45 protein-coding genes and 1 pseudogene (2 of these 46 running past the window's edge) are annotated in these 57,671 nt (G+C 58.1%); 5 read left to right on the top strand and 41 right to left on the bottom strand.

The features are described from left to right. The 4 genes from BCM02_RS01490 to BCM02_RS01475 form a co-directional block, all read right to left on the bottom strand. Positions 1–41, bottom strand: the start of a protein-coding gene (locus BCM02_RS01490; RefSeq protein ID WP_148927282.1) for an alpha-galactosidase. Its footprint begins 2,035 nt before the window's first position; only the first 41 of its 2,076 coding nucleotides appear in the window; the start codon lies at positions 39–41; its stop codon lies off the left edge, out of view. Positions 42–114: 73 nt separating this feature from the next. After that, the gene (locus tag BCM02_RS01485; protein ID WP_148927281.1) at positions 115–1,758 is read right to left on the bottom strand and encodes an extracellular solute-binding protein; all 1,644 of its coding nucleotides are present in this window, start codon (positions 1,756–1,758) and stop codon (positions 115–117) included. Between the two features lie 153 nt (positions 1,759–1,911). Continuing rightward, positions 1,912–2,802 carry a carbohydrate ABC transporter permease gene (locus tag BCM02_RS01480; RefSeq protein ID WP_148927280.1) on the bottom strand — a complete coding sequence of 297 codons (891 nt, stop codon included), beginning with the start codon at positions 2,800–2,802 and terminating at the stop codon, positions 1,912–1,914. A 31-nt stretch (positions 2,803–2,833) separates the two neighbouring features. Next, a complete protein-coding gene (locus tag BCM02_RS01475) occupies positions 2,834–3,718 on the bottom strand; it encodes an ABC transporter permease (protein ID WP_246183205.1) in 885 nt (294 codons plus the stop codon). Positions 3,719–4,022: 304 nt separating this feature from the next. Between BCM02_RS01475 and BCM02_RS01470 the strand changes: the two genes are divergently transcribed. Both BCM02_RS01470 and BCM02_RS01465 read left to right on the top strand, forming a co-directional pair. Beyond that, positions 4,023–5,597, top strand: a complete 1,575-nt coding sequence (locus tag BCM02_RS01470; RefSeq protein WP_148927278.1) for a response regulator — start codon at positions 4,023–4,025, stop codon at positions 5,595–5,597. Between the two features lie 17 nt (positions 5,598–5,614). Continuing rightward, positions 5,615–7,414 carry a cache domain-containing sensor histidine kinase gene (locus BCM02_RS01465; protein WP_148927277.1) on the top strand — a complete coding sequence of 600 codons (1,800 nt, stop codon included), beginning with the start codon at positions 5,615–5,617 and terminating at the stop codon, positions 7,412–7,414. Positions 7,415–7,550: 136 nt separating this feature from the next. Here the strand turns inward: BCM02_RS01465 and BCM02_RS01460 are convergent, their stop codons facing one another. From BCM02_RS01460 to BCM02_RS01410, 11 genes are all read right to left on the bottom strand, one after another. After that, entirely contained in the window at positions 7,551–7,964 is a 414-nt protein-coding gene (locus BCM02_RS01460; protein ID WP_148927276.1) for a hypothetical protein, read from the bottom strand. 75 nt (positions 7,965–8,039) lie between these two features. After that, positions 8,040–8,297 carry a hypothetical protein gene (locus BCM02_RS01455; RefSeq protein ID WP_148927275.1) on the bottom strand — a complete coding sequence of 86 codons (258 nt, stop codon included), beginning with the start codon at positions 8,295–8,297 and terminating at the stop codon, positions 8,040–8,042. Between the two features lie 8 nt (positions 8,298–8,305). Continuing rightward, complete coding sequence (locus BCM02_RS01450; RefSeq protein WP_148927274.1) at positions 8,306–8,638, bottom strand: ArsR/SmtB family transcription factor; 333 nt, start codon at positions 8,636–8,638, stop codon at positions 8,306–8,308. Between the two features lie 153 nt (positions 8,639–8,791). Beyond that, positions 8,792–13,081, bottom strand: a complete 4,290-nt coding sequence (locus tag BCM02_RS01445; protein ID WP_148927273.1) for an S-layer homology domain-containing protein — start codon at positions 13,079–13,081, stop codon at positions 8,792–8,794. A 174-nt stretch (positions 13,082–13,255) separates the two neighbouring features. Next, positions 13,256–13,957, bottom strand: coding sequence for a response regulator transcription factor (locus BCM02_RS01440; protein ID WP_148927272.1), 702 nt, complete (start codon positions 13,955–13,957; stop codon positions 13,256–13,258). Then, on the bottom strand, positions 13,954–14,955 hold the full coding sequence (locus tag BCM02_RS01435) for a sensor histidine kinase (RefSeq protein WP_148927922.1): 1,002 nt from the start codon (positions 14,953–14,955) through the stop codon (positions 13,954–13,956). Before BCM02_RS01435 ends, BCM02_RS01440 begins: the two co-directional genes overlap by 4 nt. Before the next feature lie 548 nt (positions 14,956–15,503). After that, positions 15,504–16,268 carry an ABC transporter permease gene (locus tag BCM02_RS01430; RefSeq protein WP_187433954.1) on the bottom strand — a complete coding sequence of 255 codons (765 nt, stop codon included), beginning with the start codon at positions 16,266–16,268 and terminating at the stop codon, positions 15,504–15,506. Continuing rightward, on the bottom strand, positions 16,261–17,004 hold the full coding sequence (locus BCM02_RS01425; RefSeq protein ID WP_148927270.1) for an ABC transporter ATP-binding protein: 744 nt from the start codon (positions 17,002–17,004) through the stop codon (positions 16,261–16,263). Before BCM02_RS01425 ends, BCM02_RS01430 begins: the two co-directional genes overlap by 8 nt. Positions 17,005–17,048: 44 nt before the next feature. Continuing rightward, positions 17,049–17,960, bottom strand: coding sequence for a hypothetical protein (locus BCM02_RS01420; RefSeq protein ID WP_148927269.1), 912 nt, complete (start codon positions 17,958–17,960; stop codon positions 17,049–17,051). A gap of 1,145 nt (positions 17,961–19,105) precedes the next feature. After that, the gene (locus BCM02_RS01415) at positions 19,106–22,006 is read right to left on the bottom strand and encodes a bifunctional diguanylate cyclase/phosphodiesterase (RefSeq protein WP_148927268.1); all 2,901 of its coding nucleotides are present in this window, start codon (positions 22,004–22,006) and stop codon (positions 19,106–19,108) included. Between the two features lie 72 nt (positions 22,007–22,078). Then, positions 22,079–23,155 (bottom strand): diguanylate cyclase, encoded by a 1,077-nt coding sequence (locus BCM02_RS01410; RefSeq protein ID WP_148927267.1) that lies wholly within the window; start codon positions 23,153–23,155, stop codon positions 22,079–22,081. A 239-nt stretch (positions 23,156–23,394) separates the two neighbouring features. Between BCM02_RS01410 and BCM02_RS01405 the strand changes: the two genes are divergently transcribed. Then, positions 23,395–24,174: an NAD-dependent epimerase/dehydratase family protein gene (locus BCM02_RS01405; protein WP_148927266.1), complete on the top strand. Its 780-nt coding sequence runs from the start codon at positions 23,395–23,397 to the stop codon at positions 24,172–24,174. Between the two features lie 585 nt (positions 24,175–24,759). Here the strand turns inward: BCM02_RS01405 and BCM02_RS01400 are convergent. The 9 genes from BCM02_RS01400 to BCM02_RS01360 form a co-directional block, all read right to left on the bottom strand. Next, positions 24,760–25,737 (bottom strand): ABC transporter permease, encoded by a 978-nt coding sequence (locus BCM02_RS01400; RefSeq protein ID WP_148927265.1) that lies wholly within the window; start codon positions 25,735–25,737, stop codon positions 24,760–24,762. Continuing rightward, a complete protein-coding gene (locus BCM02_RS01395; protein ID WP_148927921.1) occupies positions 25,730–26,659 on the bottom strand; it encodes an ABC transporter ATP-binding protein in 930 nt (309 codons plus the stop codon). Before BCM02_RS01395 ends, BCM02_RS01400 begins: the two co-directional genes overlap by 8 nt. Positions 26,660–26,664: 5 nt before the next feature. Beyond that, positions 26,665–27,471, bottom strand: a complete 807-nt coding sequence (locus BCM02_RS01390; RefSeq protein WP_148927264.1) for a GDSL-type esterase/lipase family protein — start codon at positions 27,469–27,471, stop codon at positions 26,665–26,667. 95 nt (positions 27,472–27,566) lie between these two features. Continuing rightward, positions 27,567–28,166 (bottom strand): class I SAM-dependent methyltransferase, encoded by a 600-nt coding sequence (locus BCM02_RS01385; protein WP_246183140.1) that lies wholly within the window; start codon positions 28,164–28,166, stop codon positions 27,567–27,569. 386 nt (positions 28,167–28,552) lie between these two features. Then, the gene (locus BCM02_RS01380; RefSeq protein WP_148927263.1) at positions 28,553–29,803 is read right to left on the bottom strand and encodes an RICIN domain-containing protein; all 1,251 of its coding nucleotides are present in this window, start codon (positions 29,801–29,803) and stop codon (positions 28,553–28,555) included. A 421-nt stretch (positions 29,804–30,224) separates the two neighbouring features. Further along, positions 30,225–31,040, bottom strand: coding sequence for a carbohydrate ABC transporter permease (locus BCM02_RS01375; protein WP_246183139.1), 816 nt, complete (start codon positions 31,038–31,040; stop codon positions 30,225–30,227). A gap of 21 nt (positions 31,041–31,061) precedes the next feature. Continuing rightward, positions 31,062–31,934: a carbohydrate ABC transporter permease gene (locus tag BCM02_RS01370; protein WP_148927262.1), complete on the bottom strand. Its 873-nt coding sequence runs from the start codon at positions 31,932–31,934 to the stop codon at positions 31,062–31,064. A 1-nt stretch (position 31,935) separates the two neighbouring features. Continuing rightward, entirely contained in the window at positions 31,936–33,252 is a 1,317-nt protein-coding gene (locus BCM02_RS01365) for an ABC transporter substrate-binding protein (RefSeq protein ID WP_246183138.1), read from the bottom strand. A gap of 42 nt (positions 33,253–33,294) precedes the next feature. After that, positions 33,295–34,428 carry an LLM class flavin-dependent oxidoreductase gene (locus tag BCM02_RS01360; RefSeq protein WP_148927261.1) on the bottom strand — a complete coding sequence of 378 codons (1,134 nt, stop codon included), beginning with the start codon at positions 34,426–34,428 and terminating at the stop codon, positions 33,295–33,297. Between the two features lie 277 nt (positions 34,429–34,705). Here BCM02_RS01360 and BCM02_RS01355 point away from each other — a divergent pair, with 277 nt between their 5' ends. After that, positions 34,706–35,635 (top strand): helix-turn-helix transcriptional regulator, encoded by a 930-nt coding sequence (locus tag BCM02_RS01355; RefSeq protein WP_148927260.1) that lies wholly within the window; start codon positions 34,706–34,708, stop codon positions 35,633–35,635. Between the two features lie 156 nt (positions 35,636–35,791). Here the strand turns inward: BCM02_RS01355 and BCM02_RS01350 are convergent, their stop codons facing one another. The 11 genes from BCM02_RS01350 to BCM02_RS01305 all read right to left on the bottom strand — a co-directional run bounded on the left by BCM02_RS01350 (position 35,792) and on the right by BCM02_RS01305 (position 48,798). Next, positions 35,792–37,351: a DUF5050 domain-containing protein gene (locus BCM02_RS01350; protein WP_148927259.1), complete on the bottom strand. Its 1,560-nt coding sequence runs from the start codon at positions 37,349–37,351 to the stop codon at positions 35,792–35,794. Then, complete coding sequence (locus BCM02_RS35105) at positions 37,318–37,488, bottom strand: hypothetical protein (RefSeq protein ID WP_187433953.1); 171 nt, start codon at positions 37,486–37,488, stop codon at positions 37,318–37,320. The genes BCM02_RS01350 and BCM02_RS35105 overlap by 34 nt, the downstream gene beginning before the upstream one ends. A gap of 165 nt (positions 37,489–37,653) precedes the next feature. Further along, positions 37,654–38,499 (bottom strand): AraC family transcriptional regulator, encoded by an 846-nt coding sequence (locus BCM02_RS01345; protein WP_148927258.1) that lies wholly within the window; start codon positions 38,497–38,499, stop codon positions 37,654–37,656. A gap of 193 nt (positions 38,500–38,692) precedes the next feature. Beyond that, the gene (locus BCM02_RS01340; protein ID WP_148927257.1) at positions 38,693–40,075 is read right to left on the bottom strand and encodes a copper amine oxidase N-terminal domain-containing protein; all 1,383 of its coding nucleotides are present in this window, start codon (positions 40,073–40,075) and stop codon (positions 38,693–38,695) included. A gap of 67 nt (positions 40,076–40,142) precedes the next feature. Then, complete coding sequence (locus BCM02_RS01335; RefSeq protein ID WP_148927256.1) at positions 40,143–41,498, bottom strand: cytochrome P450; 1,356 nt, start codon at positions 41,496–41,498, stop codon at positions 40,143–40,145. 174 nt (positions 41,499–41,672) lie between these two features. Continuing rightward, positions 41,673–42,854, bottom strand: a complete 1,182-nt coding sequence (locus tag BCM02_RS01330) for a DUF418 domain-containing protein (RefSeq protein WP_148927255.1) — start codon at positions 42,852–42,854, stop codon at positions 41,673–41,675. 179 nt (positions 42,855–43,033) lie between these two features. Next, positions 43,034–43,888 (bottom strand): MBL fold metallo-hydrolase, encoded by an 855-nt coding sequence (locus BCM02_RS01325; protein ID WP_187433952.1) that lies wholly within the window; start codon positions 43,886–43,888, stop codon positions 43,034–43,036. A gap of 119 nt (positions 43,889–44,007) precedes the next feature. Further along, a complete protein-coding gene (locus BCM02_RS01320) occupies positions 44,008–44,913 on the bottom strand; it encodes an AraC family transcriptional regulator (RefSeq protein WP_187433951.1) in 906 nt (301 codons plus the stop codon). A gap of 244 nt (positions 44,914–45,157) precedes the next feature. Then, on the bottom strand, positions 45,158–46,885 hold the full coding sequence (locus BCM02_RS01315) for an extracellular solute-binding protein (protein ID WP_148927252.1): 1,728 nt from the start codon (positions 46,883–46,885) through the stop codon (positions 45,158–45,160). Positions 46,886–46,965: 80 nt separating this feature from the next. Next, entirely contained in the window at positions 46,966–47,844 is an 879-nt protein-coding gene (locus tag BCM02_RS01310) for a carbohydrate ABC transporter permease (RefSeq protein WP_148927251.1), read from the bottom strand. 18 nt (positions 47,845–47,862) lie between these two features. Continuing rightward, the gene (locus tag BCM02_RS01305; RefSeq protein ID WP_148927250.1) at positions 47,863–48,798 is read right to left on the bottom strand and encodes an ABC transporter permease; all 936 of its coding nucleotides are present in this window, start codon (positions 48,796–48,798) and stop codon (positions 47,863–47,865) included. 816 nt (positions 48,799–49,614) lie between these two features. On the opposite strand from BCM02_RS01305, the gene BCM02_RS01300 reads away from it, so the two are divergent. Beyond that, the gene (locus BCM02_RS01300; RefSeq protein WP_148927249.1) at positions 49,615–49,887 is read left to right on the top strand and encodes an SGNH/GDSL hydrolase family protein; all 273 of its coding nucleotides are present in this window, start codon (positions 49,615–49,617) and stop codon (positions 49,885–49,887) included. A gap of 136 nt (positions 49,888–50,023) precedes the next feature. On the opposite strand, the gene BCM02_RS01295 is transcribed toward BCM02_RS01300, so the two are convergent. The 6 genes and pseudogenes from BCM02_RS01295 to BCM02_RS01270 form a co-directional block, all read right to left on the bottom strand. Further along, entirely contained in the window at positions 50,024–51,175 is a 1,152-nt protein-coding gene (locus BCM02_RS01295; RefSeq protein ID WP_148927248.1) for a response regulator, read from the bottom strand. Then, positions 51,147–52,964: a cache domain-containing sensor histidine kinase gene (locus BCM02_RS01290; RefSeq protein WP_148927247.1), complete on the bottom strand. Its 1,818-nt coding sequence runs from the start codon at positions 52,962–52,964 to the stop codon at positions 51,147–51,149. Before BCM02_RS01290 ends, BCM02_RS01295 begins: the two co-directional genes overlap by 29 nt. A 294-nt stretch (positions 52,965–53,258) precedes the next feature. Then, positions 53,259–54,296: a glycoside hydrolase family 43 protein gene (locus BCM02_RS01285; RefSeq protein ID WP_148927246.1), complete on the bottom strand. Its 1,038-nt coding sequence runs from the start codon at positions 54,294–54,296 to the stop codon at positions 53,259–53,261. Positions 54,297–54,699: 403 nt separating this feature from the next. Beyond that, the gene (locus BCM02_RS01280) at positions 54,700–55,377 is read right to left on the bottom strand and encodes a helix-turn-helix domain-containing protein (protein ID WP_148927245.1); all 678 of its coding nucleotides are present in this window, start codon (positions 55,375–55,377) and stop codon (positions 54,700–54,702) included. Positions 55,378–55,648: 271 nt separating this feature from the next. Continuing rightward, a pseudogene (locus BCM02_RS36450) lies at positions 55,649–57,229 on the bottom strand (discoidin domain-containing protein); the annotation flags it as partial. A gap of 12 nt (positions 57,230–57,241) precedes the next feature. Continuing rightward, positions 57,242–57,671 carry the final stretch of a glycosyl hydrolase family 28 protein gene (locus BCM02_RS01270; RefSeq protein ID WP_187433950.1) on the bottom strand. It continues 1,310 nt past the right edge of the window, so the window shows 430 of its 1,740 coding nt (coding positions 1,311–1,740); its start codon lies off the right edge, out of view — the gene reads right to left on this strand; its stop codon occupies positions 57,242–57,244.

The following is a 57,671-nucleotide window of genomic DNA, read 5'->3' as shown; positions in this document are numbered from 1 at the left end:
GTCAGCGTCCCTATGCCTGTATGTTGCACATCCTTGCTCATTCACTTCTCCTCCTCATCCGCTTCATGGCATAGAAAAGGGGGCCAAGCCGAAAAACTTGTGCCCCCGATTCGTTTATTTCCACAGCTCCAACCGCTTGTTGTAATTATCGGTGATGACCGCTTCTACCTTCTCGTCGCCCGCCGCCTTCATCGCGGCCAGCATCGCGTCGAATCCGGCGTTGGCATCCGCCTCGCTGCCCGAGATGATGATTTTCGTCAGCGACTGCTTCATGATGTCCTGAATCTTCTGGTAGTTGAGCGACTCCGGCGTGCCGCCCTCCGGCCCGAGGTTGTCGAACGGCGACGTATCCCAGACGGAATCGAGCAGGTTCTTGATCGCCATCTGATCGACTTCTCCGCGGTTGTAGCGGCCGATGTCGTACGGCGTGCCGTCCGAGCCGGCGCCGTTCTTCACGAACCATGTCCAGTAGCGAACGCCGGTCGATTTGGTCGTGGCGGCCCAGTCTTCCTTCAATCCGTTCAGCAGCTCTTCGCGCGGCACGTGCTTGCCGTCCTTCATATCCCAGTTCGTGCCTTCGATTCCCCACATGAGCAGGTATTGGCCTTCTTCGCTCGCCAGGAAGTTGATGAACTTCATCGTCTCTTCCGGATGCTTGTTGTTCTTCGTGATCGCGATCGCGTCCCAGCCGAGCGGACTGCGCGGACCGTAGGTCGTCTTCGCCGGATCGACGCCCGGGGCAACCACTTTGTACGCGAACAGTTGGCTGTCAGCGCCGCCCGCTTTCTTGAGCGCGCCGTTGGCGTTGCCCAGATCCCAATAGGCGGCCGGCGTCGAGAAGACGATGCCGTTGGCGATCTTCTGCTCCCACGTCTGCGTCTTGCTGACCGCCCATTCTTTGTCGATCAAGCCGTCGCGGTAGAGTTTATTCATGTACAGAATCATCTCGCGGTATTTAGGATCCTTCACGTCGAATTTCAGCGTGCCGTTATCCTCGAAGTATGTCTTCATCCCCCACATACCCTTGAACGTGCCGAGCACCGCGCCCATGTTCTCGCCGTTCAACGTGAGCGGTATTGACGGCTTGCCATCGACGGTCGGATATTTCTCCTTGTAGCTCCGCAACAGCGCTTCGAACTCCTCGGTCGTGAACGGCTGGCCGCCTTCCGCTTTGTCCGGCGCTAACTCCTTCAGGATGTCCTTGCGCATCTGCACCCCGAATACCGGATCGTTGTCGAGGCCGTACCAATTGGAGAGGTAGTAGTTCTTGCCGTCCGTATGACGCGTTTGTTTCAAAATATCGCCGTATTGGCTCTTCACGTCTGGCCCGTGTTGATCAAGCAGATCGTTCAACGGAATAATGGCGCCGGCCGCGATATACTTGTTCACGAGATCGCCGCCGCGGCTCATCAGAATAATGTCCGGCAGGTCGCCGCTCGCCAGCATCAGGTTCAGCTTCTCCGCCGGGTTGCCGGTCGGCTGCTGAATCTCGACCTTCACGCCGGTCCGCTTCATGATTTCCTGGGCGACCGGATTGGTGAACGCTTCGCCCGTGTTCTGGTCGAAGAACGTAAGCGTAATCGGCTCGGACGGCTTCTCCGTCTGTGCCGTCCCGCTATTAGCCGCCCCGTTGTTGGCCGTACCGGCTTCCCCGCCGTTCGTTCCCGCGTTATTGCCTTCATTGTTGCCGCATGCGGCCAGCATGGAGCCAACCAGCGCAACCGAGAGCACGGCCGATAGTACCCGTAATTTCGTCATGTGCTTTCATCCCCCTCGTTCATTATCGTACCCAAGCCTCCTTGAGGCGTTTCAAAGCTAATCATTTGTCGTCTGACCCCATGTCCATGTTCCCTTTGCCCAAGCCGACCTGCCTGCATCCCCCCTCTCCAGAAGTCCAAGACAGCCGCGGCATCAGCTTTTCACGGCGCCGAGCGTCATGCCTTTCACGAAATAGCGTTGGAGGAACGGATAGACGAGCACGATCGGCAGCGTCGCGACCATCGTCGCGGCCATCCGGATCGTATCCGACGAGACGGCCAGCCGTTTGGCGGAGTCGGCCATTTTCTGCGCGTCGGACACCATGCTGCCGGTCTGGTACTGATTGAGGATTTTGACTAGCACCGCCTGAAGCGTCTTCAGGTCCGGATTGTAGGTGAAGACGTACGAATCGAACCAGGCGTTCCAGTGTCCGATCGCCGTGAACAGCGCGATGGTGGCGAGTACCGGCAGCGTCAGCGGCAGGATAATCCGGAAGTAAATATGCAGGTCGTTCGCCCCGTCGATCTTCGCCGACTCGACCAGCTCGCCCGGCAAGCCTTCGATGTAGGTCCGGATGAGGATCATGTAGAAGACGTTCATCAAGCCGGGCAGGATGAACACCCAGAAGGAATCGATCAGATTAAGGCCTTTCAGAATCATGTAGTACGGGATCAGGCCGCCGCTGAAATACATCGTAAAGATGAAGTACAACGTAACCGGCTTGCGGAGCACGAGCTCCCGGTTGCTGAGCGGATACGCCAGCAGGCTGATGACGAGCACCGTCAGCGGCGTCCCGATCAGCGTCCGGGCCACGGTCACGCCGACCGAATGGAGAATTTCGTTGTCCGTCAATATCTCGCGGTAGCTGGTGAAGGACAGCTCCCTCGGCCAGAAATAAATGCCGCCTCTAATCGTATCGGACGCGCTGTTGACCGACAAGATCAGCACGTTCCAGAACGGATAGAACGTCGCCAGCAGCACCGCGATCAAGAAGGCGTAGACGACGCCCGAGTAGACGGCATCTCCCCAAGTTTTGCTTCTCATGCTTCTCTTCCTTTCGTAGCCGAATCTGGCGTCAGAACAGCGATTGATCGTTCACTTTCTTCGCGATGCGATTGACCGTCAGCACCAGGATGAAGGCGACGACCGATTTGAACAACCCGACCGCGGACGCATAGGAGAACATGCCGTTCTGCAAGCCGTACCGGTAGGTGTACGTATCGATGACGTCGGAATACTGGAGCACCAGGTCGTTCTGCAGCAAGTACTGCTGGTCGAATCCCGCGTTCAGCACGCCGCCGACCGCCAGGATAAGCAGGATCACGATCGTCGGCTTGAGCGCCGGAAGCGTCACGTGCATCATTTGCCGCAGCCGGGAAGCGCCGTCGACCTTGGCCGCCTCGTACAGCTCCGGATTGATCGAGGCGATCGCGGCCAAATACATGATCGCGTTGAAGCCCATATCCTTCCACGTGTTCGACGACGCGATGATCCACCAGAAGTAGTGGCCGTTCTGGAAGAAGGCGATCGGCTCGTCGGTCAGATGCAGCAGCATGAGCACCTTGTTGACCAAGCCTTCCGAGGACAGCAGCGTAATGATGATGTTCGCCGCGATGACCCAGGAGATGAAGTGAGGCAAATACGAGACGGTCTGGAAAATTTTCTTGAACGCCCCGCTCTTCACTTCGTTAATCGCCAACGCCAGCAGGATCGGCGCGGGGAACCCGAACAGCAGACTGAGCAAGCTCTGCGCGAGCGTATTGCGCATGATGATCCAGAAGTCGCCGTTCGTGAAGAAGTACTCGAACCACTGCAAGCCGACGAATTCGCTCTTGAAGAACGATTCGAGGAAAGGTCCGCCCGGCTGGTAGTTGATGAACGCCATGTACAGCCCGAACAGCGGACCGTACGAGAATAATAACGTGCAGACGAATGCGGGCAGGATCATCAGCCACAGCATTTTCTGCTGCCTTAGCCGCCTGCCGATGCCGCCCGGCTTGCCGCCTGCCTTGGGCGTCGTCTTCGGCCGTAGTGCCGCAGTATTCGCCGCTGTGTTCATTGCCGCCCCTCCTTATGTGGTGTGATGCGTGCCGGATTGATTCTCATTATAGGGGAGGCAGGAAGGCGCCTTCTATGCAAACATCCGCCGAATCATGCCTCAAACCGATGGAGTTTCCCGGCGGGCATTGTTGAAATACCGCACGCGCACTACAATAGGAGAACATACCAACGCCCGCATATGGCACGAGGAGGCTGCTTAAAGGATGTATACGATCTTGATCGTGGACGACGAGAAGCTCGAATTGGAAGCGTTCTCGGAAAACGTGCCGTGGGCATCCATGGGCATTCGGGTCATCGGCACGGCGAAGAACGGCCGTGAAGCGCTCGAACTGACGCAGCGCCTCTCTCCCGACATTATACTGACCGATGTCCGCATGCCGATCATGGACGGCCTGGAGTTCGCCAAGCGCGCGAAGCAGCATGACAAGAAGGTGAAGATCGTCTTCCTCAGCGGTCACGACGAATTCCAATATATTAAGACGGCGCTCGCGGTCGAAGCCTCCGGCTACCTGCTCAAGCCGATCGACATGGAAGAACTGTCGCAGTTGATGGAGAAAGTGAAAGCCAAGTGCGAGGAAGCGAAGATGAACGCGCAATCCGAGGAGATGGCCAAAGACAAGCTGCTCCGCTTGCTCATGACCGAGGATTCGCCGGAACAGCGAAGCATACTAGCGGCCAGACTGCATCAGCTGGATCGCGCCGGCCTGCCGCAGTTCGCGGCTTACCGGGCTGCCTATCTCGCGATCGGCCATGTCGATGACGTCGGCGAATCCCTCGAATCGGGCAAACCCGTCCTCGATCCGCTCCAGAACAGCGTGCGCGAGGCGCTCTTCCGGAGCTTGCGCGCGCTCGGCTTCCAGGGGCGTTGCCTCGACTGGGAAGCCGGCTCGTTCGCGGCGTTCTTCCGATCGGAACCGGATGATGTTGACGAAGCCATATGGGAGCGGCTGCAGCAGCTGATGGCCGAGGATTTCCCGATCCGGCTGACGGTCGGACTATCCCGGATGGGCGAGCGGTTAGAGGATGCCTGCGCCTTGTTCCGCGAATCGAGGCAGGCATATGAGCATGTCTTCTACGAAGGCGCCGGTTCGCTGCTAGCGGCAGGACGGCTGCCGGAGTTCGTCACCGCGGAGATCGACGTCGAGGAGACGAAGTCGAACCTGTGCCGGTTCATCGGCCATGAGCAAGCTGAAGAGACCGAAGCCGAGGTGGCGAGGTTCTTCCGGGAGCTACGCGATCGACGCGTGCACCGGCATCTCGTCCGCGCGGCGGCCGTCAGGCTCGTATCGGGGGTGCAGCGGCATTTCGGCGCCGCGATGAAGGAGCTTTCGCTGCCGCTGACAAACAGCGAATGGACGATCATGGACGAACGCGCGACGATGGCGGACATCGAGGCCCATGCGCGGGACGTCTGCCACCGGCTCGTCATGGCGCTGTCGGAGAAGGACAAAGACCGGCACCAGCAGATCGTTCGCCGCATCCGCGCGATTATCGAGTCATCCTACCATAAGCCGCTTACCGTCGAAGACATCGCCCGGGAAGTCTATCTGTCGCCCAACTACATCCGCTCGCTCTTCAAGGAGAAGACGGGACAGACCATCCTGGAAGTCATCACCGGCAAGCGCATGGAGCAAGCGTCTCTCCTGCTCGGGGATAAGTCGCTGAAGATCCATGAAATCTCGTCGCGCGTCGGCTATGAGAACGTCTCCTACTTCTGCTCGGTGTTCCAGAAGACGACGGGCCTGACGCCGAACAGCTACCGCAAGCAAATCTGTTGATCCGGAGGAATTCGCTTATGCCGCCCGTCCTCATCACAATCCTAACGAAGCCTTTCCGGCATATGCGCCTTCGGAACAAGCTGTTCGCGCTGCTCGGCCTCGTCTCGCTCGGACCGATCCTGCTGTTCGCCGCCTATTCGTACGAGACGATGCGCACCGAGCTGACCCGCCAAATGTACGATTCCATGGCCGGCACGACCGGACAAGTGAGCGCGAATTTGAAGATGAAACTCGACGCTTACTCGAAGATTTCCTCCTCGCTGTATCTGGATCGTCGGCTTCAAACGATGCTGACGAACGACTATTCCAGCGGAACGGGTTATCTCGAGGCGTACGAGTATATCAACAACACGTTCAATAACGTGCTTGCGACTAATTCGGACATCGCGGACATCGTCATCTATTCGACCAATCCGACCTTGCCGGCCGATCAAGTGTACATCCGGCGTGCGGACGACGCCATGAAGCGGCATTCGTGGTATCGGGCGGTCGAGAAAGCCTACGGTTCCGTCACGTTCACCGTTATGGGCGAGACGAATCCTTCCAAGGAATCGGTCGCCCAGGGCATGGAGGAACGCAAGCCGAACCGAATCGTGCTCGCCCGGCAGCTGGACAACAACAGCCTGAACTACCCGTACGGGATACTGACCCTCGAGATCCCCGAGGCGGATATTTTCGCGCTCATGGAGAAGGAGAACGTCAACAAGGACGTGTTCATCGTCGGAGACGACGGGACGATCATCTCCGGCAAGGACAAATCGCTGCTGGGACGCAATCTGTACGAACGGCTTCACGGCCATCAGGGAGAAGGCGCGACGGGCAACTACTTCGGCACGTATGACGGCGAGCGCGTCTACGTCGTCTACAGCTCGGTCGATAACGGCTGGAAGACGGTGTCGGTCGTCTCCTACGACAGCTTGATGAGCAACGTGAAGCGCGCCTTCTCCCGCTTGTCCGCGGTCGGTCTCGTCACCGGGCTGGTCGCCATCCTCCTCATCTACGCGATGGCCCGGTTGTTCACCAAACGGATCGAACGACTGCTCCAGATGACGCGGCGAATCGAGCGGGAGGACTTCGACGTGCAGCCGGGCAACCCGTCGCACGACGAGCTCGGTCAGCTCTCCTTCGCCATGGTCAAGATGGCGGGACGCATGAAGGCGCTCATCAACGAGGTGTACAAGAAGGAAATTTCCAAGAAGGAAGCCGAGATGAACATGCTGCAGGCGCAGATCAACCCCCATTTTCTATATAACACGCTCGCCTCCATCTCGGCGCTCGCCATCCGCAGTCAAGATACGCGCATCCAAGACATGGTCGGCCATCTCGCCAAATTCTATCGAATCTCGCTCAACAAGGGGAAGCGCATTATCACGTTCGGCGAAGAGCTCCGGCTGACGAAGTCGTACATCGCCATTCAGCAGCTGCGGTTTCAGGGCTTGCTGCATATTCATGAGCAGATCGACGAAGCGGCGTCGCCCTATCCGGTCGTGAAGCTGATGCTTCAACCGTTCATCGAGAACGTCATCAACCATGCGATCTGGGACGACGAAGCCGGCATCAACATTATTCTGAAGGCGCGCGTCGAAGACGACGTCCTCGTCCTCCGCGTTATCGACGACGGCATGGGCATGCGGCCGGAGAAGCTCGCCCTGCTGCAGCCCGAATGGGACGGCGAGAGCAGCTCCGGCTTCGGTATTCGCAACGTCGACGCCCGCATTAAGCTCGCCTTCGGGGAAGCCTACGGCGTCCAAATCTTCAGCCGGTTCGGGATCGGCACGACGGTGCAAATCCGGATTCCGCTCAGCGGATTGAAATGAATTTCCAAGGCGTCGCTCCGATCGTCATTGTGACGAGGAGCACCGCTTTTATTATCCACGCACAAAAGACAGCCGATCCTATGATCGGCTGCCCTTCCGGTTTTCCGTCAGCTCCGTTAACGAATTCCGCATCATGCTACTTCCAACGGTCTCCCGTAAGCGAAGCGAACTTCTTGAAAAGATAACGCCAAGGCATGGCGATCGGCGCTACGATGCCCATGAAACAGGCGAACGCCGTCGACCAGGTCGCTTCGTCCATCTCGCCTGACATCCATAACGGTAGCGCGACGATAAGCAGCCAGATGGCTTTCCATACCATTTCCCATACCAGCAAAGGCAGCATCTTCAGCGGATAACGAAGTCCAACGAAGCAGAGCACGCATAAGGCGGCTTGCATGCAAGCGACGACGCCCTCCATCATTTCCCACTCGCGCGTCGGATCGATCACCTGCTGAATGACGTCCGGCAATACATAGATGCTAAGCCCCACCGCGATAAACAGATACGCGGCTCGCAGCAAATAGAGACGAAACAATGATACCTCGTACATCCTTGCACCTCCCGGATTAGTTGCGGTGCTTCGATTAGCTTCTGTTACGCCTCGCAAAAGGGGCGCGCCGATTTGCTACTCGATACCTTTGAGCACCTTCTCGACTTTCATGAGCCGGTCATTGACGTCCGTAAGCGTGGACGTGATGGAATGGAGCGCGCTCGCCGTCTCGGCTTGCGCGGTTGCGGCTTGCTCCGCGAGCCGGCGGTGAGCCTCGTCGTTCGCATAGCGAAGCTGCGCCTGCCGGATGACCGAGAAATACCGCATGCCGAAAATGAGCAGCAGCGTGACGAAAGGGAGGCTCAGGGAGACAAGATACAAATTCGTGGACATGGAGATCGTCACCTTTCCGGGTCGATAGTCAGAGACTTCGCCGCTTCGGCGATGGTCGCCGGAGAGAGCTCAAAGCCAAAGTCGCGGACTTCAAAATAATTCAAAGCTTTGCCATCATGCGATAACTCCAGTTGACTCGTTACAAGACCGGCCTCTTGAAGCTTCTGCAGGTGGAGATGCAGCAACGGGCGGCTGATGCCGACCTCGCGCGCAAGTTGACTGACGTAGTTGCGGCCGCCGGTGGCCAGCGCTGCGACGATTCGCAGCCGGTGGGGATTCGCGAGCGCCGCCAGAACGGCCAGCAGCTTGTCGCCATGAATATGTTTATTTTTATCTTCCATGTGTAAAGAATATCTTACAGGTGTAAGTCTGTCAACATTTTCCTGTGTGATAAACACGAAAAAAGCGCCAGAGGGTGTGATCCTCTGGCGCCTAATTTGCTGCATACGATTTCCTTGCTTGCAAGAAACGGCCGCCTCTATGATAAGTTCAACTTACGACTTCGCCATTGTAAACCCTAGCATATCCAGCAGCCGGTCAAGCAGCACGGCCGTCTCCGCGCGCGTCGCCGGATGCCGCGGAAGCAGTTCCCCGGCGGCATTGCCCTGCAGGAGGCCGGCTTGAACGGCGGCTGCAAGCGCCTGCCGCGCCCAGTCGGACGCCGCTGCTCCGTCTGCGAAGCTGCTCAAACTTCCGTCTGCGGCGGCGCCTGTATCCGACTGCGTGTTCGGTTGAAATAGCGACAGCGCCTTGATTAGCATGACCACCATCTCCTGCCTCGTTATCACGTCATCCGGACGGAATCTCCCATCCGCCGCTCCCTGCGCGAGTCCGGCCGCAACCGCCGTCCCGACGTTGCCGGTGAACCAGGCCTTCCCTTCGACGTCTACGAACGCGCTAGGGAGGGACGCGCCTTCGCCGCCGAGCCCTATCGCGCGTACGAGCAAACTAGCGAACACCGCCCGCGTCACCGGCTCATTCGGCGCGAAGACATCTCCCGACTCTCCGTTCAAGACGAGCTGAGATGCCAAGCGGTTAATTGATGCCTCCGCCCAATGTCCATTCGCGTCGGCAAAGCTTCGCGATCCGGAGATCACGGCGTAACTACCAAATCCAGAAGAGGGAAATGTCGATTCGTAGCGGCCATCCGGCCGCTTATGAAGCTTTGCGGGAATCGGAACGAGATCGCCCGAACCATCGAATCGGATGACGAACACCGATTGCGCACCATCCGGTTTCATGTCTAATAAGAACGAGTGCATGACGGCAAGGTCGCCGTATGGCGGAGAAGATTGCGCCACGCTCCCGGTCTCTTGGGCCGTGCCGATCCGAATCGCGGCCGATTCGAGCGTCTCATAGTCGGCCGGCAGCACCGCCTCCAACGCCGCCATCTCTTCGGCCTTCGGTTCACCTATGCCGATCTGAACATTGCCCTTCTCGTCTGCAGCCGACTGCAGCTTCGCGAACGTAATCGTATACGTGCCGAACGGACTCTCGAACCGGGCGGCGGCATGCTTCCCCGCGGCTTCGATCGCTTGGTCCGCCAGCGTTCTAGCGATGTGAATCGTCATGCCAGAGACAGCGCTCGTCGCCGTCAACTTGATCGCAAACGTCGTGGTCCCTTCTTTCGCTTGCTTGATGAGCGCAAGCGCCCCCTCCGTATCGACTTGCGCTGCCGCGCTGCCATCGGTCGACGGCTGCACCTTCACCGCGGCGGACAAGTCGCCGTCGCTCTTCTTCTCCGGCGTTACCGGCGGATTCGGCGCGGTCGCGCCGCCGCCGGGAGTCGGGTTCGAGCCTCCGTCCGATACAGGCGTCAGCTTATACAGCTTCGACGCGGCCGCCCCGAGCGATACGGCAAGCGTTGCTTTCACGTTCGACGTCGCGCCGCTCCAGAGCTCTGTCGCCACGTAAGTCCGGTTCGCGTCTAGTCCCGCCCGCTCGAGCGATACCGGCTTCTCCGCCGCCTCGCCGCCGTAATTGAATACCGCCAAATAATACGCGCCGCCGTCGCCGAGCACGAAGCTCTCCGCCGCTTTCGCGCCCGTGTCGCCTTCGATCGCGCGGAAGGATTTGCCCTTCTTCGCGACCGCGAGCACCGCTTCGTTCGCATAGAGCGCGCGCATATAATCTTGCGCTTTCGGATCGTTCACGTCGTCGGAGCCGAGGAATACCGTGCCCGTGATGACCGCCGAATTGACGCGGCTGCGCGCCTCTTCGAGCGTCGCTGCCTGCGCAAGCGTCATATGGTCTGGATCCGTATAGCGATAAATCGTACCGTTCTGCCACCAGCCGTAGGTGAGCGCGTTCAGCTGATATTCGGTGTCGCCGATGCTGCCGAACGTATCGGTCGCGATCCGGCGGCTATGCGCGTACTGGCTCGGGAACATCGGCGCGATCGACGCGCTGATGAACATGGAGTTGCCTACCGCGTTCGTCACGTATGTCATGCCTTCGTTGTACGCCTGCGTGCCCGTCTGCACGTCAGTATCGTAATGTTTGCCTTCCAGCGCGCCGTGCGTCAGGAAGTCCAGCTTGATATATTCGAACCCGAGCCGCTCGAATTTGCCGAGGAAATAATCCATGCGTTCTTGGGTCCCGGGATGCGTCGGGTCGACGGCGTACGCCCCGTCCAGCGTCGGGAGCGGATTGCCATCCTGATCGCGCAGCACGATATCTCCGTACTTATAGGAGGAGCCGTCCACGGGCTGCTCCATGTTATTGCCCCAGTAGACGAATGGCCCCCAGTAGATGCCGGCCTTCTGGCCGTTCGCGCGGATCGCGGCAACGGCGTCGGCCAGCTGCTGGTCGCTTAAGTTATCCCAGTACGAGTCCATGTTGATATACGTGATGCCGTCGTTGTTCATGGCACGGAGTTGATTCTTGTAATAATTCGATGTATCGATGACGTCCTGATAGGATAGCGAGCTGCCGCGGGCGCCCCAGCTGTTCCAGCCGACGGGCACGCCTTGCGGTACGCCGGAGGCGAAGGCGAGCGGCGGCGCGATCACCGCGTTGGCTTCGCCATAGGCCTCCAAGCCATCCCGGTAATCGTCGTAGTAGCCGACGAAGATCGTCGGCGACGTAAGGTTCGCTCCCGTCACCGTCCCGTGAGACTGCGAGTCATGCGTCTTCGCGGACGACGCGCCGCCATACGCGCTGAGCGCGTTCAGCTTATTCGCTTCGCCGATGAAATCGATGCCGGTCTTCCATGTATCGTGCGTGACCGACCCGAGAACGAGGCCGTCGCGGCTCGCATTGTCGTAGACTGCCGTCACCTCGTAGCTCGTGTCGGAGGCGTTGATCGGCACCGCTTGATAGCGAACCCACATGTCGTTGTCGTAAGGGACGGCCAACACGCGGGCATCCTCGTAGCTGCCGATGTCGATGCCGCCTTTCGTATTCGTGACGAGCGGAGCGAAATAATTCGCGGCCAGCTCCCCGTCGCCTTCGGCTTCCGTTCGCGTCAGGAAGAACGGTTGGCCCGCGTATATACTGTACGTTTGACGAAGAACGGGTTTGCCTGATTCCTCGTTGACGAACGTCGCTTCGATTCCAATGCCGAAACCGTCCGTTACCGGCTTTACTTCGTCCATCGCGAATCGGTGCTCGCCATAACAGCTGCTCGCCAAGTCGCCGAACTTGCTGTAGACGCCCTTCGCGATCGTCTTACCGTTCCATCTGTAAGAGGCAAGCCCGCTATCCAAATCGTATAGAATCGCGGACGCGCCTTGTTCGATGAGCACATGACCCGCATATTCTTTGACGGTTATCGCGCCGAACGCCTTCGTCCTTACCGGCTCTCCGGCAGGCGGCTGCGGATCGGCGGCCGCTTGCTCGCAGCCCGCCACGACTTCGCCGGCAAGCGGCGCGACCGTGATTCGGTCCAAGTCCGGCGCGTATCCGCCGCCGTCGGCGAACAGGATGCTGTTGTCGCCGGCTTGCAGGGCGACGTTGATCTTCCGCGTGCCGACCGTATCCCAGTCCGCCGTCTTGGCGAACAGGATGCTTTGAGCCGGACCGTCGTTCACGCTGACGGAGAACGACCTCGGATCGCCCGAGACATAGTGAACGGTAATTTCATAGGCGCCGGCTTCGGGAACTTGAATGCCGTTCACTCGCACGCTTGCGCCTTGGTACAAGTTGCCGACTTTCTTGCCATCGGAGCAGGCGGCGCAATCGTTGACGGAGGCATTGCCGCTTAGCGTGTTGCCTGCGGCTTCCCCTTCATATCTTTGCGCTGCCGGCACGATCGTCATGCGGTCGATATCCGGCGAATAGCCGTTCCCGTCGTCGAATGCGATCTCGTTCGCGCCAGCGGCCAGATCCACCATGACCGTCTGTGTACCGACGGTGTTCCAATCCGCTGTTTTCTTGAACTCGACATGCTTCGCGGCACCTCCGTTCACGCTAATATCCGCGCTGCGCGGATCGCCGGATATATAGTCGATGACGGCGTAATAGCTGCCGGCTTCGGCGACTGCGATGCCCGTCATCCGCAGCGAGCTGCCTTGATACAAGCCGCCGACCTTCTTGCCGCCGGAGCAGCCTTCGCAATCGGAGACCGAGGCGTTGCCGGTCATCGTATTGCCCGCGGTTTCCGCTTCATAAGCAATCCCGTCAGCCGCCGATGCAGGTGCGGCCGATTGCGGCTCGACCGCCTCCTGATCCGCTTCCTCGATCGCGGACTCTTCTGCTTGCGGCGTCTCCGCAAAGCCGGACGATGCCATGACGGCGCCGAGCAATAGCATTAGCGCCAAGCACAACGTAAGCGTTTTCTTCATCAGATAACTCCTTTCATCGTTCGGGTTCTCCCCGTTACATGTCAAATGTAATCGAGCGGCTTCCCCCGGACAATCCAAGAATCCTCCGAATCATAACGCAAAATAAAGGAGTCTTGCCGTTAAGCAATACTCCTCGCTCACTTTCCTATTTCAATACCGATTCCGACACGCGCGTTACACGTTAAATCGATAGCCGACGCCCCAGATCGTCTCGATCATGACCGGCTTCGACGGCTGCCGCTCGATCTTCTCGCGCAGCTTGCTGATGTGCACGGTGACCGTCGCGTTGTCTCCCATGGCGTCGAAGCCCCAGATTCGCTCGAACAGCTCATCCTTGCGGAACACCCGGTTCGGATTCGACACCATATAGAGCAGCAGGTCGTACTCTTTCGTCGTCAGCTGCGCCTCGCGTTCGCGGACGAACACCTTGCGCGCCAGCTTGTCGATGGTCAATTCGTTCAATCGCAGCTCGTCTTTCGGCTGTGGCGCCGCCCCAGGACTTTGCATGGTCAACCTCTCGAACCGACTTAGATGCGCTTTCACGCGCGCGACCAATTCGCCGACGCTGAACGGTTTGCTAATATAGTCGTCCGCGCCGAGGCCGAGGCCGCGGATCTTGTCGATCTCCTCTTTCTTCGCGGACACCATCAGAATCGGGATATTCTTCGTACGCCTCACTTGTTTGCAAATCTCGTAGCCGTCCACGCCGGGAAGCATGAGATCCAGCAAAATGAGATCGATCTCGCCATCCAGCGCTTTCTGCAGGCCAAGCTCGCCGCTTGCCGCGATCTCCACGGCATAGCCGCTTGCCTCCAAGTAGTCCTTCTGCACTTCGGCGATGACGGAATCGTCTTCGATAATCAGAATCGTCTTCATTGCGGCCCTCCCGGCGTGTCCTCGACATGAATCGGCAGCGAGAACGAGATCACGGTTCCCGAGCCTACAATGCTCTCCGCCCATACCCGTCCGCCATGCTCTTCGATGATTTGTTTGACGATGGCGAGCCCCAAGCCGCTCCCTCCGCGCTCCGAAGTACGGGCTTCGTCCGCCCGGTAGAAGCGTTCGAAGATGCGCGGAAGCGCCTCCCTCTCGATGCCGGGTCCATTGTCGGCGATGCTGACCGCGACCATGTCGGCGCGCGCTTCTACAGAGTCGGTCGCAAGCTTGAAGGTCAGTCTCTTCTCGGGCTTATCCATATGCTTCAGACTGTTCTCCACGATGTTCATGATCGCCCTTCCGAGTTTCTCCCGATCGGCCATCGCGATCGCCGGTTCGCCGCCCGAATGTTCGAAGACGACGTCGAGACGATCCGAGCCGGCTTGCGATTGAAGCCGCAATTCTTCGGCGCAGTCGGCCAGGAAAGCCGTCAGGTCGACGGTGACAAAGGTAAACGGCAGTTTCTTCAAATCGAGTTTGGAGAACAGGAACAGCTCATCGATCATGCGATCCATATCGGCCGCCTTCCGGTGAATCATATTGATGTATTTAAGCTGCTTCTCGGGTGTATCGGCAATCCCGTCCCGCATGATATCGGCGCAGCCGGTTATCGCCGTGATCGGCGTCTTGAGATCGTGCGAGATGCTGGAGATCAGCTCCTTGCGATCCTCCTCGACCTGAAGCTGCACGCGAATCGATTCCTTCAGCCGCAGACGCATTTCTTCGAAGGCGCTGCCCAGCCGGCCAAGCTCGTCCCTGCGCTTCTTCATCTGAAGCGGATGCTCGAGATCGCCCTCCTTGATATGCTCGGCCGCCTGCTTCAAGGCTTTGATCGGGCGAAGAATGCTTCGCGACACGAAATAGGTAAGCAAACCGTTCGTCAACACGACGGCCCCGATCAGCGACAACGCCACAATCGGGAAGAACAGGTGAATCATCTCGTTGGACTTGGTGATATCCGCTATATAATAGACCGATCCGGTCCTGCCGTCCTTAAATGCAACCTCTTCCCGCGAGAGCGTATAATCGCGTTCGCCTAGCGCAAACTCCGGGTTCGACCACTCGTCTTCCGGTTCGGTTCGAAGCATGCCAAGCAGCTCGGCGCGGTCTAAATTCGCCATAAGCGGAGAGACGTACGCGAACGCCCCCCCTTTTTCAATGACGACCGCGGCTTCCACCTTCTGCAGTTCCTCGCCGATCCGCCTCAAATACGCGACATCTTCCAGCAACCGGGCGTCATAATCGAACAGATACGATAATCCCGAGAAATGCCGGTCTTGCTCTTCCGCCATCGAATGGTAGGCTTTCATCTTCTCCACGGCTTCCAGCTTGATCGGCGGATCGAAGCCGATTTTCTCGCTGAAGACCATGGCCACGATCACGAGCATCGCCATCACGAACAAGACGACGGGAACAAGGATCATCGCGATATATGAGAAGAGCAGTTTGAGACGGATCGACATGGTTTCCTACTCCTTCCGCGGCTTCAGAACGACTGTTTCTCGAACCGGTACCAGCCCGCCGCATAGCTCATTATACCGTGCGCCAGCAAGAACATGAATAGCGTCATCGCATGTTTGAGCGACGGAAGATTGCCGAGCCAAAGCCGGTACCAATCGGTCTGGGCGAATACGTTCCATCCCGATGTCGACGGATAGACGAGCGGCAGCAGCTTGCCGGCCAGATAGAAGAACAACAGAATCAAGAACGCCCCCGTTCCGCTGCCGAACCACTGCACGACGAAAGCCGCGATTAGCGCAAGCACCATCATCGGGACGAAGGCCGCCGCGTACACGCCCAGGCTGTGGAGAACGCCAAGCGCCGAAGAACCGCCGCCCATGCCCGTGAACAGCTCGGTCAGCCAGGCGATCAGCCACACCTCGCCGAGCAGCAGCAGACACAACGCCGCGATCGCCGTCAGCTTGGAGGCATAGACCGCCGATCTGGCGATCGGCTTCGTCAAGACGAGTTTCATCGTGCGCGTCGATTTCTCGCCCGCGAATAATTCGGCCGCCGTCATGAACAAGACGGGAGGAAGCCAGAACAAGACGAGCAGATCCAGCATGAGGAGCGGCAGTCCGGCGGCGCCTCCCGCGCCGATGAAGCTGATTCCCGTCTGGCCGTTCAGCGATCCGAGCAGCAGCCCCGCCATAACCGGGACGATCGCGGTAAGCAGCACGATGAGGCGGATTTTGCGCATGGCGGACAGCTTGTCGATTTCGTTGCGGACGTTCGCGATATAGCTAGGCATGGCGCTTCCGCTCTCCTTTCGCCGGCCGGTTGACGGCCGCAATGTAGGCTGCTTCGAGCGAGACGCCGCCATGGGTCAGCTCCGCGACCGTTCCTTGCCGGATGATCTCGCCTTCGGCGATGATGCAGCCATGCGTGCACACCTGTTCCATCTCTTGAATGCCATGGCTGGATATAAGGAACGACGTCCCTTCTTCCCGCGCCAACCGGCTGATCAAGCCGCGAAGCCACAGGATGCCTTCGATATCCAGGCCGTTCGTCGGCTCATCCAGGATGATCAGCTCGGGCCTCGCGAGCAGCGCCGCCGCGATGGCGAGGCGCTGCTTCATCCCGAGGGAATAACCGGACACTTTCCGGCGCTTGTCGCGGGCCAATCCGACGAGCTCAAGCACTTCGTCGATTCTTCCATCCGGCAACCCCGGATAAAATCGCGCGACGAGCTTCAAATTTCGTTCGGCGCTCATGTATTCGTAAGCATCGGCCGTCTCGATCAAGCAGCTCGCGCGCGACATCGCCGACGCGAAGTCGCCTTTGATATCGTGCCCGAATAGTTTCACGCTGCCCGCGTCCGCATGGCAGAGGCCGGTCAGGATTTTCAGCAGCGTCGTCTTGCCAGCCCCGTTCGGTCCAAACAGCCCCCATACTTCCGCTTTGCCCACTTGCATGCTCATGTTCGCGACGCCTCGGCCGCCCGGGTATCGCTTGGCGACCTGTCTGACTTCCATGACCGGCTCCATGCTTGAATCGCTCCTTCCTTCTTCTCCTCCTTATTTAATTCGGGTTACCAGCCGCGTCCGTGCTGCTCGGCATCCTCCGGCTTCACGGTTTCGACTTGTTTGCCCGTCAAATCCACGCGATCCGGCACGACTTGATCCCGATCGGTCACGCTCATGTCCAGCTCGGCTTTCAATTCATGCGTTTTGCCCGAAGCGTCTTTGCCGGTGACGACGATCTCCGCCGTCTGGGCCGAGATATAATTGTCCTTGTCGATGTTCGCATCGAGGTTGATGGCGGTAACGCGCACGTCATCCACCAATTCGGGCAGATCGACGTCCAAGTCGTGCACCGTGCCGGCATCGGTCGTTCCCTCATTCTTCTCTTCCTCATGAGACGAAGCCGCCGTAATCAGGAAGGAACCGATCGCTTGCACGGGCGCCGGAATCTGCGCGCTGTTCAGATGCAGCGCTACCTGCTTGCCGCCATTCTGGCCTTCCGTCAGCGTGACTTGCTGGCGCAGCTGGCCAACCAGCGTGTCGATGACGTTCTCGGCCAGTTCCGCGTGTTTGCCGTGCATCGCATGATCTGCGCGTTCGGTTTTCTCCGCTCCGTCTTCCCCGTCCTTCTCGACCACTTGGTAGACGTCGCTGTCGCCCTTCTTCAGCACGGTCTGGCCGTCCTGATGGTAGACGTTCAGCGTATGGCTCTCTTTGCCGCTGGTCATCCGCACGTTCGCGCTGCCCGCTTGGGTTGCCATGTCGCCTTTGAACGTGGTGCTGGCGTCGAACAGCGACGCGCCGTTGTCCGTTAACCGGAACGATGCCGCGCCGGCGATGCTCGTCATTTCGCCCGATTGTTTCCATGCGTCCTTATACGCTTCATAACCCGACGTCCCCGCGCTTGCCGCGAGCCCGCTCGCCAGCAGCATGACGGCGCCTACCCCGATACCCGTTCCGATCATCCATTTTTTCTTCATGATTACTTTCCTCCTCGTTATGTGTATCGCGGATCATGCTCGTCGTCTCTCTTGCTTCCTTCCGCTAATATCAGCATATCCGGCAGCTCTAAAGCCCCTCTAAGGAAAGTCTAAAAAAAGTATAAAGGATTCCCTCGCCCCTTCCCCCCTCCTATGAGTTCCTCCCCCTTCCCCCTCCGCTGAGGGGAACCAAAGGGCTTTGCCCTCTGGACTCCCTTCTTCGTGCTGACACGTTTGTTCGCGGTTGGCGGTGGCGTCCGTGTTGGCACGCTTTTGTCCTAGCGGACAAAGCTTCAGTACGTGTTGAAAAAGTCCTATGACACAAGCCTGTCAACTATAGACCCTAGTTCGCTTCATCGGACGTTTTTCCTTAACCTTACAGCATTGCCCCCTCCGCTAAGGGGAACCAGAGGGTTAGCACCCTCTGGAAACCGCTAGTTAGCGGGACTCGATTCGCGGCCGTCGTTGATGTGTCCTTTCGTGGTGAACTCGCTAGTCCTTCGGACAGGCTATTGTTCGAGCTTTGTTCTTTACGTTTAGCCTTGGGGCGGTATTCTGTTTCGTTACCTTTCTCTTGATGATTTCGTGCTGACCTTCGCTTTCGTCCGCTAGCGGACACGCTTTACGTTTTTGAACGGTTCCATGATTGCCAGAAACAAAAAGACCGCCTCAACGCGAACGTTGAAGCGGTCTCGGGGTACTTCCTATTCGAATATGCCTTAATTTCGCTTAACTCCCATCGTATGGATCGATCCCGTTCACCGGTTGCGGCTGCTAGTTGGCGAGAAGTTCGGCCAGAGCCTTGAGGAAAATAAGAAGGAGTTCGTCGTAGCTCATGCTTTAACCACCTTTTGTTCGTATTTTGTACTTCTGGACCTCGCTAGCTGCGGTTGGACGCGCTTGGAATCGCTTGCAAAACAGAATTGGCGTATTAGGCCGCGTATCGGCTGTCGATCTCTCCTTTCATCATGGCGCGCCATGCGCCAGCGATGATGTTTACCTCCCATCTATATGCGCGTCGGCTCGTCCTTCTGACGTATTTTCGTCAGACAACGCAACAAATCCTCAATAAAAAAACCGTTCGATGAACCCGAAGGCTCAGGGTCGAACGGTTCGATGCAGCAGGAGGCAGCCGCAGATCCTCTTTATTGCGTCTTGCTTGCGCCCGCTAGAAATAATGTCTCGAATTGCTCCGCCGCAAGCGGACGGCTGAACAGGAAGCCTTGAATTTCGTCGCATTCGAATTCGGCCAGCTTCGCCAGCTGCTCCGGCGTCTCGACGCCTTCGGCCAGCACCTTCATATGCAGGTTGCGCGACAGCGCGATGATCGTCTTGACGATGGCCGCATCCCGTTCGTCCGTCGAAATGTTCGTAATGAACGAGCGGTCGATTTTCAGCTTGTCGATCGACAAATCCTTAACGCAGCTGAGCGACGAATAGCCCGTCCCGAAGTCGTCCATCGCGATCGATACCCCGATGGACTGCAATTGCAGCAGCACGGATTTGGTATGCGTCAAATCGATGAGCGCCGTGCTCTCCGTAATTTCCAGATGCAGCGACCGCGGCGAGATCCGGGTCCCGTCCAGCACCTCCCGCACGCATTCGACGAAATCGTAGCGGCCGAACTGCTGGTACGACACGTTCACCGACATGATGAGCTCCGGATTGTAGCTGCTCTGCCACGCGACGAGCTGACGGCAGGCCGTCTTCAGCACCCAACGTCCCAATTGATCGATGAGGCCGTACTCTTCCGCGACGGGAATGAACGCGGATGGCGGAATGGAGCCTTTCTCCTTGTGGAACCAGCGCACGAGCGCCTCGGCGCCGATCAGCTTCTTGCTCTTGAGATCGAATAACGGCTGGTAATACACGTCCAGCTCTTCCTCGGCGATCGCTTTGCGCAGCTCGCCCACGAGCGCCCGTTTCTCCACCATCAAGTCGCAAAATTCGCTGTTGTAGAACTCGAAGCGGTTTTTGCCCGCTTGCTTCGCTTTGTACATCGCCATATCGGCGTTCTTCAGCAGCGTCTCCGACGTATCGCCATCCTGCGGATAGATGCTGATGCCGGCGCTGACCGTAATATAATGCTCGGCATCCATGACCTGCACCGGTTTCTCGAAATATCGAATGATTCGCTTCGCCATCTCTTCCGCTTCCCGTGGGCTTGCGATCGGCAGGAGCAGCGCGAATTCATCCCCGCCGAACCGAGCCGCAATGCCGTGCTCATTCAGAATGTGCAGCAGATCATGCGAGAATTGCTGCAGCAGCCGGTCGCCGGCAAAATGACCGAACGTATCGTTGATTTCTTTGAAATTGTCCAGATCGAGGAACATGCACGCAAACATGCGTCCGTCGGCATCGGACTGCGTTAACATCTCGTCCATCCGCTTGTGAAGAAGCGTCCGGTTCGGCAGGTCGGTCAACGTATCGTAGTACGCCATATGCGTAATGCGCTTCTCCGCCTCTTTCCACGCCGAGATATCCTTGGCGATGCCGTAGACGCCGACGATGGCTTCGTTCACGACGATCGGAATGTTGATGATCATGAACGGAACGGCGGTTCCGCCGCGGTGGATCAGCGTCGTCTCGAACGTATGCGGCTTGCCCGAGAAAGCGTGCGCGATGCTTTGCTTCATCGGCGACTGATCCATATCGCCCAGTATCGCGTAGAGCGACTGTACTTCATGATCGCGGTAGCCCAGAATATCCTGGAACTTCCGGTTCTTCGTCAGGAATTCGCCGCTCGCGTTAATCGAGTATACGATGTCCGGATTGTAGGCGACCAATGACTTGTAACGCTGCTCGGACTCGTCGAGGTACGCATTCAACTCGAATAATTCATCCGTCGATACTTGGGCCAGGTTGGACATGGCCTTCAAGACGTCGAGTTCGCCCCATTGCAGCGGGCGCATGGCCTCTTGCGGCGGCGCGAGGCGGCGAGGCTCGTCATGCTCGGCCAGAATGAGCAAGGTCATGGAATGATTCAGCACGACGTTAGACCGACCATGATGATAGAACTCGCCGTTCGTGAAAAATCCAACGGTCGGCGCCAGCTGCTGCAAGGGCTCGATTTCATAGCCGATCGAATGAAAGATGAAGTTCTTCCGCGCTTCGCAGGAATAGATGAAGATGGCCTCGGACGGAATATCCATCAGCTGCTCCACGAGCCGCTTCGAACGATCGATAATGAGCTCGGGGTCGCCGAATCCGAATCGGACCGCGTCCCCGTTCCGGACGTTGCCGGACAGCGTGACGGACCCGTCTGCATGCACCGCGATAATATCCCGGCATATCTCGATACCTTCTTTTTGCACGATCAACGGAAAGTTTTTGCTCTTCTCCACGATGTGTTCCGCGATGCTCTCGCCCAAATATTTGCGATAGAGCGGAATGACGTTCTTATTGTCGATGCGATAAAGCCGTTTGCCTTCTGCATGCGTGACCGTGTATCGCTTCCCGATTTGATTCCAGCTGAGGCTGTACGCGTTCGCGGCATTCAAATCCCGCCCAGCCAGCGAAATGCCGACGGCGCCTCCGTTCATCGGCGTTCGGCCGATGATGAGCGTCCGGACGCCGCCTTGCTCGGCCGCGACGCCTCCGGCGAGTATCGCATCGGGATGAACATCCCCGATTCCCTGCAGGAAGTCATCCGAATTGTCCATGGCGCCGGTAAAGACGATCATCGCCTTCATGTCCGGCTGGCTTAAACGGCTTGCAAAATGCTGGCCGGCTTCATACTCGTTCGCGCCAAGCGGTAGCTCGACCGAGGCGGATTGGATCGTCGCCCGTTCGAATTCGGCGATCGACACAACCGTAGCCTGATCATAAACGCCGCCGTCCATAATTTCCCCGGCCGACGTGCACCCGATAATGGTCGCTCTCGGCAAATGCGTAAGAACGAGCGACGCGATGGGTTCGAGGTATTGGCTCCGGGAAGCGGACGCGAAGATTTGAACGAGTATCGAGCCCGACGCGCCGAACGATTGCGCCTGCATCCATTCGCTAAAGCGTGCTTGATCCTGATAGTTATGTTGATGGACGCGCAAGTTGGTACTCTCCCTTATCCCTGAAGTGCTCGCCTTATAAAGACGATGGCTCTCGTTGTCTAATATCGTTCGTTACCCGGCCGCGATCGTACGGTTCTTTCCCGTTCGTTTGGCCTGGTAGAGGGCCATATCCGCTTGATGGAACAGCTCCTCCCTGCTCATGCCCGCTTCGAGCTTCCGCACGCCGATGCTGACCGTCACCGCTTCTCCGTTCAGCTGCTCGTGCGTCATTTCGGAGATGGCTTGCCTCATCGCTTCCATTTGCTCGATGACTCGTGACATGTGCTTGCCCGCGCACAGCACGGCGAACTCCTCTCCCCCGTAGCGGGATACGAAATCGTCGGCATCTTGAAAAGCCTGCAGCTGCCCGGCCACGAATTGAATGACCGTATCGCCGACGGCATGCCCGTAAGTGTCATTCACCCGCTTGAAGTTATCGATGTCCAGCAGGACCAGGTGCACGTGAAGCGCATGCGCTTCCGACACCGCCATCACGTTAGTTAGATGCTCATGGAAGGAGCGGTGATTATACAGCCCCGTCGCCGAATCGACCCGGCTCAGCTTCTCCATCAACGTGTTCTTCGTCTGGAGATCCTGCTTCTCCTGCGTCACCGTCACCAGTTCCCGGGACAAGGCGAACGCATGCTTGCGCAGATTGTTGATGATGAGGGCGGTCGCGACTAGCAGCGCGGCGAGCATGATCAGTTCGGAGACGCTCAAATTCGCCCGGATCACGGACGATATGCCTAAGATGCCGACGACGCTAAGCAAAGCTTGAACGAGCGTAAATACAATCAAGCGCCTACTGTAGAAGTAAAGCGATAGCAGGAGCGGAATGATTAAACAGTAAAATACGATCGACAGTTCATATAACGAGACGATGATGATGCAAATAAACAAATTCACGCCGACGATCAGCTGATATTCCGCGTACGGGCGCTCTTTACGGAACAGCCAGCCCATGAAGCCGTTGATAGCCGCCATCTTGAGCGCCGGGAAGACGATCGCGTACCAGAAGAAATCCGAGACGTCGTGTTCGGTAAAAAAGAGCTGCACGCCCGTACACAACACATACAGCGCCGTAATTAACCAACAGCTTCGCAATATATCCGGATATAGACCACGGCGGTGTCCATCATAGAGGTGCATTCATTCAGCCTGCCTTCTGATGCCTGTACTTTAAGTTGTAACTTACCCATTACATTCTGTGTCCCGCTTGGTTTATCCTGCTGTCGAAATCCGCCGAAACCCTAGTAATATCAAGCGCTATTGGTCGAATCTGGCACCACATGCTTACCCGCCCCGACACAAAAAGCGCATAACGTCAACTTTACCGCAAACTGGGTATAGTACAAGTAAAGGATTAACAAAAATGGAGTTGATGAACGATGAAACGAAAGCTGCTCGTCACCGGCGCGTCCGGCGTCATCGGCGCCCGCGTCGCGGAAGGACTCCGCGAGCTTGACCGCTACGAAATAACGGCGGCGGATCTGCGCCCGGACGAACGTCGCGGCATCGTCCCGCTCGACGTGACGGATGCGGAGCGCTTGCTCGAGCTGACCAAGGGCGTAGACACGGTGATTCATTTCGCCTGGGCGAAGGATCAGGACGACTTCCTCGGCAAGGTACTGCCTATTAACGTAACCGGCGCTTATCACCTGTACGAAGCGGCCCGTCGGAACGGCGTGAAGCGCGTCGTCTTCGCCAGCTCCAATCACGCGACCGGTTATTACAAGGTCGGCGAACACGTCGAACCCGCCTCGCCGTATCGACCCGACAGCTTCTACGGCTTGAGCAAATGCTACATCGAGCTGCTCGGCAGGCTCTATGCGGACAAACACGGAATCTCGTCGTTCAACATTCGGATCGGCAATTTCCCGAAAGACGACCGGCCGCATTCGGATCGCGCGGCTCATATCTGGATTTCCGAGCGGGACATGGTGCAGCTGGCCGAGCGATGCATCGAGGCTGATCCGTCGATCCCGTTCCTCAGCCTGTACGGCACGTCCGCGAACACGGATAATTACTATGACATCGGATATTTGAAAGACCTCATCGGTTACGAGCCGCTGGACGATGCGGCGCAGCTGATGGAAGCCGCGCGGCGAAGCCATGTACCGGTGAAACACGACGAGACCGACTTCCAGGGCGGCGTGCCGAACTCGTAATCGGCCTAACAAAGGGCTGCGCCCTTCGAGAACCCGTTCTTGTCTCCCTCGCCCCTTCCCCCTCCGCTGCAATGCTGTCAGGTTAAGAAGGGCTCCGCCCCTTTGACCCCACTTTTGTTGCTCCCTCCTCCCACCTCCTCCGCCGAGGAGGCTCCAAAGGGCTTTGCCCTCTGGACTCCCTATTTCGTGCTGACATGTTTGTTCGCGGTCGGCGGGAAGGCTTGAGCGGGGCACGCTTTTGTCCTGACGGACAAAGCTTCAGTAGGTTTTGAAGTCCGTTATAAGACTTAAGCCTGTCAACTATAGGCCCTAGTTCGCTTCTTCGGACGTTTTTCCTTAACCTGACAGCATTGTCCCCCTCCGCCGAGGGAAACCAAGGGCCAAGCATGTGCTTCCGTAGTCGTTTTTCTTCGAAAAACGTTCACCTCTGGACACGTTGAAGTAACGTGACTCGCTGCGCGGCCGTCTTCGATGTATCCTTCGAGGGGAGCCCGCTAGTCCTTCGGACAACGGTTGTGTATTTTCCTTCACAACAAAGAACAGGGAGTCCGAAAGCGTGATTCGGTCTCCCTGTTCGCTATACGATTAATAAACATCCCGGCGCGTGAACGAGACGAACGATACGATGAGGGCAATAACGCCCCAGACGAGCAGAACGAGCATGGAGAAACCGAGCGACATGCCTTCGATCGGCGGCGCGGCATCCTCCAAATAATCGATCAGCTCGAGATTGACCATGAACAGGTACTTCGCCGTCTCCCAAGAGGAGACCATCGTCCGCAAGATGGTGCCGGCGATCAAGCACGCAAGCATAATTCCCATCACCGCCGCGGTCGTGCGGACGAGCACGGACAGCATGAACGTAATCGTCGCGACGACGACCGATACGAACCAAGCGAGCCCGAGCTCCATGAGGATGAACTGCCATTGCGGCGCGATGCGCACGCCGGAGGTATCCAGCTCGCCGCCCGTTGTCGAGAAGCCGGTCAACACCGGCGCATCCCAGCCTTGATAGCCGAACACGAATCCCGAGATGACCGCCGCCAGCAAGCCGAACAGCGTGATGATGAACGAGACTGACAGCAGAAGCGCCAAGTATTTGCTTAGCAGAATGCGCCAGCGCCGCACCGACCGGGTGAGCAGCACCTTGATCGTGCCCGCGCCGTGCTCGGAGGAAACCAGATCGGCCGCGACGATCATCATCATGAGCGGAAGCAGCAGCGAGATGCCGTTCTCGACGAAGCCGCGCACGAACGTCGGCGCGCCGGGCTCGGCCGGGTTGACGTCCTGATCCAGATAGTATCGCTGCTGCGCGATGCGAAGCTCGAGCTCCCCATCGTCCCCCCGGAAGCCGCCGCTCGCCAGCCGCGCCTCCCAACCGGCGATCCGCTGCTCCAGGGCGATCCGCCAGTCGACGTCGCCGAACCGCTCGCGATTGTCCGCCGCCTGCTGGGCTTGCGCATAGGTGAACAGCGTGATCAGGATGGCGATGATGAGCGCGACGACGAGCAGTCTGCGTTTGCCGGTGATCTTCACCATCTCGTTGTACACGAGGTTAATCAATGCTTTCCCCTCCCGTCAGCTCCAAGAATAGATCCTCCAGAGAAGGCAGCCTGCGGCTCATCTCGGTCACCGTGACGCCCGCCTCGACGAGCGTTTGATTCCAACGCCCGATCTCCTGCTCGTCATACGGCGTCAGCACCGTCTCGCCTTGCAGGTCGGCCGATCCGGCCAGCTCCCGAAGCAGCTGCATGCCCGCTTCGATCGGTTCCAGCCGCCAGCTTACGCGCTCCTGCTGGGCCAGCAGGTTGTCCACCGTATCCACGCGGACGACGCGTCCTTTCGAGATGATGGCGACACGGTCGCACATGAGCTGAATTTCGCTCAGGAGATGGCTCGATACGAGCACCGTCAGTCCTTCGCTCTCCGCCAAATAACGGATGAATTCACGCATCTCCCGAATGCCCGACGGGTCGAGACCGTTGGTCGGCTCGTCGAGGATAAGCAGCTTCGGCCTGCCGAGCAGCGCTTGGGCGATGCCAAGCCGCTGGCGCATGCCGAGCGAGTAGGTCTTCACTTTGTCTTGAATGCGGGCCGACAACCCCACGAGCTTGACGACCTCGTTCAACCGCGCCTCATCGATGCCGGACATCATGCGCGCGAAATATTGCAAGTTCCCCCAACCGCTCAAGTAGCTGTACAGCTCCGGGTTCTCGACGATGCAGCCCATGCTGCCCGTCGCTTCGGGAAACTGCCGATGCAAATCGTACCCGCAAATCCGGATCGTGCCGGCCGTCGGCTTGATCAGCCCGACGAGCATGCGGATCGTCGTCGTCTTGCCCGCTCCGTTCGGTCCGAGGAAGCCGAACACTTCCCCTCGCTTCAGCTCGAAGTCGATGCCATGGATGATCTCCCGCTTGCCGATCACCTTGCGCAGTCCTTGAACCGATAACGTAATCTCTTCTTGCGCCGCCGCGCCCGTCATCCCGGTCATTCGCTCTCCTCCTCCCATGTGATGAGCGAAGCGACCCGCTCCCCGATCAGCTTGTATCCCTCCGCGTTCGGATGGAACTGATCCAGCGCGAGATAGTCCTGGATCTTCAACTGGAACAAGTCCAACGTCGGCACGAGCACCGTATCGGGATAATCCGCTGCCGTCTCGGCCGCCCGATAGTTCCAGTCCCGCACGATCTTGGTCGTCGTCTCCGCGTTCTCCCTTGCGATGAACGGATTATAGAGGCCGATCAGGAACAGCTCGGCGGATGCATTGAGCGTCCGCAGCTCCTTCAATACGCCGTCCAGGTCGTTTAAGTACGCCTCTTGGATGGTCGCGATGTACCCGGGATCCAAATTGCCTAGCGTCTCGCCGCTGCGGAACAGATCGTTGCCGCCGATGCTGACGACGATGACGTCCGCCGCCTTCAGCTCGGCGCGGACGGCCGGTTTGGCGAGCGACGAGGTCAGCTCGGGCGTGCGCATGCCGTCGAAGCCGTAATTGTTGACGAGAACGTCTTGATCCGCCGCCTTCGTCTTCAGCTCGTCGGTCATGTACCCGACGTAGCCTTTGCCATCCGGGTCGCCGGCGCCGCGCGTCAGCGAGTCGCCCAACGCCACGACTCGGAATTTGCCGTCGTCCGGGATTGGCGGCGCCGTCTCCTCTTCGACCGGCGCCGGGGCTGCCGGCGTGTCGACGGCCCCGGCGAAATAATCCTGCAGCGTCCAGCCGAGCCCGCCCAGCCAGATGAAGCCCGAAAGCGCCGAGATCGCCATAAGTCCTTTAATCCATCTTCCGTTCATCGTGCGCTCCTTCCCCCGCAGGCGCTATTGCCATTCCCGCTGCATTGCTAGTCCTATCCTATCTTTGAACATAGCACACGAAGCTGAAAACCAGCTTAAAAACCGGCATCCGTCGGCGAGACAATATTCTCGGATCCCGCCTCATAAACGCGTAATTTCGTTCGATAGAGATCTCGGCACGTCACGACGCGAACCGGCTGCCACCCCGGCAGCGCGAAGAAGACGGCGAGCACCGGCGTACCCGGAGAGAGCTGTTCCTTCAGCGCCGCGCCGAGCCGCTTCATCGCGGCCGGATGCAGGTAGCAGACGACGGCATCCGCATGCGCGTACGAGAACCGGAACAGATCGCCCCGTTCGAATCGGACCCGATGCCGCAGACGCGCGGGCAGCAGGCGGCGAGCCAGCCTCGAATACCAGAACGGCAGCGGCGAATTCTCGATGCCGACCATATGCCAGCCGGGACATGTTCGGACCAGATGAAAGACGAGCGTCCCCCAGCCCGAACCGGTCTCGACGAGCGTGCCGCATGCCCCTAGTTTGCGAAGCTCCCGCGCAACCTCGCGGCGCACCAAGGCCGACGTCGGCATGGGCGATATGCCGTTGCGCCAGCTCGAATACACGATCGACAGCGTCCCGCATAAAGCGGCTATGCCAAGACTTGCGCCGGCAGTTTGCCGGATCATCTCGAGCGTCACGGCAAGCGCCTCCTTTTTCGCGAATTATGGACAGTATTTCGCTGTCTGCGCAATGCAATATGTCTATATGGACGACTACCGAAGTTGGTAGTTTATGAAACGACAATGTTATCATCTTAGTCTTTTCCACGGCATGTTGAGCTATTCAATGCTTGGCGCCATAACAAACAAGAGGAATCTGCATGGCAGACTCCTCTTGTTTGCTCATATGCTCAATATGTCGGAATGTCCAAGGATGGAATGACGCGGGGTCGTCAAGTAAATAATACGAAGAAACCTCGGAACGAAGTTCGACGGTACCGCAAAATGCGTCCGATAATGGGTAAAGCATGCAAAAACGACCGACTCCCCGTAGGAATCGGCCGTTCTCCCCCTGCATGACCTGCTTACACTTTCACCAAACTCCACTTCTGGGCGCCCGAGCCGTTGTCCGTCCAAATTTGCACGTTCACGCCGTCCGCCGTACCCGATCCGGACACGTCGAGCGCTTTGCCGTTATTCACGTTGATGAGCTTGTAGGAACCGTCGGCGTTCTTGATGAGATTCCACTTCTGCGCGCCGTTGCCGAGGTCGTTCCACACCTGCACGTTCGTGCCGTCACCCGTCCCCGAGCCGGCTACGTCCAGCGCGTGAGCGCTATTGACGTTGATCAGCTTGTAAGAGCCGTCGGCATTCTGATAGAGCGTCCACTTCTGGGCACCGGAGCCGTTATCGCTCCAAATTTGCACGTTCGTGCCTGGCGCCGTGCCGGCGCTCGCCACGTCCAGCGCTTTGCCGCTGTTCACGTTGATCAGTTTGTACGTGCCGCCGTTGACGATGCCGCTCGCGGGCGGAGGCGTCGCGCCGTCTTGATAGACGCGCACGTAGTCGACGTACATCTTCGCCGGGAACGCCGTCGCGCCGTCCGGGGAACCCGGCCAGTTGCCGCCGACCGCCATGTTGAGCAGCAGAAAATGATCCTTATGGAATTCTTCCGTGGAATTGACGTTGTTCGCGATGTTGGCTTCCTTGAACTGGACGCCGTCAATGAACCACTTAATGGCGCTGGACGTCCATTCGACCGAATACACATGGTATTGCGTCACGTCGACCGCATGGCTGGCGCCGCCGTATTGCGCGTGGCCGTTCACATCCCAATGGATGTAACCGTGCGTGTTGTTCTCGTTGTTGACGTGCTCCATAATGTCAATCTCGCCGCTCTTCGGCCAGCCGACCGTGCCGATGTCCGAGCCGAGCGTCCAGAACGCCGGCCACAGTCCTTGACCTTTCGGCATCTTGATGCGCGCTTCGATGCGGCCATATTTAAAGCTCTTCTTCCCCTGCGACTTCAAGCGGGCCGACGTGTAGCCCATCCCGCCGTAGTTTTCTTTGCGCGCTTCGATGACGAGGTTGCCGCTCTCGACTCTCGCGTTCTCCGGACGGTTGGTGTAATACTCCAGTTCGTTGTTGCCCCATCCGCCGCTGCCGTTGCCGATCTCGAAGGACCAATTGTTCTGGTCGATCGACGTGCCGTTGAATTCGTCGCTCCACGCCAAATTATAGGCCGCGTTCGCTTTCGTAATAGGCAGCAAGCTGACCAGCAGCGCGATCACCAGCGCGAATGCATACAGACGTTTGGTCTTCATGACTTGATACATTAAATCCCTCCTCGCAGAAATGAACTTCAACACGTTCGCATGACGACTAACGAATGCAATCGGATCCCTTTGTGAAGCGCTTACATGTCGGACGAAGAAAAATCGCAGCCTCCTCTCCTGCCGATGCAAGATTACGGCGCCGCAGGGAATCATTCCCTTTGCCGCGCCATTATCGTAACAGGTAGCCGCGCTCCTTTTAATAGCCAACTTTTTGTGATCGATGCCAATTTTTTGTGACATTTAATTCCTAGATAATAGTAAGTCGAGCGCGCAACTAACAATGACTGTGATACGGTCGCATCCGCATACATGTTATATACGAATACTCGCAAGAGAAAACCCCTTGCTAGTTCCCGTAACAGACTGATTGTCCGCCTAAGAACCCGCAAGGGGCAGTCATTCATGGACATGTTCTCCGCTCTTAACCCTTCATCGAACCCGCCATCGCCCCCGAAATGAAAAACCGCTGCAGCAGAACGAACACGGCGATGATCGGGATCGAAGCCACGACGACGCCGGTCAGCAGCATAGGGTAATCGGTGACGAACTCTCCTCGGAATTGCAGCATGGCGAGCGGAAGGGTCAGCTTGTCTTTGCCGGTCAGCAGCAGCATCGGGAAGAGCAATTCGTTCCACACGATGACGAACAGGAAGCATGCGGTCGCGGCGAAATACGGCGCGGACAGCGGCAGCGCGATCCGGAGCAGCAAGCGCCATTCGCTCGCGCCGTCGATCGCGCCTGCCTCGAACAGCTCGCCCGGCAGCGTCCGCATGAAGCCGCCCAACATGAAGACGGAGAGCGGCAGCAGCATGGCGATCGTGACGAGCGACAGCCCGGCCAAGCTGTTCGACCAACCCAATCGATGCACCAGCTCGTAGATCGGGATCATGTTGACCTGCGAAGGCACCATCAATCCGGCCGCGAATAGACCGAACATCCATCCGCCGGTCTTGCGTCCCGTGCGGATGATGCCGTAAGCGACCATGCCCGCGACAAGCAGCTCGCCCGAGACGGTGAACAGCGTGACGAAGACGCTGTTGCCGAAGTACGTCAGCATCGGCTGTTTGGCGAACAACGCCGTATAGTTGGCCAGCGAGAACGACTCGGGCCACCCGAGCGGATCTTGGATAAATTGCGGCGTCGTCTTAAGCGAGGCCAATAACACAATCATGAGGGGGACGACGATAATCAGCGCGAATGCGACGACCAGCGCGACCCCTAATCCACGCAGCAGCACGCGATCACCTCTTTACGAATTCTAGTAAGCGACTCGATCCGCGCGGATGACGCGGAATTGGACGTACGTAATAACGGCGATCAGCGCCAGGAAGAAGACCGAACCCGCCGAAGCCAAGCCGAACGTATAGCTCGAGAAGGCCGTGTTGTAGATGAAGGTGGACAAGATTTCGGTCGAATAAACCGGGCCTCCGCCCGTCATCGTGAAGATGAGATCGAACGCCTTGAACGATTGAATCGTCGTATACGAGACGACGAGCGCGGCGGCCGGCGCGAGCAGCGGCCACGTGACGCGGCGGAATATCTGCAGCGCTCCCGCGCCGTCCAACCGCGCCGCTTCGATGAGCTCCTTCGGTATCGCCTGCAGGCCGGCGACGAACAGAATGACCATTTGGCCGATATGCGCCCAAGCTTGCACGGCCGCCACCGAGAAGATCGCCAATCCCGTATCGCCGAGCCAATTCTGCGTCCACGAGCCCAAGCCGATTCCGCTCAGGAAGCCGTTCGCCAATCCTTGGGTCGGGTCGAACACGAACGTCCAGATGAGCGCGACCGATACGGAAGAGAGCACCGTCGGGACGAAATACAGCGCCCGCAGCGCGACGTTGCGCTTCGTATTGCGCGCAAGCCGCAAGGCAAGCAGCAGCGATAATCCGGTCTGGACGAGCACCACGAACAGCATGAACTTGACGTTGTTGACGAGCGCCTTGCGGAAGATAATATGCTCGGTTAGCTCCCGATAATTGGACAGGCCGACGAAGTCATAGGACGGCGAGATGCCGTCCCAGTTCGTCAAGGAATAATAGAATCCGGTTATCGTCGGGTACAGGAAGAGCGCCGCATACAACGTAAGCCCCGGGACGAAGAATAGCGCGATTCGCTTCCCGGCCTTCATATTACTTGCCCAGCTGCTGGTCGATGATCGCCTGCGCGTCCTCGGCCGCCTTCTTCGGATCCGTGCCTCCCAGCACCGCTTGGATGGAGCTGACGACCGCCTTCTGATTCTCGGTGTCGGTCAGCGTGAAGCGCGGCTGGAAGCGGGTTTTCTTGTTCGTCCATTCGGCGACCGCCTTGAGCTCCTCCGACGCGTAGACGACGTCCTTGACCGTCACGTTCTGCCCCGTGGCGTTCGCGTACTGGCCCGCGACGTCTTTGCCGCTCAAGAATTCAATGAACGCCTTCGCTTCCTCCGGATGCTTGGACGCGCTGTTCACGCCGAGCAAGAACGTCGTCGTATGAATGCCCTCGTACACGGCTTGATCGGCCGGCACCGTAATCGGCGCAAGCAGCCCTTGCACGAGAGCCGGATTGTTCTTCTTGTTCTGCGCGAGCTGATATGATCCCGTCGCCAAGATCGCCGCTTTCTCTTGGGCGAACAGCGCGCCGGCGCCTTGGTCCTTCGTGCCGAGCGCATCCTGCTGGAAGTAACCCTTGTCGTTCAGCTCCTTGATTTGCGTCAGCGTCTTGATCCACCAGTCTTCCGTCACCTTCGCTTCGCCGGCCTCCACTTTGCGGAAAATATCCAGGTCCGGCGCGTTGTTCATCACCATCGTATTCATGAACTGGCCGGGGCCGATATCCGCGCCCGGGAAGGCGATCGGCACGATTCCCTCCTGCTTCAGCTTCTCCGCCGCGGCGAGGAATCCGTCCCAATCCTTGGGCGGCGTCAAGCCGTATTTCTCGAACAGCTTCACGTTGTAGATCGGCATGTTGTACACGAGCTGGTACGGCACGGCCAACTGCTTGCCGTCCTTCTGGCCGGCTTCGATCAGCGCGGGCGCGAAGTTCGAGAGCCAAGCGGCGCCGGTCAGGTCGCTATATAATCCTCCCTTGGCGATCGCTTCGAACTGCGCGCCGGGGAAAGAAGCGAACACGTCGCCGGACGCGCCGTCCCGCAGCTTCGCTTGCGCGGTCTGCTGGTATTGGTCGGATGGCAGCACCTGCATCTCCACCTGTACGCCGGGATGCGCCTCCTCGAATTGACCGATGATCGCCTCGAACGCCGCGTTATCCTCGCCCCGCCAATGCAGGAAGCTGATCGTGACCGGATCCGCGCTTGCGCCGGAGTTGCCGGCATTCGCGGCCGGCGCGTTCGAATTCGCGGCTTCGCCGCCGGCGTTATTGGCGCCTCCGCTATTGCCGCATGCGGCCAGGAACAGCATGGCCGAAGCCATGACCGCGAGCGGAATGCTTCGATATCTTAATGTTTGCATAGACAAGTCCCCCCGATTAATCGATGTTAGGCATGAATTCGATTATAGTTCGATACCTCTTGCCGCCAGCTTCTCTCTCAGAAGCGGAAGCAGCAGTCTTCCCGTACGCTCGGCCTCTTCCAGATGCGGATAGCCCGAGAGAATGAAGGAACCGACGCCAGCGTCGATAAACTCCAGAATACGATCGCTCGCCTGCTCCGGCGTCCCGACGAACGCCACGGCGCCGCCGCCGCGGATGGCCGACAAGCCCGACCATAGATTCGGCCCGATGACGAAATCTTGATCTCTCGACGCCTCGAACAGCTCCATCTGGCGCTTCTGGTTCGTGGCGTCGGTGCGCGCGTGCAGCTTCTCGCGGGCGGCGACCAGCTCTTGATCCGCCTTGCTGAGAATATGCCATGCGGCCGCCCAGGCCTCCTCCTCCGTCTCGCGGACGACAAGCTGCGCCCGGATGCCGTACCGCAGCTGCCGCCGGGTACCGTCGGCCGCCTTCAACTCGTCGAGCAGCGCCTCCATCTCCGCGATCTGCCCTTTAATCCAGTCCAGCGGCTCCGTCCACATGAGATAGACGTCGGCCGTCTCCGCCGCGGCCCGTTTGCCTGCCGGCGAGCTTCCGCCGAAGTATAGCGGAGGCCCCGGCTGCTGCACCGGAGCCGGCAGGCACCTTCCGCCGTCGATCTCGTAGTAGCGGCCCTTATAATGAAAGCCGTCCGGCTGCGGCGCGGCCGAATCGTCCCAGACGCCTTTCACGACGTCCAGAAATTCCCGGGTTCTCGCATATCGCTCGTCATGATTCTCGTGCAAGGAATCGCCGCTCGCTTTGAGATCGGCGGGATAATGCCCCGTGACCACGTTAACTAGCGCACGCCCTTGCGACACGCGGTCGAGCGTGGCGGCCATCCGAGCCGCGATGACCGGCGCCATCAAGCCCGGTCGCATCGCGACGAGCGGCTTCAAGGTTCGGGTATGGCCGGCAATCCACGAGCCAACTACCCAAGCGTCGAGGCAATCGCCACCCGTCGGAATGAGCGCGAACGAATAACCGGCCCGCTCCGCCGCCTGCGCGACTTGCACCATATAGTCCATCGTAGTTTCCCGCTCGGGCGGCACCCCGATGTATGGTCCGTCTCCCGTCGTCGGGATAAACCATCCGAATTCAATGTTTCTCTCGCTCATGACTGGCAGTCTCCTCTGCTACGTTGGCATATTAGAACGACAATGGAAGCACGCGCTTCTTGCCGTATCTCCAGTAAGTCTGGTCGATCACAGTAATCCGACTTATTCGGTTGGATTAGTTGATGTACATGATCATAACAGGCATATAATGGGGGAAGCAATGTCATTTCGTGGTTTATTTGATTTGTCATTTTGTGTGATAGAACATCTGGTAACGCTTGCTAATTATCGTCGTTGTACGGTAAGCTGGATTGCAAAAAGAAGGGAGACGCCTACTATGATCGATGCGATGCGCGAGGATCACCACGAATGGCTGGACATCCATTTTCTAACGCCGACGGAATTCGAGAAAGCCGGTGCCGCCTGGCCGATCCGAATCGGCATGAATATCGCGAAGCCTCACTACCATATCGGACCTCGCATCTCCCCCTACTATTATTTAATCTTCGTGCTCGAAGGCGAAGGCGAATTCCGTCAAAGCGGCGGCGAGTACCTGCTCGCGGCAGGCGATCTATTCTGCTTGTTCCCGCAGGTGACGCATGAATATTGGACGAACCCGCTGAAGCGGCTGCGCAAGCTGTTCTTCGCCTTCGAAGGCAAAGGCGCGCTCTCGCTGCTCGCCCGCGCCGGATTGACGCCGCAGCGTCCTCATGCCTCGGGCGGCGCGACGAACGAAGCGTCGGCGCTTGCGGAGGAGCTGCGTCGGCTAGCCGCCGAATCCGGCGGCGGCTCGGATCTGCTTCGCCTGAGTCTGTTTCTGCGAATATTCGATGCCCTATCATTGCGATCCGCTTCGTACAGCGTGTCCGCCGGGCAGGATACTTGGCTGCAGAACGGCCGCGCTTACCTCGACATCCATTACGCCGAAGACATCGCGATCGAGCGCGTCGCGGCCGCGGTCGGCGTCGAACGGTCGCACTTCACGAAGATGTTCCGTCATGCGTACGGCATGCCGCCCATGCAATATTTGCTGCGGCTGCGCATGAACGAAGCCCGGCTGCTGCTGGAGCAGACGGGCTACACGGTCGCGGATATCGCCCGTTCCGTCGGCTATCCGGATCTGTTCTCGTTCTCGAAGGCGTTCAAGAAGCACGCGGGAATATCGCCGAAGTCGTATCGCCAGCGGAAGACCGATTCGCATTGTTCCGGGCAAAGCGATTCGGATTCAGCGCCGTCCCAGTCGAAGCCGGAGAAATCGAAAGTTTAGCGTTAACAGCTATAACGTGTATCTCGATCATCCGAACTTCCGTCATTACGTTGCCTTTCACGGCAAACAAGCCTTTGCGAACGACGCAAAGGCTTGTTATAACGCGGCTTGCACGGATACGCCGGACGTTCCCGACGTTCCGGACGTCCTCCGAACTTACTTTAAGGCGAATACTCCTTTTTGATACGTTAACGTGTATAGTAGCCCCTGATCGGTCGGCACGACCGCTGCGACGCTGTCCGCGACAAGTCTCGTATTCCGTCCGTCCGATTCGACGCGATAAATTCCGGGCTCGTATCCATCTGCCCACAAGTAGACGCCGTTCTTGTTGCCATAATAAGCGACGGCAGATCTGTCGCTCAGCTTGGTTTCCTTGCCGTCCGACAAGCTGTACCGGTATACATGGCCGACGTCGAAGAGATTGTCGCCCGTAAGCTCCATGTAATATAGATCGCCGCCAAGCAGCGTCACGTTCGACGCTTTCCGCTGTACAAGCGTCCGGCGATCGGTGCCGTCATGCTTCACGCTCTCCAGATAACCTGTAGAAGCATCGATGTACAAAATCCGATCGTCCTTCAGCCAGAACCTGGAGGTCGGCGGGGTTACTCTGACCTGCGAGTTATCAGCCGGGTTGATCCGGTATACGGCGCTTCGGTCGTCTGGATTTTGATTATCATAGCCAAGCACAAAAAGTGAACCGTCCTTCACATACAGCGCGTCCACGCTCGAAAAGCCGACGCCGCCCCCCGGCGTGACCGACAAGTCGATCCCGTAGGCATATCCCGATTTACCGATATTCGATGACGTTCCTTTGACAAGATCTACCCGATACAAATTGTCGGCTACGCTGAACATAGGCGTGAAGTCCGTCGTGTATAGAAAATTGCCGGATTTTTCATAGCTAATATAGCTTTTAGCGGAGGAAACTTTTTTCAAAGCACCGCTGTCAACTTTGTATAACGACTCGCTCCCCATCGTGATTTCACCATAGTGCAGCACGACATACAACTCGCCGCCCATTTGTTTGATACCCGTAACCCAGCCGTCTCCGGGCTTCCAATCCGCGATCTTGGCGACTAGCCGTACCGTGCCTTTCCCAAGATGGTAAGCGGCCAATTCGGCGCGGCCTTCAACTTCCATGACAAAATAAAGCTCGTCGCCGATAGCTTTCGCGCTGCTGAGAACAGGCTTACCGGCGAGCTTCACCGCCTTCTCGTTCCCGCCTCCTGTCTTTACCATCAGCTGCTCAACTAGCGCCGAAGACGTATAGTCATAACGGATGAAGAATACCGAGGCACCGTATGACGCAAGCGGCGTGTCGGGCTGATCGACGTTCACGGGCTTTCGCCGATCGGTCAACATCTTCTTTATGCTTTCCTTTGCCGCCAGCGTCTCCGGACTGTGCGGATCGAAAGCCTTGTCGCCGATGACGATAAGCCCGTCAAGCCAATCAATGCGTTGGCCGAACGCTTCCGCCGCGGTCCGCAGAGGCAGCATAATACGGCCATCGATCTTCTGCGGCGCGACCGGTATGCCGCGCGATTCTCCATTCATCGTCATGGTCTTGCCGTTCACCGTAAAGACGACGGTCCGTTTCAGCTGTGCGTTCCGTACGGTAACGACGTCCGGCTGTTTCGGTTGCCAGATCGTCTCCCATCTGCCACCTTCTTGATCCGACGAAGTCAGCGTTTCCAGCAGCCGGATCGGCACGAGCACTTGGCCGTCTCGCTCGGCAAGTCGATAGCTCGTGGCACCGAACCCGAATCCGAATCCGCTTCCGCTCCTACCTCGTGCAGCGAGCCGCCGATCATCCCGATGCTAAGAAGCAAAGTCAAGCCTAATTTCCGCATCATACACTCTCCTTAATGGGTACGTGGATTGCGACTGTTTGCGCTTTGATATAGACGCGCTTGATTGACATAATGTTCCATTCAGGATCAGATTTACCCAACGCAAAAAGCGGTACCTCTTAAAGGTACCGCTCGCGCTTTACGAATTCGTCCGATTCAAGATGCCATTCATCCCTGCAGCGGAACATAAACATCCAGCTCCGATTCGGGATCGCCGTCCCGGTACCGCCCATCATACAGTTCGAAATCAAATCCTGCCGCATCGTCAACCCCGTCCCACGGTCGAAGCGACTCGCCGCTGGCCGGCAGCCAGACGCCGTACACGTACCCGAACGTCTCCTGCAGCCGTTCCGTCGACCCTTTGTGAGTCGCGACGGCATACCGGCCAGCCGGAATCACGAGCATGGTCATGCTTGACGGCGGCGCCGCATGCTCTTCGACTTCAATGCAGGCGACATACGTGAACGCTCCCGATCTTGTCCCTTGCGCCGCTTCCTCATAGAGCTCCAAGCCGAATGCCCTCGCGCCTGGCTTCACGTTCGGGATCGACGCGCATAGCCGGCCGAATTCCCGCCACGCCTCGGCGATGTTCCGGTCCAAGGCTACGTCCGTGCGAACGGACACCCCGATCACGCGTGTCGCCGGGCGCTCCGTTATTCGAATATCCATGTCGTGCAAGCCTCCTCGTCTTCGCTTCCGATAATCGCCGGGAGCGAGGCCGTATTTGCGCTTGAACGACCGGCTGAACATCTCCGCCGCTTCGAAACCGTGCGCCAGCCCGATGTCGATCAGCTTCCCGTCCGTCGTCCCGATCGCCTCCGCCGCGCGCGCCAGCCGCCGGTCGCGAACGTATGCCGACATCGTGAGGCCCAGCCAGCCGCGGAACAAGCGGTGGAAGTGGAATGGCGAGAAGCCGGCCGCCTTCGCCGCTTCTTCCAACGTCGGCTCTTCATCCAGCCGTTGGTCGATATATTGCTTGGCGATCGCCAAGCGCTGCACGATTTCTTCGTTCATCGCGATCCTCCTCCCGGTTCGTTCTTATCGTATCGCGCGGACGAATGGCTTTCTTGATGTTTTTTGCGAATCGCAGCTAACTATCACGATAGCCTTTCGTTCCCTTCGAATCAACGCCATATGAATTTAAACCGAAAAAAATCCGCGCCCCCGCGCGGATTCGTTCTTCGTAACTTATGCGTGCAAATCCCGACTACTGTTCTTTCGCATCCGTAATGAAAATCTCGCCTTCGTCGAAGAACACCTTCATCTGGAGCGATTCGCTTACGAAACGCACGGGCACGAGCGTGACGTTGTTGCGCGTAATCGCCGGTGCGTCGAGCTGGACGGCCGCGCCGTTCACGACGGCTTGTTTTCGGTTGATGACAAGCTCGATCTTGCTGCCATCCTTCGCGATCGTCACCTTGCTCGCCTTCTTGTCCCAATCCACCTTAGCGCCGAACGCCTCGCTGACGAAACGCAGCGGTACCATCGTACGGCCTTCGAACGAGAATGGCGCGACGTCGAGCTTTACCTGTTTCTCGTCGACGGCCGCCTCTTTGGCATTCAGCTTCAGCGAGATGGTCTTGAACGGGAACACGGTGCTGTCTGTATGAATGGATTCTTTGTTGCCAAACTCCACCGGCTGCGATATAACCGTGCCGAATTGCGTCTCGACTTCGATGACGTAGTGCTGGCCGTTCTTGATCGAACCGTTATTCGTGGCATAGAGATCCAGCGTAACGCTGCCGCGGAAGTTACCGACCGGAGCCGTGACGTCCTTGTTGAATTCAGTGTTGATGATTTTGTTGCCCTGCACGAGACCGAGCAGCCATCCCACCCCGGCGCGATTCGTGCGCCAGATGCCGGCCGATACTGCCTTGCCGTCCTCGTCCGTCGGACGAAGAATGACGGAGAGCACCTTCGTCTTCTGCGCGAACGCCAGCTTCAGCTTGAAATGGCCGTCCGTGCTGCCGTCTTCGCCGAACGCGGCGCTGCCGATCTTGTCTTGCGTCAGATCCGTCCAGCTAAACTCGCGAATGAGCACCGGCGCGTACGAGGTATCGGCGTCCGCGAACGGCGTCACGTCCGACTTGATGACGCCCGCGCTCGTCGTAATCTCCAAGTAGTAGTATTCGCCGTCCTTCATGCTGTTGTTGTCCGAGGCATACAGGTCGAATTGATTGACGCCCTTGAACGATCCGAGCGTCTCTTTGAACGTCTTGTTGAGCGTCTTGCCGTCGTGCTCGACCGCGAGCAGGTACTTGCCGATGTCGCTCGGCTCCTTCCACGTCGTCCAGATGCCGTGACCGGTGTCGGTTCCGCCGCGATCCGCCGTCTTCAGGACGATCGACTTGATCTCCGTTCCTTCGCCGGCATCGATCAGCAAGCTTAAGTGACCGTCGCGCGTGCCGTCCGGTTCGCCCGTCTTCTCGAGCGAGATCCGGTCCAGCTCCTTGTCCAGATAGCGGAATTCTTTCACTTGGAGGGAACCGGGTACGATCTCTGCCCCCGAAACGAATCCCCCCATCACCAAACTATTCACGGCCAATACGCCGATAGCGGCCGTCGTTATCGTTTTGCGCAAACCTTTCATGTCTTGCTCCTCCTCTTGTCTGTGCTTACTAAAATTCTTGACCTTGCGTTTGTCAACCGAACCTTCTTTATCCGTTCGCCCTATCCACCACGATCTCGATGCCGTTCTTCGGCCGGAGCGTCAAGAGCGGCTCCATCTCGATCGGCGGATGTCCCGGCGTCAGCCGAATCCGGTAGCGCTGGCCGATCATGGTCAAGACGATGACCATCTCGAGCATCGCGAAATGATTCCCAATACAGCCTCTCGGACCGCCCCCGAACGGCATGTAAGCGAATTGCGGGATACGTTTGAGCAGATCATTTTCGAATCGTTCCGGAAGGAAGGCTTGCGGATCTGGGAAATACGCGGGGTTTTGGTGAATGGCAAAGGGGCTGAACAGCACGGATTGGCCTTTCTTCACGCGGAGCGGACCGAGCTCTACGTCCCGGATGGCCGAGCGTCCGGTGAAGAATGTCGGCGCGCGAAGCCGCATCGCTTCCCAGATGACGTTCTGGGTATAAGTCAACTGCATGTAGTTCTCTGCCGTCGGCCGAGCGCCTTGCAGCACCCGATCCCACTCCTCGTACAGCTTCTGTTCCACCTCCGGCTGACGAAGGATGAAGGAGAACGCCCACGACAGCGCATTGGCCGACGTCTCGTGACCGGCGATGAACATGATCATCAGCTCGTCGCGCAGCTCCTGGTCCGTCATGCCCCGCCCGTTCTCGTCCTTGGCCGCGATCAGCACGGAGAGAAGGTCGCCTTCTCCAATCGCCGGATTCAGCTTGCGCTCCTTTAAGATGGCATAGACCGCCCGGTCCAGCGATTGAAGCGAGTCCTTGTATGCCCGGTTCTTCGCGGTGGGCACGAACAGCGGCATGGCCGCTAGCTGCCGCATCCGTTCCGCGCACATCCGATTAATCGTCTCGTACGGTTCGCGTATGGCCCGCGCATATTCGTCGCCCTCCAGGCTGAAGAGCGTCTTGGCAATGATCGCGAACGTGATGTTCGAGATATCGTCGGTCAAGCTGCGGCGCTGTCCCGTTTCCCAACGATTCAGCTCCCCTTCGACGATGTCCGCCATTTGACCGGCATAGGTCTGGATATGCGCTCTCGTAAAGTGGGGCTGGATTAAGCGCCGAACGCGCTTGTGCTTCTCGCCCGTGCTGGTCGCCACCCCGTCGCCGACGAAGAGCCTTGCCTCCTGAAAGGCTTTGAGCTTCACGAAATGCTCCTGCTTCGTAATAAGCAGCTCTTTGAGCAATTCCGAATCATACAGCACGTACATCTGTTGCGGGCCGAGCCTGATCTTGGCTACGCCGCCATAATCTCGCTGCAGGTCGGTCAAGAATTGCAGCGGATCCTTCCGATAAGCCATCAGGTTGCCGCTTAGCCAGGAACCTTTGGGACCTTGCGGGGTGTACTTCTCTAATTGAGACTTCATGCAAACTCTCCTCGCTTCTCGCTATGACTGTGCACGGTGCCGCGAATGTTACGCCGTGTCGTCCAAACCATGGGTTTATGTTACTCCGGGACGCGGCCGGGGTCGACGGACTATAAGTATCATTTTGCTTGCCGAAATAAAAAAAAGCCGCTCGGAAGCGGCCGGACAAACTTGCTAGGTAGAGATCGAATTCGAGTCTCGTTTCTTTTCTTTGCGATCAAGCAGCCCGACAACCGACTTCCGGACGGCTTCCATGGGACCGATCTTGAAGACGTGAAGCCATATCTTCGCGAATACGACGAGAATGACGCAGATTGCCAGCCACGCCGCAACCGTACCCGCCGAGTGGAGTGCGCCGCCCAGGCCGAATCCCCATCCGTAGAAGACGACCGAAGCGAGCAGGTTCTGCAGGATGTAGCAGCTCAGCGCCATCTTCCCGACGCGCCCGAGCATCGGCCAGATCGCCCAGCGGCCGAATCGTTCCGACAATCGCGCCAGCACGGCGATATAGCCGATCGAGAGTATAGGCGCGAACACATACCGCAGCGGAAAATCGAACAACCCGCCCGGAACGAACATCAGCAAGTTGAGCGGAATGCCCAGACCCAGCCCGAGCCTAAGCATGCGGCGGCGGATCAAGCGTCCTTTCTCGTCGGGATGAAACGCGCCTGCCCGCATGAGACGGAATCCCGCGAGGAAGAGAACGATATTGAGCGGCAAGACGAGAATGGCTTCCCTGCGAAAAAGAAGAAAATTCGCCAAGCGGAATTGGATCTGCTCCAGCCAGGTTCCGCTTCGGTAGACGGCATCCGTCATCAGCGCTCCGTCTGCCGCCAGACTGTCGCCATTCACGTACAGACTAAGACTAGACAAGAACAGCAGCGCCATGAGCAGCCCATGTACGATGCCGGCCGTCCACATGCTGATCTTGATGGCGCGCGCTCCGCCTTTTACGATCCATGCGACAAGGATGGCCGTAAGCGCGTAGCTCATCAAGATATCGTATTCCATCACGAACGCGTAATGCAGGAAGCCTTCGAGCATCAAGAACAGCGCCGTCAAGAGATAGGGACCGGGCCATCTCGTCCGCAACCGCTGCGCCTTATCGTACTGCAGAGCCAGCCCCGCTCCGAACAGGATCGTCAGCAATCCTAACAGCTTGCCGTTCACGAAGAACAGCGCGATGTACCGAATCAGGACATCGAAGGATGCCCACCATTCGTTATGCGCGTACGTAAACAAATAATCCACGTTGCCAAGATGAGCGAACATCCAGATGTTCGTGCCGAGCGTCCCCATGATCGCGAAGCCCCGCAGCACGTCAAGCAGCGGGATTCGGCCTTTCGACTCCTTCACTTCCGCATAACCTCCTTCGCTTATTGCCGTCGCGGCCGTCAACTCCTCCACATATTACCGGAAACCGGCGTATGGCGACAGTCACCTATTTTCCTATTTATTGTAAAATTTCCACGCAAAAAAAGCCGCGAACCGCGCGGCTTGTTCGGCGAACTATCGGACTGATCCTGTTGACAGGCTTACTTGAGCATCACGTACAGCTGCTTGTCGTCGAGCCGTTCGATATCCGCTCGGTCGATGGCTAGCTCCTCCAACTCGGCTTTCTCCGAAATTTGCAGCGCATCGAGCACGGCCTCCACCACGCTTGCTTCGTAATGGGTAGCGGCGATCACCGCCGGATGCAGCTGTTGAAGCGCTTGGATGCTCTTCTCTGCCGATCGTCCGTACTGCGACAGTCCATCGAGCGCCGTGAAAACGATGTCTACCCGGCCGATCGATTGGAGCTGCTCGTCCGTTAGCTCGTCCTGCCCCAGATCGCCCAAATGCGCGATGCGCACGCCGTCCGTCTCGTAGATATAGATCGTGTTGGTCGGCTTGGCGGGGTCAAAATTCGAATCATGGGCCGCCGGCACGCTGGTGACGGCCATATCGCCGACAATGAAGCTCTCGCCCGCTCCGGCGACCGACAGCTTCGCCTTTGTCTTCTGAAGGAACTTCGCATCGATATGATCCGGATGACGATGGCTAATGGTGACAAGATCGGCTAACGGGATGCCGTCCTGCATCGGGATCGAATACGGGTCCGCGATGACGGCCGTCCCCGATTTCGATATCACCGCGACGGTTGCGTGGTAAGCGCCGGTCTTGGCGTTCGTCAAGCTCTTGATAACGATTTTGCCCGTGTCGTTGCGCAGCGCTTCTTCGTCCCATATGGTCTCCACGTCCGGCTTCGCAGCCGTCGCGCGAGGCGCCGCCTCCTTCTTCTCCTCGATATCGGCCCCAGGTTGCGTCCGCCCAGCGTTGCTCGCGCAACCTTGAAGCAAGACGCATGCGGCAAGACAGACTCCCAACATTTGTTTCCAATGATTGGCCATACGACGTTCATCCCTCCTGTTATTCATCCAGTATAGGATTGGGCCGGCCGCGAAAACAGTGCGCATCCGCAGGAACAACCAGAGAATCTGCAGCAACGCCGGAAACGATGCCAAGAGAATTACATCGTGCAAAATCGGCTGCGGTATTCGGACGGCGAATAGCCGGCATGTTTGCGAAACGTCCGCGCGAAATGCGCATGGTCCCGCATGCCGACGGCGAACATGATCTCTTCCACGGGCAGTCGCGTGTTGCGCAGCATCATGCCGGCGTTCTGCATGCGAATATCGTTCAAATAAGCCATCACCGATCGTCCGGTCGAGGCTTTGAACCGCTCGTTCAACGTCGTCCGGTTCGTATGAAAACGCTGCGCGAGCTCTTCAAGCTTGACCTTGGCGCGGTAATGCGCGTGTAAATAGGCCAGCATCGGCGCCAGTCCGGTAGCTTCCTCCGGCAGCGCCGCATCCGGCTGCTCACCGCCTGAAGCGAGCAGCCGGCGGACGAGAAACAACAGCTCCATGAGCAAGGATCGGCTTCGGCATGGCCACTGCGCGTCCGGCTGACGGATGAGGTTGACGCGCATCTCTTCAATCAGCTTCCCCGCGAATCTGGCCGTATCGACATCCATTCCGATGCGGCAAGGTGCTGCTCCCGCTTCGGTTCGGTCTCGAAACGGATCCAGGCACCATAGATCCTGAAAGTCGGTCAACGACATGTCCGGCGATTCGGGCATACCAAGCTGAAACTGCTTGTTGATGGCGGCCGGATGAAAATAAACCGTCAGCGTCCTAGGCTCGCCGCCCGATACGAGCAGCGCCTCGTCTTGCTCGTTCAAGCAAATGATCGACGGCGCGAGCAGCGGGTATAGCTTCCCGTTCATCCGCATCAGTCCGCTCCCGCCCGATACGAGCACGAGACGATAGGTCTGAGCGTAAACCGTGCCCGCTTCAAACGGATTGTCGTCGCGAACGGCGGTCATATGGCGGTATTCGGGATAAAATGCATGCGCTTCGGTGACGAAAGTCATCGTATCGTCGCCTCCTTGCTTTGCGATAGCTTCGAAATCGTTCACATGCGATTGTAACAGTTGCCAACGAGCAGAACGAACGCATTGGATTGACATTCGTAGTCGAAAATGTTGACGCGATCGCGACATGCGACTAAACCTGCAAGCCAAGACGCGGCAGCAGCGAATGCCGAACATGTCCGCAATAGGCAAGAAACCCGCCTCTTCGCTCGCGGCGACAAGAGACGGGTTATTGGCGCGGCTGTTATTGAATACCCTTCTTCTTCAAATCTTCCAGGTGGCGCTCATACATGACCTTCTCGACGTTCGCCGCGCCGACCTTATCCATCTGGGCGATGAAATCGGCGTACACGCCGTCGAACTCCTCATCCGATTTCGCGAGCACGAGCTTCGGAATCGTCTTGTTCCACAGATCCTTCACCTTCACGTTGATGACGCCTTCGGACGTGGACCCCTCCGGCTCGAGATTCTCCATGCCGAGCGGATAGACGTCGTAGTTGAACTTCTCCAGCAGCTTCTTCGCTTCGAACTGCTCCGGCTGATCTTTCTTGAAGTCGCGCGTCGCCGCGGCATCGATCGTCTTGCCGGAACGCCACAGCAGCGTGGACGCCGTAAGGCCGTATTTGGCGTACCAGGCGTTGTTATCCTTCAGCATCAGATCGCGCACTTCCGGCTTGTATTGCGGCAGGCCGTCTACCAGCTCATACGTCTCGCCTTCCTTGCCGTACAAGAAATCAAGCTGTCCTTCATCCGACCACGCGTATTCGGCGAACCGGATGATGCGCTCCGGGTTCTTCGCTTTCTTCGTCACGAAGAAGCCCTGCCAGCCCATCAGACGGGAAGCCGGATAGCGCGGCGTCTGTCCGTTCGCCTTGATGCCGCCCAGGATGTCGTACTTCTTCTCCGCGCCGAGCGTGCTCTCGATCTTCGGATTGTAGCGGGTGTACATGCCGTCCATGAACTGCGACGCCACCGCGTACTGCGCGCCGTACAGCTTCTCCTCGTACTGCTCCTGCTTGTAGATGAGCAGCTGCGGATCGAACAGCCCCTCGCGGCTGAGCGTATTCATGTAGCGGAAGGCGTCGATGAAACCTTTGTTGCGCATTGGATATTCGACGATCTTCTGATCGTCCTTGATCCGCTCTTCCAGCAGCTGCGGCGCGAACGAGTAGATGAGATAATCCATGGACAAACTGCCCTCGAAGCCGTTCTTCGCGACGTCGAAGAATTCGACGCCGACCGGGCTGACGTCCGGGAACTTCGCCTTGGCCTGCTTGAGCGCGGCGAGCAGATCGTCGGTCGTCTCGATCTTCGGACTGCCGATCGCCTCGTAGATGTCCTTGCGAATGAACCATGGACGGATCGGCGTGATCGGCACGCCGCTCGTCAGCCGCTCCTTCGTCTCGAAGTAGTTGGGCAGGTACCATAGCTTTCCGTCGACGGAATGGTATTTGACCATTTCCTCGTCGAGCATTCCTTTCAAGTCCGGCGCGTAATTCTCGATCAGCTCGTCGATGGAGTAGACCATGCCGTTCTTGATCAGCTTCGACACCGCCGGGTTGTTCCAATCCAGCATGATCGTGTCCGGCAGGTCGCCGGAAGCGATCATCGTGTTGAGATAATCGTCGTCGCTGCCGGTTGCCAGCTTGCGATCGATCGTCACGCCGGTCTTCTCCGTGACGAGCTTCATCGCGAACTGGTCTTTCCACAAATAATTGGATGCCCAGTTGCCGTAGAAATATTGCGTGAAGGTGAACGGCGACGTATCCTGCTTCCACGACGGTCCGCCGGCTTCGGTGGTCGTACCTTCGGCCGTCGCGTTATTCGCCTCTTTGCCCGCCGCGTTGTTCCCGGTAGTCGCAGCCTCCTGCGTATTCGCGTTCGTGTTCGTATTCGTGTTCGAGCTGCAGCCCGCCAGCACGGCCAGCGCGACGGTCATACAAGCAGCTTGCTTCCAGCGTGTACCGATCATATATAGAACCTCCCCTATGTATTAAACATTGCTATTGTTCGCTCCAAGACTTGCCGTACATCAATTGCCGCCAGCGGCGGTTATCCTTTCACGGAACCGATCATCACCCCTTGGACGAAATATTTCTGCACGAACGGATACGTGAGCACGATCGGCACGGTCGTGATGACCATCGTCGCCAGCTTCAGCGATGCCGCCGTCACGCTCCCGAGACCGAGATTGCTGGCGGCCAGGCTGACGTTGCTGTTGGAGCTGATAATCTGCATCAAAATTTGCTGGAGCGTCACGAGTTTCTCGCTGCCGAACAGCATCGCGTCATACCACGAATTCCAGTGAAACACGGCGTTATACAGCGCGACCGTGGCGAGCACCGGCTTGGAGACCGGGAGCACGAGCTGCCAGAAGATGCGAAGCTCGTTCGCGCCGTCGATTTTGGCCGATTCCTCGATTTCCTTCGGCAGCCCCTTGAAGAACGTCAACATGATGATGGCGTTGAAGACGTTGAACAGATTCGGAATGATGTAAGCCAGGAAACTCCCCTTCAGGTGCAAATACTTGGCGACGAGCAGGTAATACGGAATGATGCCGCCGCTGAAATACATCGTGAAGATCGCCATTAGCAGGAAAGCTTTGCGTCCCATAAGCTCGTTCTTGGACACGCCGTAGGCGAAAGCCGCCGTGAAGAGCACCGCCGTCGCCGTGCCGATGACGGTCCGGGCGATCGTGACGATGAATGCGCGGATGATGCCTTCGTCCTGGAACACCATTTTGTAATTATCGATCGAAAATTGGCGAGGCCAGAGCGTGATGCCCCCGCGCGCCGCATCGGTCGGATCGTTGAACGACGTAATGACGATATTGTAGAACGGGTACAGCGTAACGACGCAAAGCCCGATCATAAGCAGCGCGTTGAGCCAGTCGAAGCTTCGCTCCCCGATGCTGCGGTTATAGGCGAACATGATTGCCGCGACCTCCTTCTAGAACAAGCTTTCCTTGGTTAGCTTACGGGAACCGTAATTCGCCGCGTACATGAGGATGAACGCCACGACCGACTGGAAGACGCCGACCGCCGTGCCATACGAGAATCTGCCGAGCACCAGCCCCATTTCGTACGAGTAGACGGACAGGACGTTGGCCGCATCCTGCGTCATCGAGTTCTGCATCAGGTACATTTGATCGAAATTCGAGTTGATCAAACCGCCGATGGAGAGGATGAGCAAAATGACGATCGTCGGCTTGAGCGCGGGAAGCGTAATGTGCCAGATCCGCTGGAACCGGTTCGCGCCGTCCATGACGCCCGCCTCGTACAGCTGCGGATCGATGCCCGCGATCGCGGCGAGATAGATGATCGAGTTCCAGCCGATATTCTTCCATACCTCGGTGAATACGACCAACGGCAAGAACGCCTTCTCGTCGCCCATCAGCATCGTATCCGGGCCGATCAAGCCGAGCGTCTCCAGCATGCGCGTGATGACGCCCGTATCCGGGTCGAGCAGCGTGTACATGAACCCGACGACGAGCACCCACGAGACGAAATGCGGCAAATACGTGAGCGACTGCACGATCCGCTTGAACCGCTTGTAGACGAGCTCGTTCAGCAGCAGCGCCAGCAAGATCGGGGCCGGGAAGCCGAACACCAGCTTGGCGATGCTGATTTTGAACGTGTTGGACAGCGACTGGGTAAAGGTCGGATCGTTGAATAGCTCGCGAAAATTCGCGAGGCCGATCCAAGGGCTGTGCAGAAAACCTTGGAACGGGGTGTACTCCTGGAACGCGATCACGATGCCGTACATCGGGATATAGTTGAAGACGATCATCCAGGCCACGGCCGGAAGCGTCAGGAGCATCAGATAACGCTGCAGCCAGAATCGCTTGGCGAACGAACGTCCGGGTGCCGCTTGCCGGGAACGCATCGAATGTCCAACTCCTTTCCTTATTGCGCTTATCCCAACTTGCTAAGAATGCGCTTTCAATATGGTGATAGGCTCATTATAGAAGACCGCGCCGCCGCGACGATATGCCAAAATCCCTCGCGAATGCCACGATCCCACGATCTTTGGCAGAGACGCCTTCCGGCGCTTTGACAGTCGGGCGCGTATTGCTCCCTCCCCCATCCCCCTCCGCTGAGGGGAACCAAAGGGCGCTGCCCAATCGTATGCTTCCGAAGTGCGTTTTCCTTCCTTTGAAAACGCTCAGGACTCCCTTTTTCGTGCTGACGCACTTGTTCGCGGTCGGCGGAGTGGGATTGAGCGGGGCACGCTTTTGTCCTCACGGACAAAGCTTCAGTAGGTTTTGAAGTCCGTCCTACGACTTAAGCCTGTCAACTATAGGCCCTTGTTGGCTTCATCGGACGTTTTTCCTTAACCTTACAGCATTGCCCTCCGCCGAGGGTAACCAATGCCTATGCTTCCGAAGTGCGCTTTCCGTTGGAAAGCGCTCAGGACTTTGCCCAATCGTATGCTTCCGAAGTGCGTTTTCCTTTGAAAACGCTAAGGACTCCCTTCTTCGTGCTGGCGCACTTGTTCGTGGTCGGCGATTGGGTTTGAGCGGGGCACGCTTTTGTCCTGACGGACAAAGCTTCAGTGAGTTTTATAGACCGTCCTTAGACTTAAGTCTGGCAACTATAGGTCCCAGGTGGCTTCAGAGGACGTTTTTCCTTAACCTGACAGCATTGCGTTGGAGGGAAAGGGCGAGGGTGAAAAGAACGGGTTCTCTAAGGGCGAAGCCCATTGTACGAGCCGTTCATCCTTCCGGTCGTCCAAGTCCAGGCGAACTGGGAAGCATGGCGCGAGGGTATCCGGGAGCGCCAGCAGATCGTCAGGCGCCTTGCCGCATTGAGGGGTTGCGCGTTCGTTCGCCTGCAGCAGCCGTTCGAAGAAGCCGCCAAGCTGTCGCCGCCGGAATACTGGCTGTGGGACGGCTTCCACCCGACGCCGGCTGGTCACGGACTGCTCGCCGTAGAATGGATGAAGCAAGTATCGGAAGCCATGTCGCAGCCGTAGCCGCGGCAGGCCAAGGAAGCAACTAGCGGGGCCGGTCGGCATGGCATGCCGACCGGCCCCGCTAGTTGCGTTCATCGCGAACCTCGCTCTCGCTTCTGACGATTCATCGTTCCCGTACGACATCACCCTCATGCGTTCATCTCCGCTGCATGAGCTCCTGGTATTCACCGGGCGTCATGCCGTAAGCTTGCTTGAAGAGCGAGCAGAAGTAAGACGTATTCGGGATGCCGACTTCCGCCGCGATCTGGGCCACCTTCCGTTTGCTCAGCCGAAGCTGCTCCTCGGCCTTCGCCATGCGAACCTCCGCGATGTACTCGTGTACCGTCTTCCCGGTTGCCTTCTTGAACACGACGCCTAGATGGTTGGCCGACAAGAACGCCGCCTCCGCCAGCATCGTCACGCTTAACGCGGAGGAGCCGTACTTCGCCTCTACGACCTCGCTCACCTTGCGGATGACGAAATCATCCTTGTTCAACCGCTTCTCTTCCATCCGGCGCATCCAATCTGCCATATATACGCGCACGGCTTGCTCGATCTCGCCCAAGCCGGCATAACCGAGGAGCCGGTGCGGACGCACCGATTCGGGAAGCTCGTGTTCGCCGGACAGCAGCAGCAGCTCCGTCAGCAGCGCGTTCACGATCGTAACCGTCAGCTCTTGCCCGGCGCCGGGCTCTGCCCGAAACCGCGCGAACAACTCGTCGATGCGCGCATCGATCAAGTCGGGTCTGAAGGCGGCCGCTTGAACGCGTATATCCCTTGCCAGCTCCTGGCATGCGCGCGCGAAATCGGCCGCCCTCGGCGCAAAGACTCGCTTCGCTTCCTCCTCCGCCTCTTCCCCGATGGCGCCGCTCAATCCGTAGAACAGCGCCCATTGGACGGCGCGAACCGGCTCTCGTACCCGCCCCGCCGCAAGCAGCCTGCATTCCGCCGTGACCTTCTCGACCGTCTTGCGCAGCTCGTCCTCCTCAATCGGCTTCAGCACGTAATCCGACGCGCCGAACCGGATCGACTGCCGCGCGAAGCCGAAGTCGTCGTACCCGGTCAACACGATAATCCGCACGTCCGGCAATCGCTCTCTTAACTGCTTCGCCATCTCGAGACCGTCCATGCCCGGCATGCGGATGTCGGTAATCACGAGATCCGGCGGATGAGAGAGCGCCTTCTCCAACCCATCGATGCCGTCGACGGCGGTATCGACCGCGTCGATCCCGAACGCCCTCCAGTCCCAGAACTCGGCTAAACCTTCCCGTTCCCAACGTTCATCTTCCACGATCAGCATCCGCAGCATTCGCATCCCCCTCTTCTTCTTGCGGCATTCGCACCGTCACCACCGTGCCAATCCCTTGTCGGCTGTAGAGCTCGAACCGGTGACGATCCCCATAATAAGCAGCCAACCGCTGCCGGATATTGCGGATCGCATAGCCGCTTCCGCTCGATTCGAACATGTCGCCGTTAATCGCCGCAAGCCGCTCCGCGCTCATGCCGACCCCGTCGTCGATCACTTGAATGAACGGCCTTCCTGCTTCGAACCCGGTCTTGATGATCAAGGTGCCGTGCTCGCGCTTCGGCTCGATGCCGTGCGCAAGCGCGTTCTCCACGAGCGGCTGCACGATGTTTTTGGCCGCCCGGCAGCCGAACGTCCGCTCATCCAGCTCGTATACGACGTCGAACCGGTCCTCGAACCGGAACTTCTGGATTTGCAAGTACGCCTTCACCATCTCGATCTCCCCGCCGATCGTCGACTCCGAGCTGCCCTTGTTCAGCACCAGTCGGTAAAATTTCGCCAAGGCGTTCGAGATTTGCGTAATCTCCGGCGCTTCTGCCTTGCGGGCCGCCCAGGAAATCGTCGCGAGCGTGTTGTACAGAAAATGCGGATTGATCTGCGACTCCAGCGCCCGCAGCTCCGCTTCCTTCTCCATGATCTCGATCTTGTACACCTTCTCTACCAGCTCGTGGATGCGGCCGGTCATATGGTTGAAGCTGATCGCCATCTGCGAGAATTCGTCGTTCGAGGCGACGGGCACGGAGACGTCGAGCGAGCCTTCCCTCACCTTCTTCATCGCGCGCAGCAGCAGCTTCATGCGGGACAGCAGCTTCGTCGTCACGAAGTAGACCAGCAGGCTCAGGGACAGCAGGGCGATGAACAGAATGAGCACCATCATTTTAAGCGAAGAGGTGACTTTGTCGTTGAAATGGCGAATCGGATACACGCCGACTAGCCGCAGTCCGATGTCGTCGAGCGGCTGCGAAATGACAATCGCGCGTTCGCCCTCAACCTTTCGGATTTCGTTCCATTCGCGTCCTTCCGGAAGCGCGCCGATCCCGATTTCGGCGATGTTTTTCATATACAGCGCCGGTTCGAAGTTGGATACGATTTTACCCTTCCCGTCCATTACGAGCACGCGGCCGAAGCCTTCGGAGACCGGCTCCTTCAACGCTTCGAAGAGCATGTCCCGCTTGACTTCGATTTCGAGCAGCGCGGCCATGTTGACGTAGCGGGACGAGAAAATTTTCCGGTCGTACGCGAAGACGTCCTCGTTGCCCGCCACCCCGAACCGCGCGGTCATCGCCTGCTCTTTCCGAAGTCCGCTCCACGCGGTTTGCGTTTTGCGATCCCCCATGAATGGCTTGTAGGCGTCGTCGCCGGCGATGCGGCTCAGATGGTAGAAGCCGTCGTACAGCTCCGGAATCGTTTCGTTCGCCATGTAAATTCGCGCGGAGTGGATCGCGTTATTCTGGCGCATGATGTTCTCCAGAATCGGGGAGATCGTCGACCGGTAATCCTCCAGCTGGAACGGCTCGTTCATGAAGACGCTGCCGAGGAACGTCTGAATTCGGGTATCGAAGGCGATAATTTGCGATAAATTCTCGACCAGTTGGATTTTCTCCTCGATGCTGTCCTTGATTTGCAGCAAATTTTGTTCCATGACGGTCTGCGCCTGCTGGGTCGTGGAGCGCGTCGCCTGGACGTATAGCATGAAGCCGGTCACGACCAGCGACAACGTCACAATCGACACGAAAATCGCGACGAATTTGGTCGTGACGCTAATACCGTTCGTGAAGCGTAGTAGCCGCATGGTGCCATCCGCGCCTTTCGTAAGCGTTTTCTTCCCATTCTAGCACGGAGACTTCACACCGTAACAGCCTGCTGCTTAGCGCTTTTTTCATGGGAGAAGCAGTGCTTTTCGATTATGCGTCATTCAACTAAACGAAAAAACCGCATGGAGCGTGTTCCTCGCCATACGGTTGCTGACTTCATATTAGATTGGGCATGTATTCGTTCATCTTCCCGCAATTACGGGTCTAATGCCGAAAAACGAACGGCGCCGCAGGGAGATGACCCTGTGACGCCATTTTGCCATGCCATGCAATCAAGGCTCTCCGAAAATCGGAACCGGTCCGCTGTCCCAGCGATTTTCCCAGGAATGCCACATGTCCTGCGTTTGCCAACTGATGCCCTTATACAGGATATCGCGCTTCGCCCACCAGTCGCCTCCGGTATTCGCTTGACTCGCTGGAACGCCGTGATAGGCGATCTGGTTCGTCCCGCTCAAGCCGTCCAATATCCAGCTGTGATGGCCCGGTCCGATAACGCCGCTGCTCGTTTGGAACTTGCAGCTATCCGACTTCGCGTAGTGCGTGACGTTCAACGGATCGCCGTTTGCTTTGAGTCGGACGTAGCCCAAGCAATAATTGCTGCCCCAACTGCCGTTGGCGGAGAAGGCGATAAGCAGACGGCCGTCTTTGACGATCGGCTGCGGGCCTTCGTTGACATATGCGGACGGATTCACGTCTTTCCGTTCCCATGCTTCGCGCGGCTGCGATACGATCGCGCGTCCGGACCGCATAACCATCGGGTTGTTGACGTCGACCTCGGCGATATAAATATTTTGCTCGCCATCGGTCGTTCCCGCCCATCCGGACCAGACGAGATAGTGTTTGTAATTGTAGGAAACGAACGTCGCGTCGATCGACCATCGATCGTCCGGCAGATTCACTTTGCCCATGTACGTGTAAGGACCTGCGGGATTGGCGGCTTTCAGCGCATAAGTCCGGTGTTTGGCGTTCAACGCTTCGAACGATTCGTTCGCCGCTCCCGGCGAAGCCGCGAAGAAGATCCAATACTCGTTGTTAATCTTCGCGATTTCCGGCGCCCAAATTTGCTGCAAGTCGGCCGCCCTCCACCATACCGTCGTTTGCGCGCTGAAGCTCCCCAATCCCGTCAATGTGCTCGATTTGCGAAGATGAATGCCGTTGTTGTCGGACTGAACCGAATAATAGATCCCGTCTTGCCGCAAGATGCTCGGGTCCGCGCCATCCATAATATACGTTCCCGCGGCGGTCGCGGTACTAATCGGGATGACGGCAAAAACAACGATTGCCATCAGCCAAGCCTTAAACCATTTCATTACTCCACGCTCCTTGATCAGGTGATTGTCGCCCCTCGCATGTAAGGGCTTACAAAAAATAATAGCGTATAGGCATAACGCAACATACAGACATTTCGTTGGAAACGTGGACATATTTACGTGTATATTCGGCAGAATTTAGGACGTATTCGCAAGGAGTATGGAAAAAACGCCGTTTACCCGTGGCGGGAAACGGCGTTCTCTATCGAGGCGCGATTTTGCGAGGTTTAGCTTGATTCCCGGCGAGGCAACAATCCCAAGAATCGGAAGGAGAGACAAAGCGGCTTCACAACGATGCTAATCTGCGAGTTTGTAACGTGAAGAGCCCCAAACCAAACCAATCCGAGACAGCTTGGGAATGCAACACCTCCTTAAGTAGCTTGTCGGGCGGCGGTGGCCGCGATTAAAGCACGGCCTGCTCAAACCAATGCAGCGGGTCGCGCTCCTCGGTACGCCAGGCTTCGCCTTCCGCGAACAGGCTGCTTTGCACCTTGATGATGCCGCTGCGATTCGCGAGCCGATTCATCTGGTTATGCATGAGTTTGGAATTGCACAGCACGAGGACTTGCTCGCAATGAGGCAAGAACCATCGCTGCAGCTCCTCCCACTTGTCCGTTATTTCGTGCTGGAATACGATGGGCTGACCGTTGATCATCATGCGACGGTTATCGACCAGCAGCTTGACTTTGCCGGCCGCAAGCTTCAGGCATTCCGCTTTCAAATCCACCGAAATGCGCTTGATTTCGTCCAGACTCAGCGCGCCGGTCACCTGCCAAGCAATGAGGTTGTCCGCCTCCAAAACGCGGTAGTTGAATCGGTCTCGGAACGGTCGCTCCAGCTCGCTCTTCAGATGAGCCGAATGGAGCGAGAACCGTTCGTGGTCGAAAAAATAACTAATGTCGATATCGAGCGTGTTGCATAGAATCTCGATATTCTTGAGCGATATATTGCGAACGCCGCGCTCCACTCCGCCGATGTACGTGCGGTCCAGTCCGGATCGGGCGGCCAGCATATCCTGCGACATGTTCGTGCGCAGCCGAAGCTCCTTCAGCCGCAAGCCGAAATCCTCCAAAATGTTCATCTGGCCAACATCCTTCTGTACGCGTTGTTCAATGCCGTACGTTCATCATAATCCGGATCGCGCGGCAAAGTCGACGGACTATAAGTATCATTTTCGAATTTATGAAACATACGATAAGGGCTTGACGTTAGTTTTGCTTAGCTTACCTTCAACAGCTTGCTATCTATCGAAATTAGAATCATGGCGTACGGCAAAGAGACATGTAACGCCTGTTGCGTTCCATGTCTCTCTTTATATCGGCCGTTATTCCAAATGCATCGCTTAGACGAGGCTAGTTGAACGCGACGTCGATCGCGTGCTCGCTGCCATCGATCAACCTTATCGTCAACCTCCTGGTCGTGCCGCTCCAAGCGCGGTCGGTCTTCCATACCAAGCCGTACCGTTCTTCCTTCGCGTCATAGGTTAACTGCCCGTTGACGTCAATCGACACCGGTTCAGGTTCAGATTGTGCCGGGTCGAAGGAAACCGGATACCCATCGGCCAAGATGCCGAGCCCGCGATCGCCGCCAAGGCTGAATGCGACCGGAATGGCCCGCCCGGCTATCGCGCGTCGCGGCTCGCCTTCATCCCGGAGCGGCGGCAGAAACCCGCCGAACGGATAGACGACCTGATAGGCGGCTTGCGTCTCCGACACATTGCCCGCCTGATCTTCCGCCCGGCAGAGGACGCGTTGGAAGCCGGGGGTGAACGGGTCCGGCTGCTCGCATTCGGCTACGGCGATGCCCGAGAGCGGATCGGCGGCATGCGCGCTGGCGGTGAATTCACCGCCGAGCTCGTCCTTGCGCGGAGCGACTTCGCCCGCAAGCGAAGGCGGCGCGGAATCGACGGAGACCGACAATCGCTTCGCTTCTTCCGCGTTCCCGGACGCATCGATGCTGAAATAGCGGATGTCATGGACGCCGTCTTCCAGTCTGAGCGGGTCTTTATATGCAGCCCATTCGTCATCCCCGATTTTCACCCGCGTCTCCTTCACGCCGGCCAGATCGTCCGCCGCGTTCAAGACGAGCTCCGGGTTCGACACGTACCACCCTGCCTTCCCTTCGGTTCCCCGCACTTCGACGGACGTTACCGGGGCCGACCGGTCCGCGTCTCCGTACGCCTCGATCTCGGCGAACGCCATTCGGTACCGGTTGGCGTCGGTCGGATTCGCGCGAAGCTTCGTCCCTTCGATCGCGACCCACTGCGCGCTTACGGCCGGGAATACGAATCGCTGCACGGCATTGCCCGGCTGCGCGTAATTCGCGACCGTCTGGACCGTCGTCCAATTCACACCGTCCGCCGAGGTTCGGATCGCGAAATCGACGGGGAAATTCTGGCCGACGTTCCCCGCGTCGTTGCGCGGGTACAGATCGACCTGGCCGATCGTCTTCAGTCCGCGCAAATCGAGCGTGACCGCCTCGGCGTGATTGACCGTCAAATTGTTGTTACTCGTCCAGCCCATCGATCCGGTCACGGAATTCCGCTGCCCGTCGACCGCTCTGGCCGCCGACCAGTTGCTATTCTCGACGGAGCTCGTGCCGGACACGGCCGCTCCCGCCGCCAAATTGCCGGTCTCGCCGTAAATTTCCAGCTCCCAAATCGAATACCCGTAGATCGAGCCCCTCTGGCTGCCTTTCATGCGGACGAAACGGGCATTCGTCGGCGCGAAATCGATGTCGTCCACGCCGCCGTCGCCGGTCGTCGTGGCGTACGCCGTCGTCCAATCGGATCCGTTCGCGGACACCTCGATCGCATAGCTTTTGCCATACGCCGCTTCCCAGTATATCTTCAGTTGATCAATGCGCGCGGAGGCGCCGAGATCGACGGCAAACCACTCGTTATCCGTATAGTTCGAGCCCCACCGCGTCGATAAATTGCCGTCGACCTACAATCCCGGCGCTGCTCTGGACGAGGAGGCCGTCGCCTGCTTCCCGGCCGCGAGATTGAACCGCTGCACCGGCTCCGGCGCCTGAACGGGGAGAATCGTGACCGGCGCATGGAACGCGCGGTTAATTAGATTCATGTCGGCCATCGTCTGCGCCGGATTCGCGCTCCCCGGCATATAGATGCGGTCGAGCGTGATGCCGCGAATCATCGCCGTGCCGCTGTAGCCCCGCAGCCGGGCGGCGCTCTGCCCCTTATCCCGCACGTTCACGTTCCGCACCGTCAGCCCGTCGATCGGTCCGCCGCCGAAGCCGTCGGCCGCCGCGATCACGAAGTCCGACCAGCTCCGAAGCGGACCGAGCCACGTGCCGATGCGCTCGACGTCGATGTTCTCGAACGTGACGTTCGCAAGCGTCCCGGCCCCGTATTTG

It is taken from the genome of Paenibacillus methanolicus, from assembly GCF_008124765.1.
Classification (GTDB): domain Bacteria; phylum Bacillota; class Bacilli; order Paenibacillales; family Paenibacillaceae; genus Paenibacillus_Z; species Paenibacillus_Z methanolicus.
The sequence above is the reverse complement of the archived record's forward strand: the minus strand, read 5'-3'. Positions and strand labels throughout refer to the sequence as shown.

What these genes read in the sequence shown, in the direction of transcription:
- BCM02_RS01325 (WP_187433952.1), bottom strand. Translation starts at nt 43,888, where the DNA reads ATGGCCAATCATTGGAAACAAATGTTGGGAGTCTGTCTTGCCGCATGC.
- BCM02_RS01430 (WP_187433954.1), bottom strand. Translation starts at nt 16,268, where the DNA reads ATGCCTAGCTATATCGCGAACGTCCGCAACGAAATCGACAAGCTGTCC.
- BCM02_RS01420 (WP_148927269.1), bottom strand. Translation starts at nt 17,960, where the DNA reads ATGAAGAAAAAATGGATGATCGGAACGGGTATCGGGGTAGGCGCCGTC.
- BCM02_RS01485 (WP_148927281.1), bottom strand. Translation starts at nt 1,758, where the DNA reads ATGACGAAATTACGGGTACTATCGGCCGTGCTCTCGGTTGCGCTGGTT.
- BCM02_RS01295 (WP_148927248.1), bottom strand. Translation starts at nt 51,175, where the DNA reads ATGCTGCGGATGCTGATCGTGGAAGATGAACGTTGGGAACGGGAAGGT.
- BCM02_RS01355 (WP_148927260.1), top strand. Translation starts at nt 34,706, where the DNA reads ATGATCGATGCGATGCGCGAGGATCACCACGAATGGCTGGACATCCAT.
- BCM02_RS01445 (WP_148927273.1), bottom strand. Translation starts at nt 13,081, where the DNA reads ATGAAGAAAACGCTTACGTTGTGCTTGGCGCTAATGCTATTGCTCGGC.
- BCM02_RS01290 (WP_148927247.1), bottom strand. Translation starts at nt 52,964, where the DNA reads ATGCGGCTACTACGCTTCACGAACGGTATTAGCGTCACGACCAAATTC.
- BCM02_RS01405 (WP_148927266.1), top strand. Translation starts at nt 23,395, where the DNA reads ATGAAACGAAAGCTGCTCGTCACCGGCGCGTCCGGCGTCATCGGCGCC.
- BCM02_RS01345 (WP_148927258.1), bottom strand. Translation starts at nt 38,499, where the DNA reads ATGAACGAAGAAATCGTGCAGCGCTTGGCGATCGCCAAGCAATATATC.
- BCM02_RS01435 (WP_148927922.1), bottom strand. Translation starts at nt 14,955, where the DNA reads ATGATTCACCTGTTCTTCCCGATTGTGGCGTTGTCGCTGATCGGGGCC.
- BCM02_RS01365 (WP_246183138.1), bottom strand. Translation starts at nt 33,252, where the DNA reads ATGCAAACATTAAGATATCGAAGCATTCCGCTCGCGGTCATGGCTTCG.
- BCM02_RS01315 (WP_148927252.1), bottom strand. Translation starts at nt 46,885, where the DNA reads ATGATCGGTACACGCTGGAAGCAAGCTGCTTGTATGACCGTCGCGCTG.
- BCM02_RS01320 (WP_187433951.1), bottom strand. Translation starts at nt 44,913, where the DNA reads ATGACTTTCGTCACCGAAGCGCATGCATTTTATCCCGAATACCGCCAT.
- BCM02_RS01480 (WP_148927280.1), bottom strand. Translation starts at nt 2,802, where the DNA reads ATGAGAAGCAAAACTTGGGGAGATGCCGTCTACTCGGGCGTCGTCTAC.
- BCM02_RS01360 (WP_148927261.1), bottom strand. Translation starts at nt 34,428, where the DNA reads ATGAGCGAGAGAAACATTGAATTCGGATGGTTTATCCCGACGACGGGA.
- BCM02_RS01475 (WP_246183205.1), bottom strand. Translation starts at nt 3,718, where the DNA reads ATGCTGTGGCTGATGATCCTGCCCGCATTCGTCTGCACGTTATTATTC.
- BCM02_RS01455 (WP_148927275.1), bottom strand. Translation starts at nt 8,297, where the DNA reads ATGTCCACGAATTTGTATCTTGTCTCCCTGAGCCTCCCTTTCGTCACG.
- BCM02_RS01425 (WP_148927270.1), bottom strand. Translation starts at nt 17,004, where the DNA reads ATGGAGCCGGTCATGGAAGTCAGACAGGTCGCCAAGCGATACCCGGGC.
- BCM02_RS01410 (WP_148927267.1), bottom strand. Translation starts at nt 23,155, where the DNA reads ATGCACCTCTATGATGGACACCGCCGTGGTCTATATCCGGATATATTG.
- BCM02_RS01305 (WP_148927250.1), bottom strand. Translation starts at nt 48,798, where the DNA reads ATGCGTTCCCGGCAAGCGGCACCCGGACGTTCGTTCGCCAAGCGATTC.
- BCM02_RS01285 (WP_148927246.1), bottom strand. Translation starts at nt 54,296, where the DNA reads ATGAAATGGTTTAAGGCTTGGCTGATGGCAATCGTTGTTTTTGCCGTC.
- BCM02_RS01470 (WP_148927278.1), top strand. Translation starts at nt 4,023, where the DNA reads ATGTATACGATCTTGATCGTGGACGACGAGAAGCTCGAATTGGAAGCG.
- BCM02_RS35105 (WP_187433953.1), bottom strand. Translation starts at nt 37,488, where the DNA reads ATGATGCGGAAATTAGGCTTGACTTTGCTTCTTAGCATCGGGATGATC.
- BCM02_RS01450 (WP_148927274.1), bottom strand. Translation starts at nt 8,638, where the DNA reads ATGGAAGATAAAAATAAACATATTCATGGCGACAAGCTGCTGGCCGTT.
- BCM02_RS01340 (WP_148927257.1), bottom strand. Translation starts at nt 40,075, where the DNA reads ATGAAAGGTTTGCGCAAAACGATAACGACGGCCGCTATCGGCGTATTG.
- BCM02_RS01335 (WP_148927256.1), bottom strand. Translation starts at nt 41,498, where the DNA reads ATGAAGTCTCAATTAGAGAAGTACACCCCGCAAGGTCCCAAAGGTTCC.
- BCM02_RS01310 (WP_148927251.1), bottom strand. Translation starts at nt 47,844, where the DNA reads ATGTTCGCCTATAACCGCAGCATCGGGGAGCGAAGCTTCGACTGGCTC.
- BCM02_RS01395 (WP_148927921.1), bottom strand. Translation starts at nt 26,659, where the DNA reads ATGACGGGCGCGGCGGCGCAAGAAGAGATTACGTTATCGGTTCAAGGA.
- BCM02_RS01280 (WP_148927245.1), bottom strand. Translation starts at nt 55,377, where the DNA reads ATGAACATTTTGGAGGATTTCGGCTTGCGGCTGAAGGAGCTTCGGCTG.
- BCM02_RS01380 (WP_148927263.1), bottom strand. Translation starts at nt 29,803, where the DNA reads ATGTATCAAGTCATGAAGACCAAACGTCTGTATGCATTCGCGCTGGTG.
- BCM02_RS01390 (WP_148927264.1), bottom strand. Translation starts at nt 27,471, where the DNA reads ATGAACGGAAGATGGATTAAAGGACTTATGGCGATCTCGGCGCTTTCG.
- BCM02_RS01440 (WP_148927272.1), bottom strand. Translation starts at nt 13,957, where the DNA reads ATGAAGACGATTCTGATTATCGAAGACGATTCCGTCATCGCCGAAGTG.
- BCM02_RS01370 (WP_148927262.1), bottom strand. Translation starts at nt 31,934, where the DNA reads ATGAAGGCCGGGAAGCGAATCGCGCTATTCTTCGTCCCGGGGCTTACG.
- BCM02_RS01460 (WP_148927276.1), bottom strand. Translation starts at nt 7,964, where the DNA reads ATGTACGAGGTATCATTGTTTCGTCTCTATTTGCTGCGAGCCGCGTAT.
- BCM02_RS01465 (WP_148927277.1), top strand. Translation starts at nt 5,615, where the DNA reads ATGCCGCCCGTCCTCATCACAATCCTAACGAAGCCTTTCCGGCATATG.